At 39.3% G+C, this 57,671-nt stretch carries 53 protein-coding genes and 1 pseudogene (2 of these 54 cut by a window edge); 32 read left to right on the top strand and 22 right to left on the bottom strand.

From position 1 onward, the window contains the following. The 3 genes in view from V3I05_RS05170 to rsmA are tightly spaced (at most 7 nt apart) and all read right to left on the bottom strand, a layout consistent with a single transcriptional unit that may run on beyond the window. On the bottom strand, positions 1-717 hold the 5' portion of the coding sequence (locus V3I05_RS05170) for a KpsF/GutQ family sugar-phosphate isomerase (protein WP_300446566.1). 255 nt of this gene lie to the left of the window's left edge; the window shows 717 of its 972 coding nt (coding positions 1-717); it begins with the start codon at positions 715-717; the stop codon falls past the left edge of the window. A gap of 7 nt (positions 718-724) precedes the next feature. Next, on the bottom strand, positions 725-2,815 hold the full coding sequence (locus V3I05_RS05165) for a ribonuclease J (protein WP_300446565.1): 2,091 nt from the start codon (positions 2,813-2,815) through the stop codon (positions 725-727). Next, complete coding sequence (gene rsmA, locus V3I05_RS05160) at positions 2,781-3,617, bottom strand: 16S rRNA (adenine(1518)-N(6)/adenine(1519)-N(6))-dimethyltransferase RsmA (protein ID WP_295701121.1); 837 nt, start codon at positions 3,615-3,617, stop codon at positions 2,781-2,783. Before rsmA ends, V3I05_RS05165 begins: the two co-directional genes overlap by 35 nt. 167 nt (positions 3,618-3,784) lie before the next feature. Here rsmA and hisF point away from each other — a divergent pair, with 167 nt between their 5' ends. From hisF to V3I05_RS05080, 16 genes are all read left to right on the top strand, one after another. Continuing rightward, positions 3,785-4,546, top strand: coding sequence for an imidazole glycerol phosphate synthase subunit HisF (gene hisF / locus V3I05_RS05155; protein WP_300446575.1), 762 nt, complete (start codon positions 3,785-3,787; stop codon positions 4,544-4,546). A 34-nt stretch (positions 4,547-4,580) separates the two neighbouring features. Further along, entirely contained in the window at positions 4,581-5,189 is a 609-nt protein-coding gene (locus V3I05_RS05150) for a purine-nucleoside phosphorylase (RefSeq protein ID WP_295701119.1), read from the top strand. Further along, positions 5,186-6,274 (top strand): 23S rRNA (adenine(2503)-C(2))-methyltransferase RlmN, encoded by a 1,089-nt coding sequence (gene rlmN, locus V3I05_RS05145; protein WP_300446561.1) that lies wholly within the window; start codon positions 5,186-5,188, stop codon positions 6,272-6,274. The genes V3I05_RS05150 and rlmN overlap by 4 nt, the downstream gene beginning before the upstream one ends. A 328-nt stretch (positions 6,275-6,602) precedes the next feature. Further along, positions 6,603-7,754: an epoxyqueuosine reductase QueH gene (locus tag V3I05_RS05140; protein WP_300449995.1), complete on the top strand. Its 1,152-nt coding sequence runs from the start codon at positions 6,603-6,605 to the stop codon at positions 7,752-7,754. Between the two features lie 46 nt (positions 7,755-7,800). Continuing rightward, positions 7,801-8,292, top strand: a complete 492-nt coding sequence (gene fabZ / locus V3I05_RS05135; RefSeq protein WP_343354230.1) for a 3-hydroxyacyl-ACP dehydratase FabZ — start codon at positions 7,801-7,803, stop codon at positions 8,290-8,292. A 15-nt stretch (positions 8,293-8,307) separates the two neighbouring features. Further along, positions 8,308-9,090, top strand: coding sequence for an acyl-ACP--UDP-N-acetylglucosamine O-acyltransferase (gene lpxA / locus V3I05_RS05130; protein ID WP_300446557.1), 783 nt, complete (start codon positions 8,308-8,310; stop codon positions 9,088-9,090). Then, positions 9,083-10,387, top strand: a complete 1,305-nt coding sequence (gene clpX / locus V3I05_RS05125) for an ATP-dependent protease ATP-binding subunit ClpX (protein ID WP_300449997.1) — start codon at positions 9,083-9,085, stop codon at positions 10,385-10,387. The genes lpxA and clpX overlap by 8 nt, the downstream gene beginning before the upstream one ends. 43 nt (positions 10,388-10,430) lie before the next feature. Next, positions 10,431-11,465: a rod shape-determining protein gene (locus V3I05_RS05120; protein WP_295701104.1), complete on the top strand. Its 1,035-nt coding sequence runs from the start codon at positions 10,431-10,433 to the stop codon at positions 11,463-11,465. Positions 11,466-11,473: 8 nt separating this feature from the next. Beyond that, entirely contained in the window at positions 11,474-12,295 is an 822-nt protein-coding gene (gene mreC / locus V3I05_RS05115; RefSeq protein ID WP_300446553.1) for a rod shape-determining protein MreC, read from the top strand. Positions 12,296-12,302: 7 nt separating this feature from the next. Then, entirely contained in the window at positions 12,303-14,519 is a 2,217-nt protein-coding gene (locus V3I05_RS05110; RefSeq protein WP_300446551.1) for a hypothetical protein, read from the top strand. Between the two features lie 229 nt (positions 14,520-14,748). Further along, positions 14,749-14,988 (top strand): hypothetical protein, encoded by a 240-nt coding sequence (locus V3I05_RS05105; RefSeq protein ID WP_300446548.1) that lies wholly within the window; start codon positions 14,749-14,751, stop codon positions 14,986-14,988. 42 nt (positions 14,989-15,030) lie between these two features. After that, the gene (locus tag V3I05_RS05100) at positions 15,031-15,180 is read left to right on the top strand and encodes a hypothetical protein (RefSeq protein WP_343354229.1); all 150 of its coding nucleotides are present in this window, start codon (positions 15,031-15,033) and stop codon (positions 15,178-15,180) included. Between the two features lie 536 nt (positions 15,181-15,716). Next, positions 15,717-15,878, top strand: coding sequence for a hypothetical protein (locus tag V3I05_RS05095; RefSeq protein WP_295701091.1), 162 nt, complete (start codon positions 15,717-15,719; stop codon positions 15,876-15,878). Between the two features lie 65 nt (positions 15,879-15,943). Continuing rightward, a complete protein-coding gene (locus tag V3I05_RS05090) occupies positions 15,944-16,366 on the top strand; it encodes a hypothetical protein (protein WP_295701088.1) in 423 nt (140 codons plus the stop codon). A gap of 263 nt (positions 16,367-16,629) precedes the next feature. Further along, positions 16,630-16,845 carry a hypothetical protein gene (locus tag V3I05_RS05085; RefSeq protein WP_295701085.1) on the top strand — a complete coding sequence of 72 codons (216 nt, stop codon included), beginning with the start codon at positions 16,630-16,632 and terminating at the stop codon, positions 16,843-16,845. 80 nt (positions 16,846-16,925) lie between these two features. After that, the gene (locus tag V3I05_RS05080; RefSeq protein ID WP_295701082.1) at positions 16,926-17,114 is read left to right on the top strand and encodes a hypothetical protein; all 189 of its coding nucleotides are present in this window, start codon (positions 16,926-16,928) and stop codon (positions 17,112-17,114) included. A 111-nt stretch (positions 17,115-17,225) separates the two neighbouring features. Here V3I05_RS05080 and V3I05_RS05075 read toward each other — a convergent pair whose 3' ends face one another. The 3 genes from V3I05_RS05075 to ileS all read right to left on the bottom strand — a co-directional run bounded on the left by V3I05_RS05075 (position 17,226) and on the right by ileS (position 21,596). Further along, positions 17,226-17,474: a hypothetical protein gene (locus V3I05_RS05075; protein WP_343354228.1), complete on the bottom strand. Its 249-nt coding sequence runs from the start codon at positions 17,472-17,474 to the stop codon at positions 17,226-17,228. A gap of 39 nt (positions 17,475-17,513) precedes the next feature. Beyond that, complete coding sequence (locus V3I05_RS05070) at positions 17,514-18,740, bottom strand: multidrug effflux MFS transporter (protein WP_343354227.1); 1,227 nt, start codon at positions 18,738-18,740, stop codon at positions 17,514-17,516. Positions 18,741-18,812: 72 nt separating this feature from the next. Continuing rightward, entirely contained in the window at positions 18,813-21,596 is a 2,784-nt protein-coding gene (ileS, locus tag V3I05_RS05065; protein ID WP_343354226.1) for an isoleucine--tRNA ligase, read from the bottom strand. 665 nt (positions 21,597-22,261) lie between these two features. On the opposite strand from ileS, the pseudogene groES reads away from it, so the two are divergent. Both groES and groL read left to right on the top strand, forming a co-directional pair. Next, positions 22,262-22,525: pseudogene (gene groES / locus V3I05_RS05060) on the top strand (co-chaperone GroES); the annotation flags it as partial. Positions 22,526-22,554: 29 nt separating this feature from the next. Beyond that, positions 22,555-24,192, top strand: a complete 1,638-nt coding sequence (gene groL / locus V3I05_RS05055; RefSeq protein ID WP_343354225.1) for a chaperonin GroEL — start codon at positions 22,555-22,557, stop codon at positions 24,190-24,192. A 280-nt stretch (positions 24,193-24,472) separates the two neighbouring features. On the opposite strand, the gene V3I05_RS05050 is transcribed toward groL, so the two are convergent. The 3 genes from V3I05_RS05050 to V3I05_RS05040 form a co-directional block, all read right to left on the bottom strand. Then, on the bottom strand, positions 24,473-25,309 hold the full coding sequence (locus V3I05_RS05050; protein WP_295701069.1) for a DNA-methyltransferase: 837 nt from the start codon (positions 25,307-25,309) through the stop codon (positions 24,473-24,475). Next, positions 25,290-26,135, bottom strand: coding sequence for a type II restriction endonuclease (locus V3I05_RS05045; RefSeq protein ID WP_300859948.1), 846 nt, complete (start codon positions 26,133-26,135; stop codon positions 25,290-25,292). The genes V3I05_RS05050 and V3I05_RS05045 overlap by 20 nt, the downstream gene beginning before the upstream one ends. A gap of 134 nt (positions 26,136-26,269) precedes the next feature. Further along, the gene (locus V3I05_RS05040; RefSeq protein ID WP_343354224.1) at positions 26,270-28,954 is read right to left on the bottom strand and encodes a phosphoenolpyruvate carboxylase; all 2,685 of its coding nucleotides are present in this window, start codon (positions 28,952-28,954) and stop codon (positions 26,270-26,272) included. Between the two features lie 112 nt (positions 28,955-29,066). Between V3I05_RS05040 and ilvC the strand changes: the two genes are divergently transcribed. Then, on the top strand, positions 29,067-30,092 hold the full coding sequence (gene ilvC / locus V3I05_RS05035) for a ketol-acid reductoisomerase (protein ID WP_300446525.1): 1,026 nt from the start codon (positions 29,067-29,069) through the stop codon (positions 30,090-30,092). 415 nt (positions 30,093-30,507) lie between these two features. On the opposite strand, the gene V3I05_RS05030 is transcribed toward ilvC, so the two are convergent. Beyond that, positions 30,508-30,711 carry a hypothetical protein gene (locus V3I05_RS05030; protein ID WP_300446522.1) on the bottom strand — a complete coding sequence of 68 codons (204 nt, stop codon included), beginning with the start codon at positions 30,709-30,711 and terminating at the stop codon, positions 30,508-30,510. A gap of 3 nt (positions 30,712-30,714) precedes the next feature. On the opposite strand from V3I05_RS05030, the gene V3I05_RS05025 reads away from it, so the two are divergent. Next, entirely contained in the window at positions 30,715-31,860 is a 1,146-nt protein-coding gene (locus V3I05_RS05025; protein ID WP_300446519.1) for a cation diffusion facilitator family transporter, read from the top strand. A 66-nt stretch (positions 31,861-31,926) separates the two neighbouring features. Here V3I05_RS05025 and tpx read toward each other — a convergent pair whose 3' ends face one another. The 5 genes from tpx to ybeY all read right to left on the bottom strand — a co-directional run bounded on the left by tpx (position 31,927) and on the right by ybeY (position 36,297). Beyond that, complete coding sequence (gene tpx / locus V3I05_RS05020) at positions 31,927-32,445, bottom strand: thiol peroxidase (RefSeq protein ID WP_300450029.1); 519 nt, start codon at positions 32,443-32,445, stop codon at positions 31,927-31,929. A 143-nt stretch (positions 32,446-32,588) separates the two neighbouring features. After that, a complete protein-coding gene (locus V3I05_RS05015; RefSeq protein WP_300450032.1) occupies positions 32,589-33,323 on the bottom strand; it encodes an amino acid ABC transporter ATP-binding protein in 735 nt (244 codons plus the stop codon). Continuing rightward, positions 33,320-34,015 carry an amino acid ABC transporter permease gene (locus V3I05_RS05010; protein ID WP_343354223.1) on the bottom strand — a complete coding sequence of 232 codons (696 nt, stop codon included), beginning with the start codon at positions 34,013-34,015 and terminating at the stop codon, positions 33,320-33,322. Before V3I05_RS05010 ends, V3I05_RS05015 begins: the two co-directional genes overlap by 4 nt. Beyond that, entirely contained in the window at positions 34,015-34,791 is a 777-nt protein-coding gene (locus V3I05_RS05005) for a transporter substrate-binding domain-containing protein (protein ID WP_295701050.1), read from the bottom strand. The genes V3I05_RS05010 and V3I05_RS05005 overlap by 1 nt, the downstream gene beginning before the upstream one ends. A 990-nt stretch (positions 34,792-35,781) precedes the next feature. Beyond that, the gene (ybeY, locus tag V3I05_RS05000) at positions 35,782-36,297 is read right to left on the bottom strand and encodes an rRNA maturation RNase YbeY (RefSeq protein WP_343354222.1); all 516 of its coding nucleotides are present in this window, start codon (positions 36,295-36,297) and stop codon (positions 35,782-35,784) included. Between the two features lie 129 nt (positions 36,298-36,426). On the opposite strand from ybeY, the gene speA reads away from it, so the two are divergent. Beyond that, on the top strand, positions 36,427-38,274 hold the full coding sequence (speA, locus tag V3I05_RS04995; RefSeq protein WP_343354251.1) for a biosynthetic arginine decarboxylase: 1,848 nt from the start codon (positions 36,427-36,429) through the stop codon (positions 38,272-38,274). A gap of 6 nt (positions 38,275-38,280) precedes the next feature. Continuing rightward, complete coding sequence (cysE, locus tag V3I05_RS04990) at positions 38,281-39,021, top strand: serine O-acetyltransferase (protein WP_343354221.1); 741 nt, start codon at positions 38,281-38,283, stop codon at positions 39,019-39,021. Positions 39,022-39,252: 231 nt separating this feature from the next. On the opposite strand, the gene V3I05_RS04985 is transcribed toward cysE, so the two are convergent. Both V3I05_RS04985 and cutA read right to left on the bottom strand, forming a co-directional pair. Continuing rightward, the gene (locus V3I05_RS04985) at positions 39,253-39,537 is read right to left on the bottom strand and encodes a hypothetical protein (protein ID WP_300450038.1); all 285 of its coding nucleotides are present in this window, start codon (positions 39,535-39,537) and stop codon (positions 39,253-39,255) included. Positions 39,538-39,630: 93 nt separating this feature from the next. Further along, a complete protein-coding gene (gene cutA / locus V3I05_RS04980; protein WP_295701038.1) occupies positions 39,631-39,999 on the bottom strand; it encodes a divalent-cation tolerance protein CutA in 369 nt (122 codons plus the stop codon). Between the two features lie 913 nt (positions 40,000-40,912). Here cutA and V3I05_RS04975 point away from each other — a divergent pair. Together V3I05_RS04975 and V3I05_RS04970 are read left to right on the top strand one after the other, a co-directional pair. Then, positions 40,913-43,117, top strand: a complete 2,205-nt coding sequence (locus V3I05_RS04975; RefSeq protein ID WP_295701037.1) for an NADP-dependent isocitrate dehydrogenase — start codon at positions 40,913-40,915, stop codon at positions 43,115-43,117. A 37-nt stretch (positions 43,118-43,154) separates the two neighbouring features. Then, a complete protein-coding gene (locus V3I05_RS04970) occupies positions 43,155-44,051 on the top strand; it encodes a hypothetical protein (protein WP_295701035.1) in 897 nt (298 codons plus the stop codon). A 632-nt stretch (positions 44,052-44,683) separates the two neighbouring features. Here the strand turns inward: V3I05_RS04970 and V3I05_RS04965 are convergent. Together V3I05_RS04965 and V3I05_RS04960 are read right to left on the bottom strand one after the other, a co-directional pair. Continuing rightward, positions 44,684-45,007, bottom strand: a complete 324-nt coding sequence (locus V3I05_RS04965) for a hypothetical protein (RefSeq protein WP_295701033.1) — start codon at positions 45,005-45,007, stop codon at positions 44,684-44,686. A gap of 194 nt (positions 45,008-45,201) precedes the next feature. Then, positions 45,202-47,445, bottom strand: coding sequence for a TonB-dependent receptor (locus V3I05_RS04960; protein ID WP_343354220.1), 2,244 nt, complete (start codon positions 47,443-47,445; stop codon positions 45,202-45,204). Positions 47,446-47,714: 269 nt separating this feature from the next. Between V3I05_RS04960 and dnaG the strand changes: the two genes are divergently transcribed. The 4 genes from dnaG to V3I05_RS04940 all read left to right on the top strand — a co-directional run bounded on the left by dnaG (position 47,715) and on the right by V3I05_RS04940 (position 51,139). After that, the gene (gene dnaG / locus V3I05_RS04955; RefSeq protein WP_343354219.1) at positions 47,715-49,370 is read left to right on the top strand and encodes a DNA primase; all 1,656 of its coding nucleotides are present in this window, start codon (positions 47,715-47,717) and stop codon (positions 49,368-49,370) included. Next, a complete protein-coding gene (locus V3I05_RS04950) occupies positions 49,348-50,397 on the top strand; it encodes an argininosuccinate synthase domain-containing protein (RefSeq protein WP_300446493.1) in 1,050 nt (349 codons plus the stop codon). Before dnaG ends, V3I05_RS04950 begins: the two co-directional genes overlap by 23 nt. Positions 50,398-50,457: 60 nt before the next feature. Beyond that, complete coding sequence (locus V3I05_RS04945; protein ID WP_300446491.1) at positions 50,458-50,604, top strand: hypothetical protein; 147 nt, start codon at positions 50,458-50,460, stop codon at positions 50,602-50,604. Positions 50,605-50,752: 148 nt separating this feature from the next. After that, positions 50,753-51,139, top strand: a complete 387-nt coding sequence (locus tag V3I05_RS04940; RefSeq protein WP_300446489.1) for a hypothetical protein — start codon at positions 50,753-50,755, stop codon at positions 51,137-51,139. Positions 51,140-51,536: 397 nt separating this feature from the next. On the opposite strand, the gene V3I05_RS04935 is transcribed toward V3I05_RS04940, so the two are convergent. The 3 genes from V3I05_RS04935 to V3I05_RS04925 form a co-directional block, all read right to left on the bottom strand. Then, complete coding sequence (locus tag V3I05_RS04935) at positions 51,537-52,250, bottom strand: triose-phosphate isomerase (RefSeq protein WP_369699024.1); 714 nt, start codon at positions 52,248-52,250, stop codon at positions 51,537-51,539. Positions 52,251-52,610: 360 nt separating this feature from the next. After that, positions 52,611-55,331, bottom strand: coding sequence for a DNA polymerase I (polA, locus tag V3I05_RS04930; protein WP_343354218.1), 2,721 nt, complete (start codon positions 55,329-55,331; stop codon positions 52,611-52,613). 611 nt (positions 55,332-55,942) lie between these two features. After that, complete coding sequence (locus tag V3I05_RS04925) at positions 55,943-56,539, bottom strand: FAD-dependent oxidoreductase (RefSeq protein ID WP_300450056.1); 597 nt, start codon at positions 56,537-56,539, stop codon at positions 55,943-55,945. A gap of 271 nt (positions 56,540-56,810) precedes the next feature. Between V3I05_RS04925 and V3I05_RS04920 the strand changes: the two genes are divergently transcribed. From V3I05_RS04920 to V3I05_RS04905, 4 genes are all read left to right on the top strand, one after another. Then, a complete protein-coding gene (locus V3I05_RS04920; protein WP_300446573.1) occupies positions 56,811-57,101 on the top strand; it encodes a TM2 domain-containing protein in 291 nt (96 codons plus the stop codon). A 16-nt stretch (positions 57,102-57,117) separates the two neighbouring features. Continuing rightward, positions 57,118-57,381, top strand: a complete 264-nt coding sequence (locus V3I05_RS04915; RefSeq protein WP_343354217.1) for a hypothetical protein — start codon at positions 57,118-57,120, stop codon at positions 57,379-57,381. 67 nt (positions 57,382-57,448) lie between these two features. Continuing rightward, positions 57,449-57,586, top strand: a complete 138-nt coding sequence (locus V3I05_RS04910; protein WP_300446479.1) for a hypothetical protein — start codon at positions 57,449-57,451, stop codon at positions 57,584-57,586. 30 nt (positions 57,587-57,616) lie between these two features. Beyond that, positions 57,617-57,671, top strand: partial view of a hypothetical protein gene (locus tag V3I05_RS04905; protein ID WP_343354216.1) — the 5' end (the start) only. It continues 422 nt past the right edge of the window; the window shows 55 of its 477 coding nt (coding positions 1-55); the start codon lies at positions 57,617-57,619; its stop codon lies off the right edge, out of view.

Below are 57,671 nucleotides of genomic sequence, written 5' to 3'. Positions count from 1 at the left end.
ATCTTGTGTGATTATGGCGTTGCCTAGTCGTTTTTCACTCATTATGATAATAGCTTGAGAGAGTGGCATATCAGGCGAGATAAGGGGCAGATTGTCTGTTTGCATTACATCTTTGAGTTTTACAAAGAGTTGTTTACCTAATGCACCGCCGGGGTGGAAAGAGGCGAAATCATTTGCCTTAAAATTGCGTCTTTTCATCAAACACACGGCTAGGGCGTCACCAAGTGCGAGGGTGAGCGTTGTAGAACTCGTAGGGGCGATATTAAGCGGACAGGCTTCCTTTTCTATACTAATGTCTAAAAAATAATCACCCATCGCGGATAAAGGAGAGTTTTTATCCTTGCTCATTGTGATGATAGGATTCCCCAAACGTTTGATATGCGGAATGATGTTGAGTAATTCCTCACTTTTGCCACTATAACTAATCGCAAGGATAATATCATCTTTTTGCACTAAGCCTAAATCCCCGTGCATAGCCTCTGTGGGGTGCATAAATACACTTGGCGTGCCTGTGCTAGAAAGCGTGGCAGAGATTTTCGTGCCGATAAGCCCACTTTTGCCCACCCCACATACGATAAGCTTTCCTTTAGAGTGGATAATCCTCTCTATAATCGCGCTTAATTCCTCCTCATCAAGTCGCTTTGCAGCATCAAGTAAACTTTTAGATTCTATACTCAGGACATCTTTTGCAATGAGGGTGTAATCTAGCTTTGCCATAGCGCACCTACACGACATAAATCATTGGCACGATGGTAGGATATTTTTTGACTTTCTTAAAAATATGCCGTTTAAAAAGGGTATGCACCTCATTTTCGAGATTCTTTGCATTAAATCCCTCTGCCTTAAAGTTTTTTACCATAAATTCTAGGGTCTCATTCATTTCCTTTTCAAAGCCCTTATCCTCTTTATCTGCTACAAGTCCATAGCTTAAAATTTTGGTCTCTAAAATTTTGCGCTCTTTGCTTATCTTTGCAGAAATAATTACAATGCCATCACTGGCTAGGGCTTGGCGGTCAAGCACGACATCATTTTCAATTTGACGATTGATTTGATTATCAATAAATGTTTTACCATTTTTGACACTGCGCACCTTTTTCATATAGTTAGGATTCACTTCGATTTGGTCGCCATCTTCCATAAGGTAGATATTTTTTTCGAGCACACCACAGGCGATAGCGGTTTGCTTGTGTTTAGCGATGTGATTGTATTCACCGTGCACGGGGAGGAAAAACTTAGGCTTAATGAGCCTTAGCATAAGCTTTTGTTCTTCTTGTGCGGCGTGTCCGCTTACGTGAATCTCGCTAAAGTCTTGATATGCTACTCTTGCCCCAGCTTTAAGGAGGAAGTTAAGCACGGTTGAGACAGAGCCTTCATTGCCCGGAATTGCCTTAGCAGAGATAATAACCATATCGCTTGGCTTAATTTTGATATGGCGATGTTCATCAGTTGCCATACGATAGAGTGCGCTCATTGTTTCACCTTGAGAGCCTGTCGTTACGATGAGCACCTCTTCATCGGGATATTTTGCTACTTCGTGCGCTTCGATAAAAATATTTTGAGGTAGCTCGATATAGCCTAGCTCACGGGCGATTTCAAGATTCTTTTCCATAGAGCGCCCGATGACTGCGACTTTGCGATTAAATTTCAATCCATAGGCGATAGCCTGATATACGCGGTGAATATTAGAGGAGAATGTGCTCATAATCACACGCCCTTTAGCTTCTTTAAAAAGTGTTTCAAATGTCGGTCCTACGCTCGCTTCGCTTGGTGTCGTGCCGCTGCGATGGGAATTTGTAGAATCGCTTAGCAAAAGCATAACGCCCTCTTCTCCATAATGGGCTAAACGATGCAAATCTGTGGGGAGATTATCAATAGGTGTGTGGTCGATTTTAAAATCTCCTGTGTGTAGGATTACCCCTGCTTCGGTACGTATAGCAAGGGCGGAGGCATCAATCACAGAATGCGTGATATTAATCCATTCTACTTCAAATGCGCCGATTTTAATGGGTTTGCGCTTTTCTACGATTTTGAAAAAAGAGCGGCATTTGCTTAATCCGTGTTCATCAAACTTGCTGCCTATCATACCAAGCGGTAGAGGTGTGCCATAAATGGGGAATTGCAGGAGTTTAAAGAGATAAGGCACAGCCCCGATATGATCTTCGTGTGCGTGGGTGATGATAACACCGGCGATTTTGTCTTTAATCGCAAAGAGATAGCTAAAATCAGGGATGAGGATATCCACGCCGTGCATATCTTCATTAGGAAAGCTCATACCCACATCAATGACAATGGCAGAATTAGGCGTTTCAATCACGGTGATATTCCCGCCAATCTCGCCCAATCCACCCAGAGGTGTAATGCGCACACTTGCCTTTGTGTTGAGATTTAGTTTGCTATGAGGATTGAGGCTTTGACGTTGGATTCTCGTATTTGCCTCTACGCCTCTTTTAAGATCTTTATGTAGTCCTAGATTGCCTTTTTCGTTTGCATTTTGCACTTCTCTAATGCCATCTTTTGGCTCATTGTGAGATGAATTTTTGTTTTGATTTTGAGTCATAGGATTTTTGCCCTGCCATTTGCGTTTTTCAAATGATTTTTGCCCCTGCTCGTTATTATTTTGAGAGTTGCCTTGTCTGTTTTGATAGGGTTTTGCTTTACGCGTGTCCTTTGGTGTATGTGGAGTAGATTCTGTATGAGAAAAAGCAGTCATATCATCGGCTTGTTCTTGAGGGGTCTTTTTTTTGAATCTTTCTGCAAATGATTTAAATTTGCTTGTTTGGTTATTTTGTTCCTGTGGTGTGTTCTTGTCTTCCATTGTTGTGTCCTTTTTTAAGAATTTCTAAAATGTGGTGAAAACTTTTTGTCTTTACTTCGTGTGGTCGTGCATTGAACGGCACACAGGCAGATTCTAAAGCCTTTTCTAAGAGCTTTTTATCAAAAGCAGTAGAGAGGTTTTTAAGAAGCGTCTTACGTGGTGCGTGAAATGCAGATTTTAAAAAAGATTCTAAATCATAGAGGGAAAAGGCTTCAAATGTTTGAAGGTGATGTTTATGTATCACAAAAACAGATGAGGTTACCTTTGGTATAGGAGAAAAGGCACTATTTGGCACATCAAAAAGCATTTGTGTCTCGCCTAAAGTTTGTGTTAAAACACTTAAGGCGCAAAATGCACTTTCTCCGCTTAAGGCGCAAAATTTTTGTGCTACTTCCTTTTGTGTCATTACAAGTAAAGCACGACAGAATCTATCGCGCAAAAGTCGCACAATAATATGTGTGGCAATATAATAAGGCAGATTAGAGACCACCTTATATTCCTGCTCATAAAGCCATTGTTGTTCTTGGTGGAGATTCAAAACATTTTCATAAATGATTTTTAATCGTCCACTTTGAATATGACTAGAAAATTTTTTATCAAGTAAAGAACATAAGTCTAAATCGACTTCATAGGCTATCAAGGGTTCTATTTTCAATAGCTCTTGTGTCAAATCACCCAAGCCAATCCCAATTTCTATACATTGGATAGGGAGTGTGGGAGTGGATTGGATAATCTTATGGAGATAGTGAGAATCTTGCAGAAAATTCTGCCCAAAATGTTTTTTTGCTCGGTATGTTGCCACTATCTTACCCTTTATTTCAGCAGCATTATAACCTAAAGTATGCAAATATTTTGTATTTGTAAAGAGTATTTAGCTATCATAACGTTAAGAAATCTACATATTTACACAATGTTTTTGCCTATATTGTAGGGGGCAATATCTAAATGTTTAAAATATAAAGGAGCAAAATAATGAGTTTAGCAAAACGGATTATCCCCTGCCTTGATGTTTGCAATGGAGCAGTGGTAAAGGGTGTAAATTTCGTAGGATTGCAAAATGCGGGGAATCCTGTGGAGATTGCTAAACGTTATAATGATGAGGGTGCAGATGAGATAGTGCTACTTGATATTACGGCAAGTTATGAGCAGCGAGGCACGATGATAGAGATTGTAAAAAATATTGCTAGAGAAATCTTTATACCCTTTAGCGTGGGTGGAGGAATACGTTCTTTAGAGGATATGTCTGCCTTACTTAATGCGGGGTGTGATAAGATTAGCATTAATAGCGCAGCGATTAAGAATCCACAGCTGATTGATGAGGGTGCAAAGCGATTTGGCTCACAATGTATTGTCGTGGCTATTGATGCGAAGATGATAGCCCCGCATTTATGGCATATTTATATCAATGGTGGGCGAGTAGATACGGGGAAAGATATAGTAGAATGGGTAAAAGAAGTGTGTGATAGAGGTGCGGGAGAAATCTTGCTTACAAGTATGGACACTGATGGTACAAAAAATGGCTATGATAAAGCGATGATAGAATCTTTAGCTTCTTGTGTGAATGTGCCTATTATCGCAAGTGGAGGTGCGGGGAAAATGGAGGATTTTGCCAATGCGTTTATATATGGAGCTGATGCGGCATTAGCAGCGAGTGTGTTTCATTATGGAGAGATTGAAATCAATGCCTTGAAACATTATCTGCAGCAAAAGGGTATTTCGGTGAGAATCTAGTGTGTTTAAAATATGGGGAATGGTAGGCGTGTAAATGATAGTATGTGCGGGTAATGGAGAGTATTTTGCCTTTGCAAAGTCCATAGGCATAGGGCTATGTGAGAGCACCATAGGACTAATGCAAATATGTATGAGGGAATGTATAGATAGTATAGTTTTTGTAGGGAGTGCGGGGGCATATAGTAAAGACATCAATATAGGGGATGTATGTATTGCTGATAGCGCGACACAAATTGAAATCGCATTTTTAGATGGGAAGGCTTATACGCCTTTGGATAATCATATTGAAAGTAATACATTGGGCGAAAATGATTATGTTTCACGTGAAACGCTTAATAGATATAAAAAAGTGATAGTGAATAGTTCTAATTATATTACAACCGATGGACATATTGCTTTAGCTTTTGCAAATGCAGGTATTGCCCTAGAAAATATGGAATTCTTTGCAGTAATGAGAGTGGCGCAATATTTTGAGATTCCGTGTGTGGGTGTATTTGCTGTGAGTAACTATTGTCATCAAAACGCACATAAGGAGTTTATGCAAAATCACAATACGATAAAGCAAAAGTTGCTCGAGCATTCATCATTTATAGAGAATCTTTCTCTTGCATTGGGAAATAAAACAAAAGGTAAACATATATGAAAAGCCTAGATACCAATCCTAGTTTTTATAGCTATACATTAGAGGAGTTATCTGCGCTCATCTCTCCATCATTTCGTGCAAAGCAAATATATCATTGGCTTTATCATCGATATGAAAATGATATATGGCGTATGGATAATATCTCAAAAGTTACACAGCAGTTTTTGCAATCACACTTTGCACTCTCACAGATTCAACCCATACGTGTAGAATGCAGTCGCGATGGGAGTAAGAAATATCTTTTTGCTACCAAAGATGGACATACTTTTGAATCTGTGTTAATACAAATGCGTGAAAAGCGGAAAAAGGGTGAAGTGTGTGAGAGTGAAAAATGGACGATGTGTCTTTCAAGCCAAATTGGCTGCAAAATTGGCTGTGTATTTTGTTCCACAGCAAAAGGTGGCTTCGTGCGGAACCTTGATGCAAGTGAGATAGTCGAGCAGGTCGTAATGATGAAAAGGGATAATCATATTCCCGCACATAAAAGTGTAAATATCGTCTATATGGGTATGGGTGAGCCGCTTGATAATTTAAAAAATGTCGCACAGGCTATTAAGATTCTCAGTGAACCTCAAGGGTTAAGTATTTCCGCGAGACGACAAACAATTTCTACAAGTGGTATTGCGCCTAAGATTAAGGCATTGGGGGAGCTGAATCTTGGAGTGCAGTTAGCTATCTCTCTGCACGCTGTCGATGATGAGCTACGCTCAAAGCTTATGCCTATCAATAAAGCCTATAATATCGCTGATGTGCTAGAGCAGGTGCGGCAGTTTCCTATCGATACCCGAAAAAGAGTGATGTTTGAATATCTTATGATTAAAGATGTGAATGATGATATAAGAAGCGCGAAAAAATTGCTTTCTTTGCTTAATGGCATTAAGGCAAAAGTCAATCTTATTTTGTTTAATTCTCATAGTGGCAGTGCGTTTGAACGTCCGCAAATAAATGATGTTAAGGCTTTTGCAGATTTTTTAGTGCAGAGAGGATTACTCTGCACGATACGAGAATCTAGGGGTGTGGATATTAGCGCAGCATGTGGGCAGCTACGTGAAAAAGTAGCACAAGAAAATACAAATACTACATAGCTTATACCAAGCCTTAGAGAACTAACTTGATGAATGCAAAGCGGTTATAAGTTAACCTTCAGGCATTTTGTGTGGGGCTATGCTCCACTAAACAAGACTTTGCAGCACTTTAGTGCAACAGCAAAGTCGTAATGTTTCACAGGAAACATTATACAAGTAAAGCAAATATAGAGATTAAAGACGATTTATAGAGGTTTGATGTTTCTATTATAGAATGAAATTAAAAGGAGTGCGAAATGACAGAGCTAGATATGGTGCTTATAGTATTTTTGGCAGCCGTTGTGTTTATAGGAGTAGTGTCATTTTGGTATTTTGCAAAGGATAGAGAATGAGTGAGCAAAGTCATATACATAATAAAAGTCAAGATATGCTCGTGCATATTTGCTGTTCTGTGGATAGCCATTATTTTTTAAGTGAGTTGCAAAAGATATATCCGCAAAGCAGAATGATAGGATATTTTTATAATCCAAATATCCATCCCAAAGAAGAATATGATTTACGATTGCTTGATGTCAAGAGGAGTTGTAATATGTTGGGGGTCGAACTCATAGAGGGAGAATATGAAAGCAAAAAGTGGTTTGCAGATGTAAAGGGATTAGAAGAAGCACCTGAAAAAGGTGAGCGATGTGTCAAGTGTTTTGATATGCGTTTAGAAAAAACAGCACAAGTGGCAGCAAAAATGTCTATCAAGTCTTTTACCTCAACATTGCTTTCTAGTCCGCTTAAGGAACAGAAGATTCTTTTTGCGGAGGGTGATGAGATAGCCCTAGCTTATAATTTGGATTTTATAAAGGTTGATGTGCGGAGCAATGGAGGCACACAAGCTCAAAGCGAATTGGCAAACAAAGATAAGCTTTATAAGCAAACCTATTGTGGCTGTCAGTTTGCTCTCAACAAACAAAGGGAGAAGCAAAGGCAGATTCCATTAGAATTGATGAGTAATATCGGTAAGCAAATTATGCCCGGAAGCAATGAGCAACGCAAACTTATATTCGAAATACGTGATAAGTGTGAGAGTGAAGGGATGGAATATGCCCTTTATAAACGCTCAAAGATCCTATGGCGCAATTTGCGTAGTGTGTGTATGGATAATGGCGAAGCGATAAATTCTTATGTGATAACACATTCAAAAAGCAAAAATATGGTAAAAACATCAAGTATTACATATGTGAGAGAGTCTATCAAAGATATAGAATCTCAAATGCAAAGTGTAGAAATAGGCTATGCAAAACACGATGATAGCGTGTTTATCAGCATTGATGATATAAATTTACTGCTAAAGACACATTATAAAGATACACAAGAAATGGTATACAATCCTCCTGCTTATGAATGTGAACTATTGCTACGTGCGGCATTATGCGGGGCTGATAGTCTTAATCCCATCATTGTTTTGGATAAATGTATCAAGTATTCTCTTAGAGTCTTTATTGATGCGTATTTTCAAGAGAGCAGTGTGTTTGCTATCACTACATATTAAGATTTTTTGGTAAAATGTTATATTTGTTTAAAAGGAGTTGAGACTTATGCAAGAGCCGATTATGAATATAGAAAAAATCCGTCAGATTCTCCCGCATCGTTATCCTATGTTGCTTGTGGATAGAGTGATAGAGCTAAGAGCCAATAGCAATAATAAAGAACCAGATGGCTATATCAAGGCATATAAAAATGTAACGATTAATGAGGAGATATTTTTGGGGCATTTTCCCCATAAGCCTATTTATCCGGGTGTTATGCAAATTGAGGGTATGGCACAAGCGGGTGGTTTGTTGGCATTTGTCAGTATGTTTGGCGATGATATTACACAGGCAGAAAACAAAATTGTGTATTTTATGACGATTGATAATGTCAAATTCCGCATACCTGTCGCGCCCGGTGATAGGCTTTTATATGAATTAAGAGTGCTTAAGCATAAGGGTAGTGTATGGCAGCTGGGTGCACAGGCGTTTGTAGACGATAAGATTGTATCTGAAGCAGAACTTAAGGCAATGATTGCCGATGCAGATTCTAAAAGTTAAGTTTAGGAATTGGGTATGATAGGAAAAACAAGTATTATCAAAGATGGTGCGCAAATAGGGCAAAATGTCCAAATTGGAGAATTTTGTATTATTGATGAAAATGTAAAAATCGGCGATGATTGCATTATAGGAAATTATGTGCATATTAGTGGTTATACAACATTGGGTAGGGGTAATAAGGTATTTAATAATGCAGCTGTGGGCGTGCCACCACAAGATTTAAAGTATGCAGGCGAAAAGACAGAGCTTATTATTGGAGATGAAAATCTCATTCGTGAATTTACTACTTTAAATCCGGGCACAGCAGGAGGGCGAGGCAAAACCATCATCGGCGATAGAAACTTATTTATGGCATACACTCACGTGGCGCACGATTGCATTGTAGGAAGTGATTGCGTATTGGCTAATAATGCTACGCTTGGTGGACACGTAGAGCTTGGTGATTACGTAAATATCGGCGGTTTGACACCTTTGCATCAATTTGTCAAAGTCGGTAGTGGCTGTATGATAGGTGGAGGCTCTGTCTTGGTGCAAGATTTACCTCCATATTGCCTTGCAGAAGGTAATAGAGCCTATATTAGGGGATTAAATAAACATCGTATGCGCAAACTTTTTTCCCGTGAAGAGATTGATGAGATAAGCCATATATATAAGTTTCTATTCTCGCGTAGCGCACCTATACGTGAACTTGCTCAAGCACAGCTTGAATCAAATCCAAGCCATACGATACGTTATATTTGTGAGTTTATCCTCTCAAGCACACGTGGAATCCCCTTTAGAGGAGCAAATAATGGATAATGCCAATAAAAAAGAATGCAGTTTTTGTAAGGCAAAAGAAAGCTCTTATAATCCCCTTATAGCTGGAAGCACACCCGGTGTGTATATTTGTAGAAATTGTATTAGTGTTATTTATAAAACGCTTACGGGCTATATGAAGCACGATAAAGAGGAGAGTGATGAGGAAGAGCCTATGCTTATGAATACCCCCTCTCCTAAAGAGCTCAAAGCACAACTTGATGAATATGTGATAGGGCAAGATGAGGCAAAACGTGTGTTTTCCGTAGCTGTCTATAATCATCATAAGCGCATTATCAAAGGAGAGGAGCAAGTAAGTGAGAATTTACGCGATGTGGAGCTTTCTAAATCTAATATTTTACTTATTGGTCCCACAGGTAGCGGTAAAACACTTATGGCACAGACTTTAGGAAGATTCTTAGATATCCCTATTGCTATTTCTGATGCTACAAGTCTCACAGAAGCAGGATATGTGGGTGAAGATGTAGAGAATATCCTCACGCGGCTTCTTCAGGCGGCGAATGGTGATGTAAAAAAGGCACAAAAAGGTATAGTGTTTATTGATGAGATTGATAAAATCTCACGTCTTTCGGAAAATCGCTCTATTACTCGTGATGTATCTGGTGAGGGTGTGCAACAGGCACTATTAAAGATTATTGAGGGTAGCTTAGTGAATATCCCCCCCAAGGGCGGGAGGAAGCACCCCAATCAAGACTTTGTGCAAATTGATACAAGCGATATTCTTTTTGTGTGCGGAGGAGCATTTGATGGTTTGAGCGATATTATTAAAAGACGTTTGGGTGGCAATGTACTTGGATTCCACGGGGAGAAAAAAGGAAAGAGTGAGGAGAATGCGTTGCTTGAGTTTGTAGAGCCTGATGATTTAATTGCTTATGGGCTTATTCCTGAACTTATTGGTAGGCTTCATATGATTACCACACTTGCCCCCATCAGCAAAGAAGCAATGATGCAGATTCTCACTCAGCCCAAGAATGCGCTTATTAAACAATATCAAAAAATATTTGAGATTGATGGAGCGTATTTGCATTTTGAAAAGGGTGCGATTGAGGCTATTGCAGAGCTTGCTATTGCTCGCAAAACGGGTGCAAGAGGTTTAAGGTCGATTATGGAGGAAGCAATGATTGATTTGATGTATGATTTGCCTGAGCTTGAAGGATATGAAATTACGATTACAAAAGAATGTATTGCTCATAAAGAAAAACCTTTTTTGCTTAAAAAAAGAAAAATATACAAAAAAGAGCCTAATTTAAGACAAAACAAAGGTTTGGCAAAGGATTAGAATGTATAATTTACAATTTATTTTGCATTTTTAAGGAGCTTTTATGCTGATGGATAGACTCATTGGGACTTTTTCCAAAGATGTTGCGATAGATTTGGGGACAGCAAATACTTTGGTTTTGGTTAAAGGAGAGGGTATCATCATCAATGAGCCTTCCGTAGTCGCTGTGCAGGCTGATAGATTCAGCACGGGCAAGATTCTTGCTGTGGGCAAAGAAGCTAAAGATATGCTTGGAAAAACCCCTGATGGCATTCAAGCTATTCGCCCAATGAAAGATGGTGTAATTGCTGATTTTGATATGACTGAAAAAATGATACGTTATTTTATTGAGAAGGCTCATAAACGTAAAACGCTTGTTCGTCCTCGCATTATGGTGTGTGTGCCTTATGGGCTAACAGGTGTGGAGAAGAAGGCTGTTAAAGAATCTGCAATGAGTGCAGGGGCAAGAGAAGTGTTTTTGATAGAAGAGCCTATGGCAGCAGCTATTGGGGCGGGACTGCAGATTCAAGAATCTAAGGGAAATTTGGTCATTGATATTGGTGGCGGGACGACAGAAATTGGTGTGATTTCTTTAGGTGGATTAGTCATTAGTAAGTCTATCAAGGTGGCTGGAGATAAACTCGATGTAGCTATTATGGACTATGTGAGGAAGAAATTTAATCTCCTCATAGGTGAGCGCACAGGAGAAGAGATTAAAATTCAAATTGGTTCAGCCTCTCCTATGGAAAAGCCTCTTGTTATGCAGGTGCGTGGGCGCGACCAAGTGAGTGGGTTGCTTAACACCATTGAGCTTACGAGTGAAGACGTGCGTGAAGCGATGAAGGATCAATTACGTGAGATAAGCAATGCTCTTAAATCTGTGCTTGAATCTATGCCCCCAGATTTAGCAGGGGATATTGTAGAAAATGGCATTGTGCTTACAGGCGGTGGGGCATTAATTCGTGGGCTTGATAAATATCTCTCAGATATTGTGAGGCTGCCTGTTTATGTGGGTGAAGAGCCACTTTTGTGCGTGGCAAGAGGCACGGGTAAGGCAATGGAAGACCTAGATTTACTCAATCAACTTGCTTTTGATTAGAGAGAATTATGCGATATAAAATCCTTATTTTTGGGATTGTTTTTTTTATATGTATTTTGGTTTTGATGGAAGTAGATAAATCCATTCAGGCAAAGATTCTAGGAGTAAGCGATTATGTTAAGGCATTTTTCTTAGATTCTAAAGAAAGTATGGAAAATGCTCGCAACAAATACTTTGATCAGGCTAAACAAATAGAGATGCTAAGTGCAAAAGTGGCACAGTATGATAGGCTGCTACTTGAAAAACAGATACTTAAAGATGATAATGCTAAATTACGTAATCTCATAGGCAGGGGTGGGATTACACATAGTGGTAGTGAGATTCATCAGGCACGTATCATTTCGTTTGCGACATTGGGAGAACGTAATAGAGTGTGGCTTGATACAGATTTGAGCGAATATCGACAGAATGAAAAGATTGAGGATAGAATCTTTGGCATTGTTAAAGACAATGTTGCTTTTGGGGTAGCAGTAGTGCAAAATGGACGATTAGAGGGGTTTTTAAATGGCAATGAAAATTGTCATTATGATGTGTATATTGGGGAACATAAGGCTATGGGTATTGTGTCTGGCTCTCATAAGGGCAAAATGCTCATTGATTATATCCCTGATTGGATCGAAATACGTAAAGGGGATAAGGTCTTTACAAGCGGACTTGATGGTATCTTTTTAGAAAATATTCCTGTGGGCGTGGTGGAAAATGTGCGGGAGAATTATGGCTATTTAAGTGCTGATATAGTGCCTTATGCAAATACAGGAGAACTTGGGTATGTGTGGATTATCGATAGAGAAACACCACAAATAAGCCATACTTTTACACAAGAAGAATAATTTCTATATGCAACAAATTCAAAGCTTCTCCCAGCATTTTTATGAGCAATACGATAGAATCTCATCTTTTTTTCATATTTTTATAAATGCTCTTCGTTCTCCTCATTCTCAAACCCAATTAAAAGAACTTATCAAAGAACTTCGTGCAATTAAGACAAATGACATTGTATTGTTGCAATCCAAGCCTGATGGCAATGCGCTTTTAGTAGAGATTATTACGATTTTGCGGGAGAAAATCTATGCATTATTTTGTGATGGACATATTTGCGGCACTGAGTATTTTTATATGTTGCTTTTTGTTGCACATTCCCCAGAGGGTTATGTAGAGGTGGATAGACGTTTTGAATCTTTTCTCTCTCTCGCACAAGAAAACCTTTTCTCACAGGGAAATAGCGATACGGAAAATGCCCTATTTATCGAGCTTTATATTCTCTCAAAAGCTTTGATGAATATGTGCGATTTTGAACATCTTGTGCGCGAATATATTATGCTTATCGCTCTTGTAGATATTAACCTTTCTGCAAGCTTGGCACACACCCAATTTATCGTAGATTTTTTTGAAAATCTAGATGTGAGTATGCCTACACTTTTATCATCGCTTAAAACACTTCAAGAGAGGCAAACTTACCTTTCTTATCCACCCTTAGCGCGGCGAAGCATTTTGAATTGGCAGATTCACTGCTTTTGGAATGTTTCACATTTTTTTAATCACCATTTGTGGCTTGAGCTTTATCCGCTATGGCGGGATATATTTTATGCTTTGCTTGAAGGAGGCGATATTGCGGGGATTGATGAGGCGATGTATATGCAGTTTTTTATTTATCATATGTGCGGCAATAACTTTCATCATCAAGCCCAATGGCGTAATTTTTGTGCGGAAATCGATAGTGTAGCAATCAAGTATTATGAGGCTTTTTCTCGCACACAGAGTATTTATGGTGTGAGTAAGATTCACGATAATAAAAGTGGTAAAAAGTGTATAGGCTTTTTGCGCGATAGATTAGTAGGAAATTCTCCCTATAAGGTAGAATACAGCCTTTTAAGCAATCTTTTAGGCGATGAAGACTTTAGGCAAGAATATGAAGTTAAAATCTACACGATGAAGCTATTTGAAAAAAGCGTTGATGATATAAATGTTATCCGCTATTATGAGGCACTTGGCATAGAGGTGGTAGATGTCGTCTCTCCATTGAATACCAAGGGATTCTATAACTCGCATTTGCAGAAAGCCCTCGCGCTCAAAAGTGCCATAAATCGCGATAATGTCTGCATTCTCATTAGCCCAAATAATGGCTATGGCATAAGTGATTTTATCTTCGCCTCGCGTAGTGCACCATTGCAAATATATTATTCACACGGCAATTTTGTCTATGACCTCCCTTGTATTGATGTGAAAATGACACATATCTGCCAAAATAAGCGACATATCCAGCACGAGGGATATGATTTCTATGGCGTGCCTGTGAAAATGCTAGAGCGATTCTATAATCCGCCCTTAAGTGCAGAATCTCAGCAAGAGATGCAATCCTTACGTGCTACATTCCCCCAAAATGCTATTATCTTAGGGACAATCGGGCGTTTAATGAAGCTCCACTCAACTGAATATTGGCAATGTGTGGTGGAGATTATGCGCTTCTTTCCACAAAGTATTTATCTTGCGTGTGGGGGTGGAAATAGCACATTGATTAGCGAGTGCATTATGAACGTGTTTGAATCCACACAAGAGGGCAAGGATTTCTTAAAACGTGTGTATTTTATGGGATATGTTGATAGTGGAATCTATGGGCATATCATCGATATATGGCTTGATAGCTTCCCGCTAGAGCAGGGTGAAAGCCGCATTGAATACACTGCAAAAGGCGGCTTAAGCCTTATGATGAGCAAGCAGGATGAACTAACGCGTAAGCAACATCTCTTAGCAATCGTGCAAAAATGGCAGCAGATACCCCATAGTGATGGCTCACATAAAACAGATGCAGAATGTGAAAATGCCCTTAAAATACTTGATGAAGCTCATTTGCCACTTATTGCCTTTTCACAAGATGAGTATATAAGCAAAGCAAAAGATTTGCTTCAGCTCTACGCACAGGGTGATACAGAGGCTATTAATGCCTTTAAAGAGGCAGTCGCATACGCAAGAAAAATAACTGATGAGATAAAATTATATGAGGGTATTAATGCCTTTAAAGATATTATGGCTTTAAAACCTCAAAATACCCTCTAAAATCAATAGAAATTGATTGGGGGTATTTCCTAAAAATATGTGTTATCATAATAAATAAACATCAAAGGAGCAATGATGAGTGATGAATTTTAATGGCGTAAATTTGGATTGGCTTTTACTGAAGGGAATTTAAAAAGGGTATAGAAATTGAGAGATTAAGTGCAGAGGGCGAATATGTTGATTTCATACAAGAAAAGTGTAACACTTCAACACTATATGCTATTTATGATTGGGACATAATGAAAAGGTTGATGGAAATAAGCCTCGCAAAGAAATCTGCCTTGTCTTAGAATCTCATAGTATGATGTTATGCTGCAAGGCAAGAATTAAGACAAGATATAAGATTTTAAAGGTCTTTAGGGTGGTAAATAAGTTAAGCGGTGATGTAAAAATATTGCTTATGCTACACAACTTATTTGTGAATAAAAAGTCTTTACTCACCTTGAGGATTCTAATGATGAAGCATTAGATAATGCACAAATATTAATTAACACCTTAAAAAGGGCGTTTGATGAGTGGGAGAAAGAACAAAAAGAGCTTTAGTATTATGGAGCAAGCAGAACCCAAAGAGAATATTCACAAAGTGATACAAAAGGCAAAGATTGAGGAGATAGCCAAGGCAAAAGAGCTTATTGTCCCAAACACTATTCTTAGGGTGTAAGAAACCTCGCAAGTGCTGCAATATGTGTTTTCTTATGCGATAAGTTTTATTTATATAAGCCTCCCGTGGATTGGGCAAGCAGGACTTATTCCCTACGAGGAATATATTAAATTCGCCTTCAATAGAGATGTAAAAATTTTTCTCAAATGTGGTCGTGATGATACTGGGCGAGGGATAATCAATCGAGTATTGATGAGCTGCAACATTATTCAAATTTTTACAATCTAAAATGCTCTTATGGGACAATGAAGGCATACAATGGTCTATGATAGGGAGTTACAATTTTCTTTCATTTTATCCTAGAGAGGAGACAATGATAATTACAGATAGTGCCTCCGCTGTGGAAAAGTGCAAAAAGTATATCGCAAAAAATTTTTAGGAACAAGTTTTTCAAAAAAGCAAGATAATGCAAAGGATAACTAAGGACAAATAAATGATGCAGCGTATTTTAATCCTAGCAGCAGCCAATATAGCTACTTGTCCGCGTGCTATGGCAATGATAAGAGATACTTAAAGATGATTATGAGCTGAATGTGATGGGGATTGATAATGATGATGGCAGCAAGATGTCACCTGTGATAATTAAAGATGCTGTGCAGAGGGAAATTAGCATTAAAAGCTTTAGTTATTCAGCTTATAAAAGGCGCACCAAATGGGAGGAGTTTAAGTTTTATTGCAATGTCGCCCTTCAAAGATGAGACAAACTTAGCTTCATACACAATCGATTAGCGATTACGAGCATTTGCAGCATTATTGCTATGATATGGTGTGCCACGACCTTTTGCTTTTACCTGTGCTATTTACGGGATTAGAGTGGAGCGAGCGCATACATAAAGATGGGGTAAGGCATACAACAAGAGTCATTTTTGACACACAAGAGTTTTATCCATTGCAAAACACAAGCTCTTTGTGTTGGCGAGTGCTTTTCAAACGCTTCAATAGTTATCTTTATGCTACCTATATGCCTAAAGCAGATAGAGTCTTTGCCGCTTCTTCTGCCTTTTGTGAGATGTATAAAAAGCATTTTGAGATTAATGCTCATCCTTTAATGCCCCTGCCACCTTTTTATAATCTTACGCCTAGGGCAGTGAATGCAGAATGTATAAAGATTCTCTACCACAGCGCACTTAATCAAAATTGCGGTATTGATGAGGTGATAGAGTTATGTCAATGGCTTGATGAATGATTTTGCATAGATTTTATTTTTGTCGGGTGGGGGCAGAGGGTATTCCGCACTAAGATAGAATCCCGCATACAAGCCCTGCAATCCCAAGGCAAACATATTAGAATCTTATCTCCACTACCACTTAATCAAATTGTGCCTTTTGGCAATTCCTATGATATAGGGTTTATCTATGTCTCCCCGCATAATTACAACCCCCCGCTCCACTTTGTCTAATAAATTTTTGAATACATCCAATCACGTTTAGCCTTGCTTATGCCCCTTTAGTGCAGATGATGGCTCTTGGTGAGAAATATCATAATGTGATTATAACGCGTGATTTTGCTATCCGCTCTTTGACTGATGCGCTTAATGCTCTAAGCTGTGAGGATATTATGCGATATAAGCAAAACTCCCACAAAGCTGCACAGGAATATAACCTATCGCATAATATATCCATTGTGCGCGAGAGTGTAAAGGCACTTTTAGAAAATAAACGCTAGAATCACACATCTTAAAGAAAAATGTTTGCAGTTTTGCTGCACAAATTCATTATTGTATATATCAATTCGAGGGTATAGATATGTGGCATATAATGTTTTTCATACTTTCTATAAGCTTCATTACGATGAGTGGCTGCCTCGAAGCAGACATAAAAAACGCACTAGGAGGCTATCAAACTATGGATTACTTTGAGCGGCAGTTTGAGGGTAATGCTAATATGGGATTGCCAAAATCCGCTACATCCCCGACTATGAAGCCCATCCCTTAATTAATGGTAAGAAAATCTCAAATCATTATCTAAAGCTCAGGATGTGGTGGGGTTTATCCCTAAAATAAACACTTAGCACACTCCTATTTCAATAGAATCTTTAAGATTCTCTCATTGCGTAGGGCCGCATTTTGTGCCAATAGATGTGCTTTCACAATAAAAACTCCTACCATTGCAAGAAATACGATAGGTATAGCCTTCAGCAGGATAGAAAGTATGCTTTTTGTTGCTGATTTGTGCTTCATTTGGCGGACAGCCCGTAGCTGCTGCACTTTTATGCTTAAGGCTGCTGCTCGTGGCACAACCCATACTTAAAATCCCCACAAGCCCTACAATATCAATGTAGCAGAACATTCTCATATAATCCTCCTTAAAATAAGAATGATTATATTATACTTTTTATTTTTTGTTTGTAAATAATATACTCATATATATTCCACTACCGCACCACACGGCAATTGCCATTGCTAATGCTAACAAAATGGGTGTGTTTGCTTCAAATGCCCCAACAAGAAATGACATAATACCCGCTAAGGTAAATTGTATTGTCCCTAGCACAGCACTTGCCGTGCCTGAATATGCCTTAAATCGCGCCATTGCTAAAGTCGTAAGGTTAGGCAGTAAGAATCCTAGTGAAGAAAGCGTCGCAAAAAGTGCCATTTCAAACAATATAAAATCCCCTATCATTCCTGCACCTATCAATATACAAGCAAACACACTCATAGCCACAAACGCCTTTTTTAATATATATTCAGGTGAAGTTTTAAGCACAATCTTTGCATTAAGCGTAGAGCATATCATCAACCCTATGGCATTAAGTGCAAAAATGAGGCTATAAATATTTTTATCTGATGCAAAAACATTCATAAATACAAATGATGAACCCGTAATATAGGCAAATAATGCCCCCATAGCAAATGCCCCTGAAAGCACATAGACCATAAAGATTTTATCGCTTAAAATGAGTTTGTAATGCTTGATGATTTCGTGGTGAGAAAAGGACGTTTTAGTCTTAGGGGCAGATTCTTTAAGGACAAAGATGATGAGTATATACAGCACTATGCCTAAGCTAAAAAGTGTCAAAAAGATACTATACCATTCAAAAAACCCAAGTAATATAGACCCAAGCGCAGGGGCGAGCATAGGTGCGAGCGAGGAAATTACCATCATCAACGCAAACACACTTGCAGCATCTTTGAGTGCAAACCTATCATTGACTATTGCACGAGCTATCACCACTCCCGCGCAGCCACCTAAAGCTTCAAAAAATCTTAGCACAATGAAGGCATAAATAGAATCTACCAGCACACAGCCAATACTTGAAGTGATAAATAGCACCAACCCCACATACAAGGGTTTTTTGCGCCCAAAGGCATCGCTTAGTGGTCCATATATCAACTGCCCAAAAGCAAAGGCAATAAAAAATGCCGCAAGTGAAAGCTGTGCGTAGAAATCGCTCACCGCAAAGCTCTCACTTACATTTGGCAAAGCAGGGAGATACATATCCGTAGAAAGTGGCGCGATACTTGACATAAAAGCAAGGATAAAAATCAACAAGAGTTTTTCAAATCCCTTTGGGGAGGATGAATCCCCATCTTTAGCATTATGTATAGAATCTTGGGACATAGGTAATCCTTAAACACAAATTAGCAAAGACTTATAACCGCTTTGCTTACCCACAAAGCCCATTGGCCCACTTCATTGCTTCATGTTCTCTACCACAGCCGCACAGCGCTCACACAATGGGCTAGAATCGCTAACGACAAATTGCCAGCACCGCTCGCATTTGTCTTTTTGTGCCCTATACAGCACAAACTCTTGCCCCTCAATCTCAAATCTTGCCAATGCCTCGCCACCGCTCACTTTGCTCTTTGCCCCAGAGATGATGAGCCATTTATCAAGCAGGGCTATATCGCTAGGAGTTTGCAGCAGCACTTCAAGTGAGGATTTAAGAATCTTTTGCTTTTTAAGGCTATCTAACACTTCGCCAAACTTTTCCCTCACGCGCAATAAATAGGCAAAATCTACATCAACCTGCGTATTATAATGCGCTTTGCAAGGAGTTCTTAGCATATCAAAGACATCTTTATGCGCTCCTTTTACCGCGTGGCTTGCGTGATTAAAGGCTTCATCGGCTGTATAGGTAAGTATAGGCGCGATAAAATGCAATAAAGAGCGCAAAATCATCACCATAGCACTCTGTATGGCACGGCGACGTATAGAATCTGCGCTATCACAATAGAGTATATCCTTGCACAAATCCAAATAAATACCGCTTAGCTCATTTGTGAGGAAGTTCATCACTACACCTAATGCCTTAGCAAACTCATATTCATCAAAGTAGTGATATGCCTCATCAAACACCCTATCGCACTCACTTAGAATCCATCTATCTATCTGTCCTAGCTCATCTTTGCTTACCATATCTTGCGGATTTATAGCTGCATTAGCAAGGAGAAATCGTATCGTATTGCGGATTTTGCGATATTGTTCGCCCACTTGCTTTAATATCTCATCGCTAATATTTTGGTCGCTTTGATAATGGCTGAGTGCCACCCACAGCCTTAGAATCTCACTGCCTTGTGTCTTAATAATCTCATTTGGAGCAATCACATTGCCTTTGCTTTTACTCATTTTTTCACCATTTCTGTCAAAGGTAAAGCCGTGCGTTACCACTTCTTTATAAGGTGCTTTTTTAGCAATAGCACAAGAGAGCAAAAGTGAGCTTTGAAACCACCCTCTATGCTGATCGCTTCCCTCTAAATACATATCTGCAGGATATGCCCCTGCGTCATAGTTATTGCCCTTGATTCTGTATTCATTATCAAGCACCGCACTCCACGTGCTGCCGCTATCAAACCACACATCAAGGATATGTTTACTCTTTGTGAGTTTTTTGCTTAAATGCTGATGGCTTGGGGGCAAAAGCTTCTCTACCTCATAGCTCCACCACGCATCGCAACCTGCTTTTTCAAAGATGTTTGCGATATGCTCTAGCACCGCATCATCAAGTAAAGGTGTATTTGTATCTTTATCAATCAAAAAGGCGATAGGCACACCCCAATCCCTCTGCCGAGAGATACACCAATCAGGGCGATTTTCAATCATTGAATAGATTCTGTTTTTGCCATTAGCAGGATAGAATCTCACCTTTTCTAGTTCACTTAGGGCGACTTCTTTTAAGGTTTTACCGGCAAAAAAGGGCTTATCAAGCAAGATAAACCATTGCGTAGTGGCGCGATAAATCACAGGTTTATGAGAGCGCCAACAATGCGGATAGCTATGTGTAATTATATCTCTCTTAAGCAATGCCTTGCCTAGAATCTTAAAAATACTCTCGTGTGTATCAAAGATATGTTTTCCCACAAATTCGCTTACAAATGCTTCTGGCACAAGCCCCATAGATTCTACCAAAGGGCTAAAATTTCCTTTATCATCAACGGGCATAATCACTTGCAAATTATATTTTAATCCCACATAGTAGTCATCTTCGCCGTGTCCCGGTGCAGTATGCACGATGCCTGTGCCATCACTTACACCTACGTGTTCACCCAAAATGATAAGTGAGATTCGTTTATTAAGTGGATTTATCGCCTCTAAACCCTCTAATTTTTTCGCCTCAAAAGTGTGTGTGATACCTGCGCTAATGCCAAGCTGCTTTACCAACGCGCTATGTAAGTTTGCCTCCACGATGTAGCCATCATCAGTAAGCACATAAGATTCTGTAGGATTAAAGGCAAGGGCGACATTCGCAGGGAGTGTCCAAGGCGTAGTCGTCCAAATAATGGGCTTCCCTTGTGGGATACCTAGCTTTTTTAATGCCTTATCGTTTAAATCAAAGGCGACAAATATAGAATCTGATTGTTTATCTTGATATTCCACCTCTGCATCAGCAAGCGCACTCTCACACGCCCAGCTCCAATAAATAGGCTTAAACCGCTCTGCCAAAAGCCCTTCTTTAACAAGCGCGATAAGGGCGCGATAAATTTGCGCTTCAAAGGCAAAATCCATTGTTTTATAAGGATTCTCAAAATCTCCTAAAATACCTAAAGATTGAAACTCACTTGATTGAATGGTGATAAATTTTTGTGCGTGTTCGCGGCAGAGGGCGCGGAGCTTGGTTTTCTCTAGGCTATCCTTTTTTGCCTTGCCGATTTTTTGCTCTACCTGCTGTTCGATAGGCAATCCGTGGCAATCCCACCCGGGCGTATAGCGAATATTTTCTCCCTTAAAATAGCGATATTTGATAATAATATCTTTTAGAGTCTTATTCAAAGCATGTCCTATATGTAAATGTCCGTTTGCATAAGGGGGACCATCGTGTAGACAAAAGCTTTTAGCATTGGGGAGGGAGCGAGTTTTAAGGCGATTATAAAGCCTTTCATCACGCCATTTTGCATAGGTTTGTGGCTCATTTTGAGGGAGATTTCCTCGCATTGGAAAGCTAGTATCAGGCAAAATCAAAGTATCTTTATAATTCATAGAGCAAACTCCATATCAATGTCGAAGTCAAAATATGCGATTGTAGCAAAAAATGGGTTTTATTAACAAAAAATATGCTCAAAAACTTTGTTTTCTTCTTTATATTTAAAGCTTAAAGTGATGAAAGACATTCTTTAAAGATTTATTAAATATTGATTATATGCTTCCTTCTTTAATTATACCTTATTTCAATCTCAACTTTGTGTGGAGGTATGCCTCTTTGCTAATTCTTAGGCGCGTGTTATACTCTTAAATATAAAGGCAAAACTATGAGGAGGTGAGGCGCATATAGCTTTTAGTTAGGCTTAAATTTGTAGGAATGTAAGTTTATGATGAGATTTAAACCCCCTCTGGCTTTTGCGAAGTAAAAACAAGTACATTATTGAAGTGCTGAAATAATATTTAGCAAAATCAGGCTAACAGATTCGCTGTCTAAAATTATGATTATTGTGTGATACGTTGGGTTGCTTGAATCAAGTTTATTATGAAAAATTTATAAAGTTTATATAGTAAAACATACATAATCTTAGTTTATTATACTAAAGTTTATTTATAAATTAACCATAAAGTATTGACTTGTTTAATAAAAACATATAGAATTCTCGCACTTCAAAAATTAAGTGCTAAATTTTTGATTAACTTTAATATATTGCAAGGAGTCCATAATGAAATTTAGACCTTTGGGTGAAAGAGTTCTTGTAGAACGCGTTGAGGAAGATACTAAAACGAGTTCAGGCATTATTATCCCAGACAATGCGAAAGAAAAGCCTCTTGTGGGTATTGTAAAGGCAGTGAGTGCGAAGCTCAAAGATGATAAGGTGCTTAAAGAAAATGATAAAGTCGTATTTGGCAAATATAAGGGCGCGGAAATCAAGCTAGATTCTAAAGAATATATGGTTTTAGAACTAGATGATATTTTGGGCGTTATCGAAAAATAATAAAGCTTAAGGAGTAAGATATGGCAAGTAAAGAAATTCATTTTTCAGATTCTGCAAGAAATAAGTTATATGAGGGCATTAAGCAATTAAGCGATGCTGTAAAGGTAACAATGGGACCAAAAGGGCGTAATGTACTGATTCAAAAGAGCTATGGCGCACCGGCTATTACAAAAGATGGTGTTTCTGTGGCAAAAGAGATTGAATTAGCCGATCCTATCGCTAATATGGGCGCACAGCTTGTAAAAGAAGTAGCGAGTAAGACAGCTGATGCAGCCGGTGATGGTACGACAACAGCTACCGTTTTAGCCTATAGTATTTATAAAGAAGGTTTGCGAAACATCACTGCTGGGGCAAATCCTATCGAGGTAAAACGTGGTATGGATAAAGCAGTAACGGCTATCGTAGAGGAATTGAAAAAAGCAAGTAAAAAAGTAGGTGGCAAGAGCGACATTGCCCAAGTGGCGACTATCTCTGCAAATTCCGATGAAAATATCGGTGCACTCATTGCTGAAGCGATGGAAAAAGTAGGCAAAGATGGCGTTATTACTGTTGAGGAAGCAAAGGGGATTAATGATGAGTTAAGCGTGGTTGAAGGTATGCAGTTTGATAGAGGCTACCTCTCCGCATATTTTGTAACTAATACTGATAAGATGACAGCACAGCTTGAAAACGCCTATGTGCTTTTAACCGATAAGAAAATCTCTAATATGAAAGAGATTCTGCCATTACTTGAGGCGACTATGCAAAGTGGCAAACCGCTTTTGATTATTGCTGAAGACATCGAGGGCGAGGCTCTTACGACTTTGGTAGTGAATAAATTGCGCGGTGTGCTTAATGTATCAGCAGTTAAAGCTCCGGGCTTTGGCGATAGACGCAAGGCAATGTTACAAGATATAGCCATTCTTACCGGCGGACAAGTCATTAGCGAGGAGCTTGGTAAGACTTTAGAATCTGCGACTTTAGCGGATTTAGGAAGTGCGGCAAGAATTGTCATTGATAAAGATAATACGACTATCGTTGATGGTAAGGGCAAGACAAAAGATGTCAAAGATAGAATCGCACAAATCAAAATGGAAATTGAAAACACTACAAGCGATTATGATAGAGAAAAGCTCCAAGAGCGATTGGCTAAGCTTAGTGGCGGTGTAGCTGTTATCAAGGTAGGTGCTGCAAGTGAAGTAGAGATGAAAGAGAAAAAGGACCGCGTAGATGATGCGCTTTCTGCGACAAAAGCAGCAGTTGATGAAGGTATTGTTATTGGTGGTGGCTCTGCGCTTATCCGTGCTTCACAAAAAGTAAAACTTAAGCTTGAGGGTGATGAGGCGGTTGGCTATGATATTATCAAACGCGCTATTAAAGCACCTCTTGGGCAAATTGCCGCAAATGCTGGATATGATGCGGGTGTGGTAGTCAATGAAGTAGAAAAAAATGCAAAAGATGGCTTTGGGTTTAACGCTGCTACGGGCGAGTATGTGGATATGTTTAAAGAGGGCATTATCGATCCGCTTAAGGTTACGCGTGTAGCACTGCAAAATGCCGTCTCTGTATCAAGCCTCCTGCTCACTACGGAAGCGACTATTAATGAAGTCAAAGAGGACAAACCAGCTCCAGCAATGCCAGATATGGGCGGAATGGGTGGTATGGGCGGTATGATGTAAGCCCCGCTTCAATTCTCACATATTTCTATTTTTACCCTCCCTGCCATTTGGGAGGGTAGATTCTACTCTTTAAATAAACTCACTAAAATGTTCATCAAGCAAACAATGCTCTAAACTTCTTTGAAATAACTTTCATCTTGCTACGATTACGAATCTTTATGCAACACACAGCAAAATATGAACATTATAAGTGCTTTTTAATGTTTTAATTAGCCTTTTATTTAACGCTATTTTGTGGGGCTTTTCTAAATTTTTAACCCTCTTTTATCGTTTAAAATCCTTATTGCATATTTTTTAAGTCCGCAATTCTCTTTCTTATGTCATCAAAATTGCTTTCAAGCTCTAATTTTCTTGCTGTGGATATATCTATAAAATCTTTTTCTTTTTCTATACCGATAAATTTTCTACCTAAAAGATTTGCCGCTATACCTGTGGTGGAACTGCCACTAAAAGGATCACAGATAAGAGAATCCGTATCACTTGCCATTAAAAGCAGTCTTACAAGCAGATTCAAAGGCTTTTGTGTGGGGTGTTTGCCATTTGCCTTTTCCCAAGGAGCAATCGCAGGGAAGCTCCACACATCACGCATTTGCTTATCTCCATTAAGCTTTTTTAGAATCTCATAGTGAAAAATATGCTTGTGTTTTACGCTCTTTCTTGCCCAAATAATTTGCTCAGTAGAATGTGTCAAATAGCGGCAACTAAAATTTGGCGGGGGATTGGTCTTTTGCCAAGTGATGAGATTTAGAATCTTAAAATCAAGCTTTTGCAAGGCTCTGCCTAAAGAAAAAATATTATGATAAGTGCCGCTAATGAGAATGCTGCCCGTGCTTTTGAGGGCAGTTTTTGCATTGCTTATCCATTCCATATTAAATGCGTCAATATCTGTGATATTTGCTTCTTTGTCCCATTCGCCCTTATTCACACTCACGATTTTACCGCTTTGTATGCTTAAGCCATCATTTGAGAGAAAATAAGGCGGGTCGGCAAAGATTAAATCAATGCTATTTTCACATTGAGGCAAAATCTTATTACAATCGCCTTGATAGAGTGTAAAAAGCTTATCATTGCTGACAAAGCAGGGGTTTAAATCTTTGTCAAAACGTGGCAGTGTCATTTTTAACCCTTTGTATAAAATTTTTAAGATTGCTTAAATTATAAATTTCCACATATTTATAAGCCTCTTGTAGCTTGTTTTTCGCACTAAGCCAACCCTTACCATCAGTAATCCAAATAAATTTATAGTTTGAAAATGCTTCAAATTTAGGGGTTAAATCTTGATAAGATCTTGCTGTTTCGTTCAGCTTACTGCCGCCACCTGTATAAAAGTTAGATTCTATAAAATACGTTTTATTTTTGCCATAAATCACAAAGTCAAATTTTTTAATATCCACCCCAAAGGCTTCGTGCAAATCTTTAAAATCTCTAATATCAACTTGCTCTTTAAAAATGAGTTCAGCCTCAGAAAAAATATTGCTAATACATTTTTCCATAGCTTTGCCACTGCGGTTTTTCCTTGCATTGCTATCAAGCCCCACCTCTATACCAAACACAAAATCATTTAAATCCCTAATATTTTTATTGCAAAAAATCTGCTCTAAACCCGTTTGAGAGATAAACTCATAGATTTTTTCAACGCTTACAAAATAAGTATTTAATGGAACAAAATCCCCCTTTACATCAAGCACCAAATCCTTTTTGTCTCTTACCGCAATAAGAATATGCAACACATTAAAAGCCTTTGGATATTCCCCAAAAAGTTTTTTAATGCAAGCTTTAAGCTCACTCCTCTCTTTACCAAGCAAAAAATTCAAATGATTTAAGGCTATGCTTATATCATCTCTATTTTTTAAGCATTTTTGCCAATCCACAAAGAAATCTAAAGTCCTATTACTCGTTTGAAGACTTTGTAAAAATGTATCAAAATCAAGCTTATTTTTCATCGCCTGCCTTATGTTTTAAGAATTGCTGTAATTATATTGGTTAAAGGTTATTTAATGCTTATATGAGGCATATTTGCATTATCGTCTATCTTTTGTTAAAATATCATTGCTCTAGGTAGAGTTTAGATCCTCTCTCACCCCGTGTTGCGAATGCCTTGTGCGATACCCACAATCGTAGCGTGGATTTGCTCTAAGATTCTCTCCTTTGCTTTTGCATAGCCACAGCTTTGATATTTCTTAATCAATTCAATTTGCGTGAGATTAAGCACACTAAGGTAGGGCTTACGCAAAAGGATAGATTCTCTAACCGCCCTTTGGGAATCTAGTAGCTCACTCTCCCCGCGCAGATGCAGCAGATTTTCCAAAGTCAGCTGATACTCTGTATAAATACATTCCCAAATCCCATCGCGCACCGCCTTATCCGCCACAAATGCGCTATATAGCCTAGCAATATCTAAATCCACTTTAAGCATTGCTTGAGAGATATTATCAATGGTTGTTTTAAAGAAAAGCGATTGCTGATAGCAGTCTTTGAGGGCGTTTTTATCCCCCTTTGCTAACCCACTGCCTAACCCATACCACGCAGGGATAATAGAGCGATTTTGCGTCCAAGCAAACACCCAAGGAATCGCACGTAAATCCTCCACTCTTTGTGTATCCTTGCGTTTGCTTGGTCTTGAGCCTAGATGGAGATTCTGTATAAAGGCGATGGGCGTTGCCATTTTGAAATAGCTCATAAAGCCCTTATTTTCATATACAAGGGCACGATAAGCCGCATAAGAAGCTAAAGATACAGGTTTAAGCAATGCCATAATAGGCGAATCGCTCTCACAAGCGCCATTGAGACAAAATGTATCTGCTACCTCCTTTTTCAGCAAGGCGCATAAAGTGCTTGAGAGATTCTTTTTAGCGATATGTTTGTGTAAGTATTTTGCGCTTATCATCTCGCCTTGCTCCGTTGTTTTGAGTTGCTTATATACGCTTTTAGGCGCAGAGGAGAGAAGCGCTTCTTCTAAGCTACCTCCCCCACGACTCACGCTCCCGCCCCTGCCGTGAAAAAAGTTAATCTTAATGCCTAGCTCATCTTGCAAATGTGTAATGTTGCTAATGGCACAATGCAGATTATAATTACTTGCGAAAATCCCGCCATCTTTACTTGAATCCGAATAGCCCACCATAATTTCTTGCGTATTGTCATTATCATACATATATTGCTGATAGTGCGGATTGGTATGAAGCACCTTGATGATATGTTGCGCTCTCTGCAAGTCATCAATCGTCTCAAAAAGCGGCGTGATAGAAATCCTCGCCTTGCCTCTTTTACCCTCACTCTTTTTACCCCCTTTCCATAAGCCACTTTGCTTAGCAAACCACAGCACACAGAGTAAATCACTCGCCTCGCTACTCATAGAGATAATAAAGCTTTGCAAAATCCGCTCACTGATGTGTTTTTTCGCCCATTGTATGCGTAAAAATGCACCTACAAGCTGCTGTGTAGGTTGAGAAAGCTGATCGATAAGCGTATGTAGCTCATATTTTTTGCTTAAGGCGATATTTAAAATCGCGCATTTTTTACTCTCACTCAAATCCTTAAAATCGCTATCGCTTAAACCAAGCAGACAGAAAATCTCGCTTATGCTATTTAAGATGGTATCTCTATGCTCCCTAAAGTCAAGTCCAAATAAATGGAATCCCCCTAAAAGCACAAGATGGCGAAATTCTCTCAAGCCTTGTGCGCTTATGGAATCTAGAGATTCTATAAGCATATCAATATCTGTTAAAAGCTCGTGTGAGTTAGCATAGGTAAAACGCACAGATTCAGGGGCATTAATCGCAATAAGGCGGTTTTTGAGCTTTTTTCTTATGAGGTAGAGTTTTGCGCGGAAAGGCTCTTTGGCATAGAGTGTCGCCTCACTCTGTGGAAGCTCGTGGGTTTCATTATGGAGCGATTGCATAAGGGTGCGAGTGGGCTTCATAAAATCCATAGACAAAGAAAGCTCCCGAATGAGCTTCTCACATTTGTTAATATAGATGTTGATAATCGCATTATGCGTAATTTTCATCACCTTTGTCATAATTTCATTATTCACATAAGGATTGCCATCTCTATCGCCCCCTATCCAGCTTCCTAGCGTGATGGGGGAGGATTCTAAGGGTTTATCAAGTAGGGTTTCAACCGCATTTAGCACTTCTGTGGCAGATTCTAGCACGGAGCTTTCAATGATATAAAGCAGATTATCAAGCTCATAGAGAATCTCCATTTTCTCACTTCTTACTAAATGTGTGTGCCATAGCAATGTGAGGCGGTAAAGTAGCTGATTTTTAGCTTTTTCATCATTGTGCATAAAAATAGCTTTGATATTTTCACTCATTTGATGATGTGCTTCAAGGAATGTGCGGCGACGAGATTCTGTAGGGTGTGCGGTAAAGACAGGATAAAAGCATAATTGTTCTAAAATCGCTAGAGTTTCAGGCTTTTCATAGCCCTCTTTAGCAAGTTCTTGCAGAGTTTTGGCAAGTTTGTTTGATTCCATATTAGCACTTGCATTAAGCTCTTCAATGATATTGAGTAGCATATGATAGAGGGTAAAGGCTTTGATAATAGAGAGTGTTTTATCTTGTGTATTAAGCTGTGTCAAAGTAGCTAAAAGAGTGGTGCTATCGTGCTTTTCTATGGATTGCTTAATGCGGATAAAGGCTTCTTTTAGCTCTACATCGACATTTTGCAAGAGGTGGATAATGGTTTGAAATACAAAATCAATTTGTGCGTTTTCAAGCAAGGGTTGGGGCATAGAATTGCCTTTGTGTTGAGGTCGCATACTATTTCCTTATGGCTTTTTGAAATGGTATTAATTATAACTAAGTTTGTTTTAACTATAATTGAGGTTTTATTTTATTTTGAAAGGCGCTTATGCCTAGAAAGGAAAGATAATGGCATTACAAGTGTATTACGACAAAGATTGTGATTTAGGGCTTATACAAAAGAAAAAGGTAGCTATCATTGGCTTTGGGAGCCAAGGACACGCACACGCGGAAAACTTGCGAGATTCTGGAGTAGATGTGGTAATCGGGCTATATAAGGGCGGCTCTAGCTGGGCTAAGGCAGAGGCGAAAAAATTTAAAGTGCTTGAAGTGAGTGAGGCGACAAAAATCGCTGATGTGATTATGATTTTAATCCCTGATGAGCTGCAAGCTGATGTATTTGCTAAGGATATTGCCCCGCATTTGAGTGAGGATAAAATCATCGCTTTTGGACACGGATTCAATATTCATTTTGGGCAGATTATCGCACCAAAGGGAGTTGGCGTGATTATGGTCGCTCCAAAAGCTCCGGGACACACCGTTAGAAGTGAGTTTGTAAAAGGTGGTGGGATTCCGGATTTAATCGCAGTAGCACAAGATACAAGCAGAAATGACGCTAAGGCGATTGCCTTAAGCTATGCAAGTGCGATTGGCGGAGGCAGAAGCGGGATTATTGAAACCACTTTCAAAGATGAGACAGAAACAGATTTATTTGGTGAGCAAGCTGTGCTTTGTGGAGGCGTTACGAGCTTGGTAAAGGCTGGATTTGAGACATTAGTAGAGGCGGGATACCCTGAAGAAATGGCATATTTTGAGTGTTTGCACGAGCTAAAATTGATTGTGGATTTAATCTATGAGGGTGGCTTGGCAAATATGCGATACTCTATCTCAAATACCGCAGAATACGGCGATATGGTGAGCGGTCATCGTGTGATTAATGCAGAATCAAAACAAGCGATGAAGGCAATTTTATGCGACATTCAACAAGGGCGATTTGCAAAAGATTTTATCTTAGAGCGTAAAGCTGGATATGCACGAATGAATGCGGAGAGAAAGAATCTAAGTGAGCATAAAATTGAAAAAGTGGGCAAAAGATTGCGCTCAATGATGCCTTGGATTGGCGCGAATAAGCTTGTGGATACAGATAAAAACTAAGGCTATATGCTATAAATATTTTATTTTGTCTTATGCGGAGTGAGCGGGTATCTAGTATCCTTTTAAAGCCTCATATTAAAGTGTCATAGGGGCGGGTAGTAATCTAGTAGCGATATGTAAGGGGGAGCAAGGCAGCCAAAGCAATCCACGCCAAACGTCATTGCGAGGGGAGAATCACCGAAGCAATCTACAAGTCAGGTATATTCTCACTTATGGGTAAGCAATTTTGAAATCTTGTTTTGGCCAAAAATGATAGGTTTTGCTTGATATTTATTATCTTAACACTTTAGATTTTTTATTTGTCGCAAAAAGAAAAGGTTTCCCCTCTCCCCAACCTAAAAAAGAATAAAGCGGTGGCTTTTTGCCTTTACAGGATTACTTTTTTTGCAATCGGGGAGAGCTTCGCTTTTTGTCCTTACGGAATTTGCTTCGCTGCATCCGCTTCTAGCTTCATACGCACGAAGTGCTTATCCACACTTGCAACATCGGCGGAGTGAGAGGTATATCCTCGAAACTGCCCTCTTTTTTCCCGATGTTTTTCACCACGATAGCTGAGCGAGAAAGTGGATAGGATTATTTTAATAAAACCATTTGTTTTATATCTTATCACCAAAGGCATTGTATGAAATCTACTCCTACTTCTCACGCTTATGAATGCGGACTTTCTCCCAAAAGCGATAAAAACTATCTAGGCTATGGCTCAAGTGTGCGCGATAATAAATTGCGTTTTCATAAAGATTCTGCCTCTCAAGACAGAGAGACAGCAAAGCAGAAAACAAAAGAGAGCGCACATTCGCATTTGAAAAACCTCAAAGATTCTCTGCAAGATGTGCTCAAAGCCTCGCAAAAAGAGCAATTTGTGCTAAAAGTATCGATGTTTAGCGCACTCACTCTAGCGATTTTTGGCATTGGCTTTGGGATTTTGGTAAAGTCTATGGCGGTTATCTTTGATGGATTTGTAGCGCTTATTAGCGTGGGATTAGGGGCGCTTAGTGTGGTTACCTCGCGTTATATTTATAAAGAGGATGATGATATTTTTCAATACGGCTATGTGCGATTTGAACCAATGGTGAATCTGTTTAAGTCTTTAGTGCTGGTATTTGTCTGTGTATATGCCTTTATTAATGCAATTCAAAGCATTTTGCACGGAGGATATGCGGTAGAGCTTGGTGGTGCGGCGATTTATAGCCTATGTGCTTGTGTGTTTTGTGCGTTGCTATTTGGCTATACATTAGTGTATGCAAAGGTGCTAGAATCTGATTTGATTAAAGTAGATAATACTGAATGGAAAATCGATTGTGTGCTGTATTTGGGTGCATTGGCAGCTTTTGGAATTATCTATTTGTTGCCATTTTTTGGCTTTGTGCTTATAGATTCTCAAAGTAGCGAGGCTCACCCCCTAGCACTATACATTGACCCTATGCTTTTAGCCCTATTATCCTTACTGCTTTGCGTGTCGCCTATTCGCATAGCTATTGTAAATTTCAAAGATTTGATTATGGTAGCCCCGCCAGAGATCGATGAAAAAATCACAGCGATTATGGAGGCTTTAAGCGCAGAATTTGGCTTTAGCGATTATGATACGCACGTGGCTAAATCAGGTAGATTCTATATGGTAGAGGTGAATATCCTCACAGATAGGAACTTTAAGCCTGTGAGTATGCAGGAATTTGATACGATAAGAGAGCGGATAGAGAAAGCACTAGAGATACCAAGCTATAAAATATGGCTTTCTGTAAGCTGGACGGCAAATCCTAAATGGCTCTGATTTGTTATAACCAAAGTGTAGGCTTGATATAGAAAAGCGTATAGAACCTTGCCCTAAGGCAAGAATTTAGCGAGAGCAGCCACAGCCACCGCTAAAGAGGGTATCTAAAGGCTTTAGGTTTGGCAACTCTGTGATTTCGCTCACAATGTCTTTATAGGCTATTTTGCCATCTTTGATTACAAAAATAGCTCGAGCTAAAAGTCCTTTAAGCGCACCATCGCCGATTAAAACGCCATATTTTTCTCCAAACTCTTTGGCGATAAAATCACTTGCCACTTTAAGGTTGGTAATGCCCTCTGTACTGCAGAATCTCCCCATAGCAAAAGGCAAATCTAAGGTTACAATCACAGCTTCAGCATTTGGATATGAAGCAATTTTTTTATTAAAATCTCTCGCCTGCGTAGCGCATACAGGAGTATCTAGGCTTGGCATAGTTAAAATGATTTGAGCTTTATTGTTAGCTCCACCAATGGTTATATCGCTTAAATCTCCTGCCTTTAGCGTTACGCTAGGAGCAGCTACGCCTACCTCTACATTATTTCCTAAAAGATTGACCGGGTTTCCTTTGAATGTTACTGAAGCCATTTTTTTATCCTTTTCACAATAATTTTGTTTTAAGTTTTGAGCTTGGCATTATGCCTTGTGAAGATTAATCAAAAGCAAAATAGGGCAATTCAAGGGTATGGGGTGTTGAAATGTAGCAAGGTGTTAGCAAAGATTGATAGAATCTACCCAAGTTGCGTGATTTTGGTTAAAAAGCTTCGCACTCGCTCACTCTTAGGATTCTCAAAAAATGTCTTTGCCGCCCCCTGCTCGATAATCTCTCCATCACTCATAAAGATGATTCTATGCGCGATAGCTTTAGCGAATTTCAGCTCGTGGGTAACAATAAGCATTGTTTGATTACGGATTCTTTTAATTACTTCTAGCACTTCAGCTATTAGCTCCACATCAAGTGCAGAAGTAGGCTCATCAAAGAGCATAATGCTAGGATCTAGGCTTAAGGCTCTAGCTATGGCTACTCTCTGCTGCTGTCCGCCGCTTAGCTCATAGGGATATGCCTTTGCCTTTTGGGCTAATCCCACGGCACCAAGTTGCGCCATTGCCCTATCATTTGCCTCACTCTTAGGCATTTTTTTCACTACTATCAATGCCTCGCTCACATTCTCTAAAATATTTTTATTCACAAAGAGATTAAAATTTTGAAACACCATTGCTGATTTTTGCCGCAGCCTAAACATCTCCTTTTTGCTAAAATGGGCGAAGTTTAGCTCTATGTCATCGATTCTAATACTCCCGCTATCGGGCTTTTCTAGGAGATTGATACTGCGTAAAAGTGTGCTTTTCCCCGTACCACTTGGACCAATAATAGCAACAATCTCGCCCGTTTGCACCTCTAAATTGATATTTTTAAGCACGCGATGGGCTTTAAAGGTTTTGTTAATATGTGTCATTTCTATCATTTGGCATACTTTTTTCTAAATTTGGCAAAATGCTTTTCGATTTTTGAAAACACCGCTTCAAGCACTACGCACATTACCCAATACACCAATGCCGCCATTAAATAGACTTCTAAAAATTTTGAGCTTCTGCCAGATTCTATATCGGCTAAACCCATAAGCTCAGGCACAGCGATAATCGAGGCTAGGGCAGTGTTTTTAACCTGCATAATGAAAAAGTTAAGCAAGTTTGGCAAAGTAATCATAAAGGCTTGAGGGAGGATAATGCGCCTTAGGGCTTGAGTATTTGTCATACCTAGTGAGTAGGCTGCCTCGATTTGCCCTTTATCTACAGAGAGCAATGCTGCGCGGAAAATCTCGCATAGATACGCACTCGCATAGAGTGAAAACACAATAAGCGCATAGTGGAGACCATCAAGGTTATGCAAATCAATGCCAATGGCATAGCTTTGTAGCACAATAGGTAGCCCATAATAAAACATAAAGAGCTGCACCAAAAGCGGAGTCCCACGAAAAAATGAGATATAGAGCATAAGCAGGGCGTTGAGGTATTTCACCTCATAGACGCGGATAAGCGCGAAAACAAAGCCTAAAGCTGCCCCGCACACAAAAGAGCCAATAGCTAGGAAAAATGTAAGCGGCAGGGCGGGAAGCAGCGTAAAAAATGCCTGCAAAAAATAGGACGTATCAAACATTATTGGCTTAAGTCTTTACCAAAGTATTTTATGCTTAGATTCTGCAAGTCTTTAGCGTCTATGGCTTTTTTGAGCGCAGCAGAAATGGCATCTCTAAGCTCTACATCTTTTTTGTTAAACACAAAATACACCGGCGTTTTATCAAGGATTATATCTGTAGCTTTGAGCTTGATATTTTGTGCCTTAGCGATGTTAATTGAGCTAATGGGTTCGCCTATGATGGCTTGGATTCTATCTGCACCCAAATCGGCGATAAGGGCAGGAGGATTCTTATAGTATTTAATCTCTATTTTTAGCTCGGGGTGGGCTTTAAGGTAGTTTTCTAAATCGCGTGCATAGTTGCTCCCCACGCTCACGCCAATTTTCTTGTCATTAAGCTGTGTAAAGTCGCTAATGCTTTGATTCTCGCGGATAATCACGCCGCTAATATCATTAAAATATGGATAATGAGAGAAAATATATTTTGCCTCACGCTCCTTAGTCTTGGTGATTTGATAGGCTAAAAGGTCAAATTTACCACTATCTAGCCCGGGAAATACTGCATTCCACTGCACCCCATTGAATTTAAATACAAGCTTTGGGTCGTGTTTGCTTAGAATCTTTAGTACCTCAATGTCATAGCCTGCCATTGCATTTGCCCTATCGACAAATGCAAAAGGGCGATAGGCATTGCTTGTGCCTACTTCTATGGGTGATTTTATATCTTGGGCGTGTGCACTTACAAGGCTAAGCAACCCTACCAGAGCGCCCATAAGCCATTTTCTATATTGTTTCATTTGCTCTCCTTTTATCTAAAGAAATATTATAGAATCTAAACCTTAAAATGCACTTGATAGGAAAGATAGTATTTTAGCTAAACACCTCTTTTTAAGGTGTAATAGCGGAGTGAGAGTATATCCTTAAATGATGATACTAAGGGGGAAAGCAGATAATTTATCAAACCTGCTTTACATTTTGTGTGAAAAGAGGTTTGATTCGCTAATGGTAGCCGATGTGTGTCGGCTCCCCTACTATTTACAATTAACTTAATCCTAAAGTATATTAGATGTAAAGGCGAGCGATCTGAGAGAGCAGATAGATTAGAATCCAGATTGAATAGTATATTACGTGCCACTAAAGAAGCATTAAAAAATGATATTGCAAAAATTAAAGCTTTAGATAAAAAGACAAATCCTAATAGTAACGTAGAGCCTAAAGGATACAGAGTAGGAAAGGTGTCGCTTCAGCAAGTATCAATTAATAAGACAAATAGGAAGGATTGGTATTCGATTCACGTTGATTGATAAAGGCTCGTATACTTTTTTAAATTCCCCAGAAAATCTAGTTCGTATATTGGGTAGAGATATATCAAATTTTATTAATATGAAAGGTTGTAAAGTAAAAGAAGTAAGATTTTACGTTTTGTCAAAAACAAGAATAACCTTTTCCGTTTCATTTTTTGTTCTGGATTAGATAAATGCTAGCCCCTACACTCACTCCGCTTAAATCTTACCAGCAATACTCACAGGTATCGTGGTATAGAGAAAAGGAACCCTCTCAAGGAGAGCGAAATAGTAAGAGTAGTGTTAAGAGAATAGAATAGGTAGAAAAAACATATCTGCTAAGAATCCGGAAAATATATAACCCCTTTCTTTGCAGAGGAGAGTATATGAAATAAGGGTCTTTTTGTAAAAAAAAAGAAATAGCTTATAATTTAGTATAGCGTCTCTGCTACATTGATTACTATAAGTGCCAATTCTGCATTGAGAGGCTTTTTGCCTTAGCATTTATATGGATTCTCGCACGATGAGGCTCTCTCCTAAATCTAAAGATTCTATAATTTTCTGCTCTAATGCCCTCTGCTCCCCATTATCTACTTCGTGGTCATAGCCTAAAATATGTAAAAAGCCGTGAATAAAAAGCAAGGCAATCTCATCTTGTGTGCTATGCCCTAGCCTTTGTGCGACACTTTGAGCTAATTCTACATTTATCACCACGCTACCTAGACATAGCCCCATAGCATTTTTGCTAAGATTTGCACTATCCGCACATATATTTTGAAAGCATATATCATCATAATGCAAAGGGAAGCTTAGCACATCAGTTGCGCTATCTTTGCCCCTTGTTTGTAGATTTAGCTCTTGCATAGAAGGATTATCATTTGCTAATACCTCTAGGCTAAATGCGCTAAAATCCCCCTGAATCACGCCCAAATCCCCTATCTGCGCTAAAAGTGATTCTAAGAATCCTAGCGAGGCATAATGCTCTTTACATATATCAAGTGTAGGCATTGCTTTAGCCATAAACGCTCCATTGTGCAAAAAAAAGTGAAATTTATGTTTCTATGGTGCGAGTATAGCCATAAAATGCTTTTAAAGTGCTATAATTCACACTCTTTTATTAGCACTTTAGCAAGAGGCAGGGCAAGGATAATGGTAGATTATGGCATTAATTTTTGGAGTAATAATGACTTTATTATCGCCGATGGCAAGGTAAAGGTGAATCATAAGCATAAACCAGCGCTGATTGACATCGTCCAAGAAGCCCGAGAGAGAGGCTATAAAGGACCTTTGCTCTTACGTTTCCCGCATTTAATTAAAAATCAAGTGGATAAGGTGTTTAAAGCCTTTGAGGGCGCCATTAAGGAGTATTCTTATAAGGGTAAGTTTAAAGCGGTATTTCCCTTGAAAGTTAATCAAATGCCTAATTTTGTGCTTTCACTTGTAGAGCAAAGTAAAGATAAATGCTATGGGCTAGAGGCAGGGAGTAAATCCGAGCTAATCCTTGCTATGGCTTACACGAATGAAAATGCTCCCATAACGGTGAATGGCTTTAAAGACAAGGAGATGATTTCTCTAGGCTTTAGCGCAGCAAATATGGGACACGACATTACGCTTACGATTGAGGGGCTAAATGAGCTAGAGACGATTATCGAGGTGGCAAAGGAGCTAGGCGAACCCTACCCCAACATCGGCTTAAGAATCCGCCTTCACAGCACGGGTATGGGCATTTGGGCGAAAAGCGGAGGTATAAACTCAAAGTTTGGATTGACAAGCACAGAGCTTTTAGAGGCGATTAATATGCTTGAAAAAGAGCAATTACTGCATAAATTTACAATGATTCACTTTCATATAGGCAGTCAAATCAGTGATATTTCACCGCTTAAACGTGCTATTAGAGAGGCAGGGAATATCTATGCGGAGTTACGCAAAAAAGGTGCGGAGAATCTGCAATGTGTCAATATCGGCGGAGGCTTAGCGGTGGAATATACCCAGCACGAGGGTGCGAATAATCGCAACTATACATTGAGCGAGTTTAGCGGCGATGTAGTGTTTTCCCTGCGTGAGATTGCTAAGAATAAAAATGAGCCAGAGCCGGATATTTTTATTGAATCTGGACGTTTCATCGCGGCAAATCACGCCGTGCTCGTTGCCCCTGTCTTAGAGCTATTTTCACAAGAATATGACGAGAAGGCTTTGAGGCTTAAAGAGCATAATCCTCCGCTTATCGAGGAGCTTTTTGACCTCTATAATAGTGTGGTGGAGAAAAATGCAATTGAATATCTGCACGATAGCCTAGATCATATGGAATCTTTGCTCACACTTTTTGATTTGGGTTATATTGATTTACAAGACCGCTCAAATACTGAAGTACTCGTGCATTTGATTATTAAAAAAGTGATTAAGCTCTTAAAACATAAGAATTTTAATGAAATTTTGCAGATTCAAGAGCAGGTGCAGGAACGCTATTTGCTAAATTGTAGCTTTTTCCAAAGTCTGCCTGATTATTGGGGATTAGCACAGAATTTCCCGGTAATGCCCCTTGATAGGCTTAATCGCCGCCCAAATCGTAGCGCGAGTTTGTGGGATATTACTTGTGATTCCGATGGAGAGATTGCATTCAATGCGCAAAAACCCATCTTTTTGCACGATGTTGATGTAACCAAAGAGGAGTATTTCTTAGGATTCTTTTTGGTGGGAGCGTATCAAGAGGTGCTAGGTATGCGGCATAATCTTTTCACACACCCTACAGAGTTTAGTGTGAGCTTTAATGATGATAGTAAGGGACACGAGCTAACCAATCTCATTGAAGCACAAACGATTTTAGATGTGCTTGATGATTTAGACTATGATACAAGGGACATCGAGCGGCGATTGAAGCAGCACATTGAGGATAATGAGAGTCTAGATAGTGAGGGTAAGAAAGATATGCTTGGGCGGCTTTATGTGATGTTAAGTGAGAATGGCTATTTGCGCACAATTACAACTAAGGGAGAATAGGCACAAGTGGAATCAAATATATCAGATCAACACATAGCACAAACAGAACAAAAAGTGGGTTTGTGGCGTATCATTAAAGAGGATTTTTGCATAGTGAGGCAAAAAGATCCCGCTATTAATCGCAGCATTGAGCTGTTTTTCAACTATCCCGGATTGATTGCGCTCGTGCATTATCGCATTGCCCATCGTTTCCACAAAGCTGGATTCAAAGTATTGGCGCGTATCATCATGGGGCTTACGGGCTTTATTACTAATGTCGATATTCACCCCGCAGCACAAATAGGCAGACGCGTGTTTATCGACCACGCTACTGGTGTAGTGATAGGCGAAACCGCCGAGGTGGGAAATGATGTGATGATTTATCAAGGGGTAACGCTAGGGGGCACGAGTTTAGATAAAGTCAAGCGACATCCTACAATTGAAGATGGCGTGGTGATAGGTGCGGGAGCGAAGATTCTAGGGAATATACGTATCGGGGTGAATGCAAAAATTGGGGCAAATTCTGTAGTAATTAAAGATGTGCCCAAAGACTGCACGGCGGTGGGAATCCCCGCACGTGTGATTGTAAAGGGGCGCGCACAAGGTATAAATGCGGTAAATAAGCTACCTGATATTGATAGAGCGCTGTTTGAGTATCTTTTCAAGCGTTTGCAGATGTTAGAATCTACTACAGAGTGCTGCCATACAAAAGAGCTAGAGGAACTAAACGCGCTCTATGCACATTTTTTAGAAGCATTAAAGGGATAGCGTTTATTAGAGGGAGTCAAGGGAGGATTCTCAACCTCTAAAATGTATTTGGTAGAGAAAGTGTTAGTTTTACCCTTAAGGGATTTGTTTAGAGGCTGCATAAGTGCGTCCTTTTATGCTTGCAGGATTTTGCAGACATAGAGCAAGGGTATATCTCCCAAGCTACTGCGTGTAAATGTGGCGATTTACCGCAGTAGCAAAGGCATTATGTTAGAAATATAGTGGATTTTGCTATTTTTTAAGCAATTCACCTGCAATTGAAGCAGCTCCACCCGTCTTTTCATCAGCTTTTTTCATAGCTTTTTGCTTTTGTTTTTCAAGCTCTGCTTTTTGTTTTTCAACTTCCGCATTAGCGGCGTTTTTAACCTCTTTTTTTGTGTCTTCTGTGATGTCTTTAACACTTTTGCCACTTGCTAAGTCAGAAGCTGCTCCTAGAGCCTTGTCTTTAATGTCAAAAGCATTTGCGAAAGTACCACAAACTGCTACGGCTAACAAAACCGAAATAACTTTTCTCATGGAATCTCCTTATGATTTTGAAATTGCGAAAAAACGCGAACTATTTATATCAAAAAAAAAAAAAACGAAAGAAAAGAATCAAATAGTGATAAATTATTGATGTGATGTGTCGTTTATATCCATATCGTTGGGATTTGGATTCCAGCATAGGCTTGAGTGAATCCACGCCTCATAAGCCTTATGAGACTGTGCTTCAAATGCTATGATTTCAGGCACATCATAGCTATGGAGCTTTAAGAGCAGGGCTTGTATATCCTTGTAATATGAGGGTAGCGTTTTAAACGTGAGTAGCCATTCCTTTGATTGATGTATCGTGTAGTCTTGCTCTTTGCTTTCTCTCCAAAGATAGGCACTTGTGATCTTATGATACTGTGCACAGGCTACAAGGTGCGATTCTAAAAGTGATTGAGCTAAAAACTTAGCTTCCTTTTTGCTAGCGGTGGTAGTGTGGATAATGAGCATAGGAATCTCCTTTTTTATCGTATTGGTTGTGATTATAGCTTAATTTCTGTTTCTATTTTTTGCAATGCAGTCCCGCATTTAAGGCTAACTTTTTTAATTAGGAATAAATATTCAAAGAAGGTAAAAAATCAAAGAAAATTATCTCTTATTCCTAGTAAAACCTTAATATTAAAGCTATTTAGGATTATCATTTATGTGTATATAACATTCTAGGAAACTCGCAGTTTTTAAAAGTATTATTTGTTGTCGTGCTTCATCTTTTGAGTGTGTTATATATGTTTGCCCAGCTATCACAGACAGCTCCTTGTAATGCTGGAGGGTATTAATGTAATATCACGACTAATGCTACTAACACAACTACTTTTTATTCAATAGCAATGGAACACAAGATACGACAATCACTATCAGCTCTAATATTGTCCTCAGTATGCAAGAGAATGTAAAATTGGGGTAATTACTAATCGTAATACATCTGGCAATGCTCTTAATTATTAATATAGGGCAGGGGGTGATAATCATCCCTAGAGCGGAGAGGGGTTCCTATTACGTAGTGATGCTGGCACAAATACCATAGCCAATCATTCTAGCACAAGAGTGAGCCTCACGGGCGGCATTACCAATTAATCCATTTTGCTTTGTGTTTTGCTGTAAAATAAGTGTTAGCTCTTTTTTATGCGCACTATGCTTTAAAAATACACTTGCAATGTAATTTTTGCAAGATTTGCTTTAATTTATTTAAAGTGCAAAGGCAAGATAGAATCCCTGTTTCTTTTATTATTTGTGAAACCCTTAGATTTATGCTACCTATTCGCCATTATGAGTATAAAAGTTTAAAAAATCTTTATCCATTTTTGCAAACACAATCAATTTTGCTATACTTAGATACTACCAAATTTCATACAAAGGACACATTATGAAAATTACTTACACCCTCACAGATGAATCTCCCGCTTTAGCGACATATTCATTTTTACCCATTGTTAAGGCATTTTTAAAGCACGCCAATATCGATGTAGTAACTGCTGATATCTCGCTTTCTGCTAGAATCTTAGCGCAATTCCCCAATTCTTTAAATCCTAATCAGCGCGTAGAGGATACACTCTCGCTTTTAGGTGAGCTTGTCAAAACACCTGATGCGAACCTTATCAAAACGCCCAATATCTCAGCTTCAATCCCCCAACTAAAAGCTGCTATCAAGGAGCTTCAAGCAAAGGGCTATAATGTGCCAGAATTTCCCGATGAGCCAAAAAATGATAATGAGAAAAATATCAAAGAAAAATACCAAAAAGTGCTAGGCTCGGCTGTGAATCCTGTACTGCGTCAAGGCAATAGCGATAGGCGCAGCACAAATGCAGTCAAATCCTACGCGCAGAAAAATCCCTATCGTGTCGTGCCTTTTAATAAAGATTCTAAAAGCTGTGTCAGCTATATGAAAGAAGGCGATTTTTTTGATAATGAAAAGGCGGTTTTGATAGTATCTCCCACTACGGCTAAGATTGTATTTAGAGATTCTAATGGTGAAAAGGTGCTAAAAGAAGGGCTAAAATTGGAGCAAAATGAGATTTTAGACGCCACTTTTATGGATACTAAAAGGTTAAGCGCATTCTATGAAGCACAGATAGAATCCTGCAAAAAGCAAGATATTCTCTTTTCTTTGCATTTGAAAGCCACAATGATGAAAGTAAGCGACCCTGTGTTATTTGGCTATGCAGTTAAGGCGTATTTCAAGGAGCTTTTTGAGGGCTTTAAAGATGAGTTAGAAAGCTTAGGCGTAAATGCAAATAATGGCGTGAGTGAGCTTTTAGCAAAGATAGAATCTAGCCCCAAAAAAGCGCAGATTCTTGCAAGATACAATGAGATTTTAGAAAAAAGTGCCAAAATTTCTATGGTAAATTCCGACAAGGGCATTACTAATTTGCACGTTCCAAGCGATGTGATTGTCGATGCTTCTATGCCTGCTATGCTTAAAAATGGTGCAAAGCTATGGGATAAAGAGGGCAAGGAATGTGATGCAAATGCGGTGATTCCGGATAAAACGTATGCGACTATTTATGAAGCCGTGATTGAGGATTTAAGGGCAAATGGCACACTTAATCCTGCGAATTTAGGAAGTGTAAGTAATGTGGGGCTAATGGCAAAAAAAGCACAAGAATATGGTTCACACGATAAGACATTTATCGCGCCTAATGATGGGGAATTTGTAATTTTAGATGCGGATAATAAAGTGCTACTTTCTCACAAAGTGCAGAAAGATGATATTTATCGGGCAAATCAAGCAAAGTATGACGCTGTGCTAAATTGGATTGATTTAGGCATTGAGAGGGCGGATATTACGGGTGATAAAGCGATTTTCTGGCTTGATGAAAAACGCGCGAGTAATAAAATTATGATTGATTTAGTGCAAAAACGATTGAAAGAAAAGGGCAAAGATATCGCTATTCTTGCCCCTAAAGAAGCCTGTTTAGAGTCTTTAAAGCTCATTCGCGCAGGGAAAAATGCCATTTCTATCACAGGCAATGTGTTGAGAGATTATCTCACGGATTTATTCCCGATTTTAGAGCTTGGCACGAGTGCGAAAATGCTATCTGTCGTGCCTATGCTTAATGGTGGAGCGATGTTTGAGACAGGTGCGGGCGGGAGTGCGCCTAAGCAAGTCGAGCAGCTCGTAGATGAAAATCATTTGCGTTGGGATAGCCTAGGTGAGTTTTTAGCCTTGCAGGCAAGCCTTGAGTTTTACGCACAAAAGTGCAATAGCTCTAAGGCAAAGGTGTTGGCTGATGCGCTTGATAGTGCTATTGGGCAGTGGCTTAATAATAATAAAGCTCCTTCACGCAAGGTAGGCGAGGACGACAATCGCACGAGCCATTTTTACTTGACATTATATTTTATACAAGCCTTAGCAAAGCAAAGCGCAGATACGCAAATCGCTGCATTTTTCACACCCTTAGCCGAAGAGATAATATCAAAAGAAGCCACAATCCGCAATGAATTTAATGGTGCACAGGGTAAAAAGGTCAATTTAGGCGGATATTATAAATTTGATGATATAATGGCGGAGAAAATTATGCGCCCAAGCAGTAGTTTCAATGCGATTATTGAAAGGATTACTAAGGGTTAAGTTTAACTTCGATGATTGGAGGGATTAAAGAATGAGTATGAAAATGATAGTTGCACGTGTGCTTTGTTTGGCTTTATCGTGCCATATTTGCGCTCTTGGAGCTACCAATACAAATACAAGAACCACGGCTGCTAAAAAAGCTAGGCAAGCCCCGTCTAAGCAGGTATCACAATTAAAGAGCTTTAATTATGAACTAGGCGTGGCTGCTGAAAGCTATAGCTATCACGAAACTCAAAATAACGAACAGGTAATGAAAATATCAGGGCTTATGTATGGAGTGCAAGGAGGCATTACGCACAATGTTACATCTTCTTTTAGACATAGCTTAAATGCAGCCTATTACACAAGTGCTAATACTCGATATGATGGACACGTTTGCCCAAATCAAGGTGGTAGAGATCAATGTCAGCCATACAAAGCAGATTCGAGTGATTGGTTTTCTTTTGCGCAATATATGATTAATCCGCGAGTGCAAATAGATGATGCGATTATTGGTTATAACTTGGGTGCAGGCTATCGGTATTTGTTTAATGACGTGGATTCTATATCTGCGTATAGACGTGAGCAACATTATGTGTATTACTTGCTGGGGCTTGATATATCCGCGCCTCTTTCGCCTAGAGTTTATGCTAGCTTTATGGCACAATATCGAGGGCTTATCAAAGGTTGGAATAAATCTTATGCAACAGATATTGGTTGGGACTATGATTTATCTTTCACGCAGACACGTGGAAGTGGGTATTATCTCGCTTTAAGGGGCGATTACAAATATAATAGAAACTCTTCCTACTTTATGAAGATTTATTATGAATATTGGAATATTTTAGATTCAGACTTTCAAACTGCCTATCAAAATGGTCAGTCTTTGGGCAGTTATGTAGAGCCAAATAACTATACACATAGTATAGGGGTAAATGTAGGCTTAGCTTTCTAAGGTTTGTCTAGACAAGACCTTTTAGCCCTTGAAGGATTAACCGCCTTTTGCGTTGAATGCCCTTACGGGATTCATCTAAAGAACTTTTGCTTTGTAAGCACAGATTCACGTAGGCTTTCACCTCTCTTCTGCTGGAGCGTCTCCCACCTTCACTTTAAAGATATACCCTCTTCTACAAAGAGAGCGGGGAAGTTGAGCCTTCTCATAAAAAATAGAATATAAATTCTCTAATTTCCCCACAAGTGGATATATCCTCACTTGCATAAAAATAAAATTGCACGAAGTGCAGACATTAAAAGTGCAGGTCGGGGGTGGGGATATAAGGGGGAGCGAGGGGAGCGAGAGGGAACAATCCAACGAGCTGTCTTCTTTAAGCCCCTCCCCCTTATAGATAAAGAAAATAGACTTAGAGATTCTAAGCCTTAGAATCTTACTTGATGAAATCCCGCAAGGGTAAAATAAGGTGAAGCCGCAATTTTAACTCTATCTTTCAGGCGGAAATAGAGGGCTTAGCTCTTATTCTTAAGAGCTTTTACAAATGTAGATTAGCATTTCGTGCAAATGCGAGGGCTTTAGCCCTGATAGCGAAGGCATAGATAGATTAGAATCTAAAGGCTATTCCCTCAAAGATTTTAGGCGCGAATATCAAGCAAATGTGTTTGAGCTTTGTAGGTTGGTTCTTCTTCTGTTAAACCCTCTGCATTTTTATGTGAATCTTGGGCTTGTTTTTTCTCACTTTCCCTCTCGCGTTTTTTCTCTTGTTTGTCATCGGGGTTAATTGCTTGGACTTCGGGCGAGGGAGAGACTTCCTGCACGGCTTTAAGCTTATCGACAAAGTCTTGCATATTTGCATTAAGCGTAAAATCTACTTTTTGCATATTGTTTGCGTGTTGAATACTGCCAAGCTGGGAGTTTTGATTGATATATGTAACATTACCAATAGGACTAAGTGCCATAATAACCTCCTTTTTGCTTTATAGAATATCGTCTTTTTTTTCAAACGATCGTTTTTGGCAAAACAAAAATAGCAAATACGATTCTAAATTTGCCTACTCACAAGTAAAGCCTCACTTGTATAAATAAATCACACGAAGTATTTGCGGCACAATATTTAGTTTGCGCAATCATTCAAGCCCATAAAGTTAAATGACTAAATCCTGCCCTCTATCGAGATAAAAAATGCTCTACCACTCGCGCGGTAATAGCTATAATAAGTGTGATTAAAAAGATTTGTGATATTAGCACCCATCTCAAAATGCTTGTTGATTTTCCAACCTAGCTTGATATCAGCAATTGTGTAGCTATCAGTAGCTCCATATATACCACTAGGCGTGAGCTTATTATCCGCATTTTTATAGGGCTTACTTGCATATTCTACCCCAAAACTCCCATATATCTTAGAGCCATCATAGCTAATCGCGCTATATGCTAAATGACTAGGCACACCAGCGACTTTATTTCCCTCTGTGCTTTTCTCTAAGCTTTTTAAAATTACAGAATCCATAAAAGTATAGGTAATATGCACATTTATGCCATAGCCCACAGGGAGAGAAAGGCTAGATTCTATGCCTTGTATGCGATTTTTACCCAGATTGTCATACGCCCCTCGCAGAGTTGGGTTAAAATATGAGCTTGAATACTGCATAATGGCATTGCTTGTTGTGTTATTAAAATAATACATTTTCACTATGCCATATTGTGTGTTAAAAGTCATAGGAATATCCTGCTCTATCCCTATATCAAAGCTTAGCACATTTTCAGGCTTTAAGTTTGGATTGCCCTTTATAGCTGTGCCATCAGTAAGGTTTCTATTACTAAACATCTGCGCGAAAGTAGGGGCTTTGAAAGCCTCACCAAAGGAGAGTTTGAATCTTGTGAGCGTATGCGGGGTAAAATTAAGCGATATTTTAGGGCTAAGTGTTTGTTTGGTATTATTGCTATATATATCATTATCTTTATATATCCCATAGCCCTGCCAATAGTCATATCGCACACTTATGTTGCTATAAAATCCCCTAAGATATTTATTCCAATCGCCCTGCCATTGTGTAAAAACACCTATAGCTTGAGTTTTACCTCCTTGCTTATAGCCACTTGTAGGAGAATCGCTAAGAGTTGCATTCATATCTTTCCAATTTTCAATATAATGTTTTTGCTGCGTGTAGTGATTATGCCGATATTGTGCGCCCACTAAAATTTTATGAGATTCATTAAGGGATAAGGCATACAGCATATCGAGATTATTTGTTTGGTATTTATGGTTGGTTTGTGAGCCATCGCCGCCATAAATGCTTGTATTTGCATTTGTTGGATTTACCCCACCATCAGGATTATTGAATCTATCCCACCCAAGGATATTATAAAACTTCACTTCTATGTGGCTATCGTGCGGCAAATAATGCTTATAGTTTAAAGATGAGATGAGCTGCGCGTAAGCTTCCTTGCCGATATTTCTACCATAGAGAATGGGTGCGGGTTTGCCACTATCCACATCGGCATTATTACCATAGCTAGGAATGCCATTTTGTGTAATAAATGTGCTTTGATTCTTATGGTCATATTGATACATATTCCACCGCAAATAGCCACTTAATGTGCCATTATCGCTTGTATCAAGTTCGGCTTTGAGTGAGCTATCATAGGTTGTGTAGGCTTGTGCGCCCATATCACCGATATTATATCGCAATGCCCCGCTGTTAGAATCTAATGTAGGCTTTGCACCTTGATAACCGCTCACATCTGCTACCACGACAGAATCCGCCGCATAGCCTTGTGAAGTAGTGATGCCCAATGAAGCCTTAAGGCGCAATCTTTTATCTAGTAGTGCATCGCCTATACTCATAAAGCTATGAAAAGTATTTTTAGGCGCAAATGATGTGCCTAGGGCATTACCATAACCAAAGATAGCTTTTGCACTAAATGCAGTAGGCATTGTAGTAATGAAATTAATCGCTCCAGCCACCGCACCGCTGCCATAAATGTTTGAAAATGCCCCTCGTACTACTTCAACCTGGGCAATGTCGCTAGAATCCATCGCGGTAAGCATTTTTGTGTTATTGTTAATATCATTTAAGATAATACCATCAACCATAATAGCTGCACCGCTTAAACCTCGAATCCTTATGCTATCAAATGTATCCATACCACGTGACTTACTCTGTTGTAACCCCTCATATCCCCTTAAAGTATCGCTAAACTTGCGATTAGGACGCAAGGCAATATCTTTTTGGCTCACTACACTGACATTACCCGGAGCTTCATCAATAGCCGTATCTATGCGTGATATACTTACTATGCTTTGAGAAAGTGTTACAGAATTTAGCTCTTTAGCATTGATTATTGAATAAGCAGATAAAATAGCCATAATAGAAATGGATAAGCTTCTAAGCTGCATAATAATACCTTTTATGTAAATAGTTTTATAAATATTACTATAATATGAAATATATTAAATTAGTATTACTATCAAATAATAATCTTGCTAGAATGACTAAAAATATTACAAAAAACTACATTTTATTATCTATATATCAGGAAGAATGATTTTTGCAGCAGTAGTCTCTTGTCTGTTTATGATTTTTCACGAATATGTTTTAGAATCTAAGCTTTGTTTTTATACAATTTCATCTCCTCTTATCCTATCACGCACAAGGCTTTATATTTATGATAAGTAAGCATTCAATCGAGGCTCTCAAGCAACAAATAGATATTATAGAAATTGTTGGTGCGTATGTGGAGCTAAAAAAGGCTGGGAGTAACTATGTAGCCTGCTGTCCCTTCCATAATGAAAAGACGCCTAGCTTTGTGGTAAGCCCTGTAAAAGGATTCTATCACTGCTATGGCTGTGGCGCGGGGGGCGATGCGATTAAGTTTCTTATGGAATATGAGAAAATTAGCTTTGTAGAAAGTGTGGAAAAAATCGCTGCGATAATGGGCTTTACGTTGGAAAGAGACAAACAATATGAAAAAAAGCCCCAAAGCCTTATACTTGATGAGATGATGAGATTCTATCAAAAATGCCTCCTCTCCCATCAGGCTTCACTTGATTATCTTGCCTCAAGGCATATTTCTAATGCCAGTATAGAAACTTTCCGCTTGGGCTATTGCGGGGCAAGTTTTGAAAGTCTTAATTTCATTAAGCAAAAAAATCTTAGCAAAAAAGAGGCGCTAGATTTTGGCGTTATCGGGCAGGATAGCGGACGTGAATATGCGCGTTTTAGCAATAGAATTATCTTTCCTATACATTCCCCTAATGGCAAGGTAGTAGGCTTTGGTGGGCGCACCATAAGTGGCGATAGGGCAAAATACATTAACTCCCCCCAAAGCAAAGTATTTAACAAATCACGCTTACTCTATGGCTATTACATTGCCAAAGACAAAATTTACAGGCAAAAAAAAATCATCGTGTGCGAGGGCTATCTTGATGTGATTATGCTTCATCAGGCAGGGTTTGATTGCGCAGTGGCTACGCTTGGCACAGCCCTTACCAAAGACCATATACCGCTTTTACGCAAAGGTGAGCCAAAAATCATCTTAAGCTATGATGGAGATAAAGCGGGTATAAATGCTGCCTTCAAAGCAGCGCAAATGCTCTCTCACGCGCATTGTGATGGCGGGGTGGTCATCTTTGCCAATGGAGCCGACCCTGCGGATATGGTGGCAAATAAGCAAATCAATGAACTTAATGAAATCTTTGCCGCTCCTATGCCCTTTATTGAGTTTGTTCTCACACATATCGCGCAAAGTTATGCCCTTGAAAATCCACTACAAAAAGAAAAGGCATTAGCAGAATCTACACAATTCCTCCATACATTAACGCCCCTTTTACAGGAGGAATACAAGCCCCTTGTAGCGCGGCTGCTTTCTGTGCCTACGCGACTTATCCATACCCAACGCACACAAGCCCCCTCGCTCCCGCCTCAGCTCCTCCTCCATACGCAAGATATTGCCGAACTCACTTTGATTAAAACATTCCTAGAGCAGCCTACATTCATTGATTTTGCGATTGAATACATTGACATATCGCTTTTTAGCTCTAAAAAAGAAGAGTTTCATCTCCTTATGAATCAGCAATACGAAGCCCCGCCGCTCCTAAGTATTGCTATTAATGATAAGATAAAACCTTTAAGCGATTTACCGAGCCTTAAAGAACATTTGCGATTATTCATCACTAAAGCGTATGAACGTCTCTTAGCGCATATACCTCATAGCGATATGAGTTTGCAGGATAAAAATGCGTTAATTAAGGATACAAAACATAAAATTCTACAACTCAAACAAGGAGAATTACTGCCCTATGTTAGCCCTAGCACTTTTTAGCGGAGGCTGTGATAGCCTCATTTCTATGAAACTCCTCAAAGACCAAGGCATTGATGTGATTGCTTTGCATTTTGACATCGGCTTTGGAGGGAATAAAAGTAAGCTTACATATTTTCAAAATGCCACCGCGCAAATTGATGTGAAACTTCAAATCCTCGATATTAAGCGGCAATTCTTTAATGATGTGCTTTTTAAGCCAAAATATGGCTATGGCAAATACTTCAATCCCTGTATTGACTGCCACGCGAATATGTTTGCTAATGCATTTGATTATCTGCTAGAGGTAGGGGCGGACTTTGTCATCAGTGGAGAGGTTTTAGGGCAACGTCCCAAATCGCAACGCAAAGAAGCCCTCGACCAAGTAAGAAAGCTCGTGCGACGTATCGGGGAAAATGCGAAGTTTGATAGTCTCCTTTCACGCGATGGAAGCAATCCTAATAAGCCTAGATACCTTGATGAGCTGCTTTTGCGCCCTATGAGTGCTAAGCTCCTAGAGCCAAGCTTCCCGGAGAAAATGGGCTGGGTAGATAGAGAAAAATTACTTGATGTGAGTGGGAGAGGGCGTACAAGGCAACTTGAGATGATTAAAAACTATGGATTCAAATATTTTGAAAAACCCGGTGGAGGCTGCCTCCTCACACAAGATTCTATTGCGCTTAAAATCAAAGACCTAAGCGCTCATCGTCAAATGCAGTTTGAGGATATAGAAATGATTAAAGTCGGGCGTTATCTTGTGCTAGATGAGGGTGCAAGGTGTGTCATCGCGCGTAATGAAGAGGAAAATGCCAAACTTAAACAACCTAATCCTTTAATGGAGTATATTGTCTTGCTTGATTGTGTAGGACCGCTAGGCATTGTAGAATCTAATGCTTCTAGGAATGATAAAATATTAGCTGCGCGTATTGCCCTAAGCTATGCAAGAACGCAAGAGACAAACGAATATAGAGTGCAAATTGGCGAGGAGGTGTATTCCCTGTTGCCGCTTGATAGACAAAGTGCGCAAAGCTATTTGCTTTTGAGATCATAAAATAGAATCTAGCATTACGCTACGCTATCATTAGAGCAGTTTCTCACTTAAGGGGTAAAAATGGGTTTTGATATTATGGGCTTGCATATATGGGATCTTAGTCAGCCATTTGGCTATTTTGAAGCATTTAGTGGCATTATCGTGGTGCTTTTATGTGCTGCCTTAGTATTTGGAGTATTGCGATATTTCCGCCCTCCACGAGCATAAAAATATTAAATGTTTTTGCCCTTTTTTACTCTATGGGTTTAAATAGGCTTTATCCTATCCCTTTCTATGAGCGGTTTAAGCCCTAAAGGCTGTGAATTAAGGTGTTAGATTTGATAATACGGGCTTTATTTACTTACTAGGAGGATTTATGAAAAAATTGAGTTTAGTAGCTTGTGCGATATTGTTTGCTGGGTGTTTATCAAGCTTGCCTACATTACAAGCAGATTTGGAAGAAAGCGCAAAGACACAAGTGGCTCAACAAATACAAAAACCCTTAGAGCTTACGTATGGCAAAGTGCTTAATGAAGAAGAGCTTGCAAGCCTTAATCAATGTGTGTCAGGGGAGATTGTGCGCCAACTTACACAAGAAGAGAAGTTGTTTCTAGGTGGCAGTGCGGTTGAAAAAGCATCAGTGGTAGAGAGTGCAAAAAGCACAGCACAAAAGCTTTTGCCCACAAGTGATGAGGTAAAAAATGCTATTAAAACCTGTTCTGTGGCTATTGGTATAGCAAAAACCATTGGGAAACTTAAGTAAGCATATCCTTTTAATTTTCTTTATTATGCAATCCATATCCTTTGTTATGCTGCACAAAGCTTACAAGGCTTAATTGCATTTGCGTAAAATATTTACTCTATATCAAGCTCTCTGCTATAATTTTACCTATAAGTAAAAAGGAAAAAGTCAAAAGTAGAGCTTGATATTTTGGAAACCCTCATATTAGCTCTCTTATAGTTATATTTGGGATTTTATTACAAATGCATAGATGCACTTCAGGGAATCTACCTCGTATCAGGGCTTTTGATATTTTTTGCGATTTTGCGTATGCTCTCAATTGGAATCCGTGTAAGCATTTTAGCTTGGGTTTTGTGCTTCTTAAAATGCTTGATCGTAATAATGAGTAATTTCTATTTTACTATCTCTAGCTTTGAGGCTACAAAGCCGCGTGGATAATTTCTCTAAAACTTTCTATTTTCAAACTCGCCGAACCTACTAGCACACCTGAAACATTTTGCAATGCAAGAATCTCCCCTGCATTAGTGCCATTCACACTACCACCATAAAGCAAAGGTGCAGGTGTGAGGGTGGAGAGCATATTATGTGTGGCTTGAATCTGCTCCATTGTAGCACTAACCCCTGTCCCAATCGCCCAAATAGGCTCATACGCGATAATAAGTTGAGGATAGCTCACATCAATACCACTAAGCTGTGCACTTAAAAAGTCTTTAAGCGCATTCTCTCCCCTCTGCCGCACTTCTAGGGGCTCACCTATGCAGTAATATATACAGAATCCCGCTGCTTTATAGAATTGAAACTTTTTGTTGATGAACTCTTGGGATTCGCTAAATAATGTGCGCCTCTCACTATGCCCTATTAAAATGCGTGAGATATGAAATTCTGTTAATTGACTTAGCCCGATTTCTCCTGTGAATCCACCATTTAAAGCAAAATAAGCATTTTGCGCTCCTATATGAAAATGTGTGAAATCATCATTAAGCAAGGCGCTTGCAGAGGGGAAAATATCTACCTGCGGGGAGGCTTTAGTATTTGACTTGATATGTGTAAGGAGAGATTCTAGTTCTTTGGCATATATTTGCACCTCTGCGCGTGTGAGATTGGCTTTGAAATTAGCGGCAATGATGGGCAGCATTTGAAATCCTTTGTGATTAAGTTAATTAACCTTACTTGCAAAAGCTTATAAGTGGAGGCTTGGCATATTTATACTTGTTTGAATGCCCTTTTGTTTCACATTGCAAGTGTTAAGTTTTTAAGATTTAAAATCCGTATTTTACATTCTTTTTTGTTTTTTTATATTAGTGAAGTATGTCTATTATGCCTTTGCCATCAGGGCTAAAGCCTCTGCTAATCCCTAAAGGACACACTTATAACTAAAGCTACACCTTATTTATCAAGTGAGATTTTAAGGTATAGAATCTCTAATTTTATTTTTTTGTAAGGGGAGATTTGGTTCTTTTTGCCTCTAGCTTAAGAGAGGGGCTTTTATTCCCTACTTCAGCTCTGCCCAGTTTGTCCCTATGTTTATCCCACATTTTAGTGGCACTTCAAGCGTATAAATATGATTCATAATATCTGCCACAGCATAGGCATATTCCTGTGCCCTCTCACTTGGAGCTTCAAAAATCAGCTCATCATGCACTTGTAAGAGCATTTTTAAATCGCTCTTGCTATAGATTCTGTGAATCTCAAGCATAGAAAGCTTTATTAAATCCGCCGCACTCCCTTGAAAAATCGAGTTAATGCCCTCACGCAAGAAATTTGCCTTCATAAATTCCGTAGCCCTACTAAAGTCAAAATACCGCCTATGTCCTAGCAACGTCTGTGAGTAGCCATTCTCAAGTAAAAAGTTTTCCTGTGCGCTAAGATAATCTTTAATCGTAGGAAAAAGTGCAAAATAGCTCTCTATGTAGCTTTTTGCTTCTTTGGGTGGAATTTGCAGAGTTTGTGAGAGTTTCTTGCTCCCCATACCATAGATAAGCCCAAAATTAATAGACTTCGCAATGGAGCGCTTCTCCTGCGCGTTTTCTATCCCAAAAAGCCTTGCTGCCGTCTCAAAATGTATATCCTTATCCTGTTTGAAGGCTTCAATCAATGAAGTATCCTTGCAAAAATGCGCTAAAAGCCGCAATTCAATCTGCGAGTAATCAATGCTGATAAGGCTATGTTCCGCCTTGCTAATAAAGGCTTGGCGGATTTTGCGCCCCTCTTCGCTCCGCACGGGGATATTCTGCAAATTGGGCGATTTGGAGCTTAGCCGCCCTGTGGCTGTGCCATTTTGCAAAAATGATGTATAGACTCTATGCTCACTATTTGCCGCCCCAAAGCGCAAAAGCGGCTCAATATAAGTGCTTTTTAGCTTATTGTTCTCCCTATAATCAAGTATGAGATTCACAATCGGGTGGCTGTCTTTAATCGCTAGAAGCGTCTTTTCATCGGTGCTTAAGCCGCCCTTAACACTTCGTCCCGCCTTTAGCCCTAAGCGGTCAAAAAGCACATGGGAAAGCTGTTGAGGGGAATTGAGATTGAAATTCTCCCCACAAGAGGTGAAAATATCTTTGCTGAGTTGTGATATATGCTCGCTCGCCTTGTCTTTAAGCGATTCTAAAAGTGCCATATCTACTTTAATCCCCTCACATTCCATTGCCATTAGCACCTTGATAAAAGGGAATTCTAAATTATAGGCTAACTCTAGGATTCCACCCCATTCACGTGCGTGAAACTCCTCTTCCATGCGATGATAGAGCGCAAATGTCGCTGCGGCATCTTCAGCGGCGTATTGTGTAGCGGCAATAATATTCACTTGTGAGAAGTTCTCCCCCTTTGCCACGACAGAATCAAAACTAATCATTGTATGTTTAAACCACTTCATCATTTGCTTATCAAGTCCCACAGGAGCGATAGAATCATACAGCCAAGAGAGAATCATACTATCATATATTGCCCCCTTATGTTCTAACCCCAAAGTGCGATAGATAAGCGTTAAGTCAAACTTAAGATTATGCCCGATAAGTGGATATGTGAAAATCCGCGCGATAATGGATTTTGCAGATTCTAGAGAAATTTGCCTTCCTACACCTAGGTAGCTATGCCCCACCGGCACATAATAGGCATTCTTACCATCAAAGCAAAAGGAGAATCCTACCAAATGCGCCTCCTGCATATCCAAGCTATCACTCTCGCAGTCAAAGCCCACTTTCGCCCCCTGCGGAATGGTATCTAGCATAGATTCTATTTCTTCCACACTATCAAGCAAATGTGCTTTAAAAGCAAAAGTTTGTGAGGATTGCACACTCTCAAGTGTAGAGCCTACACCTCTTTGTGCGCTTCGCCGCTGCTGATAGCGCTCGTGCGGGGATTGCACCTTAGAGATGATATTTTTTAACCCATAGGTTTTAAGCTCGTCCATTATTTTTAACATAGGATTAGATTCGGGCATTAGACATTTGCTTAAATCAATGCTTTGTAGCAAATCATCGTGCAGCGCCACAAGTTTTTTGCTTAAAAACGCGCTTTGCTTGCCTGCTTTTATGAGATTAGCTATCCGCTCACTCACCACATCTGTTAGCTCATTCTCACGCGCATACATAGATTCTATATCCCCAAAATGCGCGATAAGCTTTTGTGCGCTTTTAGCACCTATGCCCTTTATACCCATCACATTATCGCTGCTATCGCCTACTAAGGCCTGATAATCGATAAAATTTTTAGGCTTCACGCCATATTTCTCTATGCACTCCGCTTCACCGATATTGCGTTTCCCTATGGGGTCATAGATGTAAGTATCTTTATCGATGAGCTGATACAAATCCTTATCGTGACTAATAATTCTCACCGCGATATTTTGGGCGTTAGCGACTTTATTAATCGAGGCAATCACATCATCAGCCTCATAGCCCTCAATGCTGATATTCAAAAAGCCCATTTGCTTAATCCATTCAATCGCAATAGGCAGCTGCATAAGCAATTCTTGAGGGGGCGATTGGCGATTGCGTTTATAAGCGTCAAAAATCTCGCGCCTTTTATTTTCCCCTCCGCCCTCTAAAGCAAACATAATATATGTGCAAGATGGGTCTTTATAGAGAGACTGCAGCAAATTACAGAATCCTACAAGTAGCCCTGTGGGAAAGCCCTGTGCATTTTTAAGAGGGGGTAGGGCATAAAAGCTTCTAAAGAAAAAACCAAAAGTATCAATCACGCTTAAAGTATGCATAACTTTGCCCCCTCTGTCTTAAAATGTATCAGTATTTTGAGATTCTAAATGCTAAAGCGAGGCAAAGCCTCATAAATAAGTCAAAAATTGTAACCAAACAATACTTCGAGAATACTTTAAGCATAATAAGACCATGTAACAATTAAAGAAATATTATAGATTCACTACTCTATCGTTCCTACACTGTTGTGGCTATCGCCACCGCGTAAGGCTCTTTTTACAGAGAGAAGCCCTGCAAATGCCTTGCGTGTGTAAGACTACGTGGCACTTTAGTGCAATAGTGTAGCAATGATGAATCTACCCATAACAATATGTTCTAAACCAAAAGTTGCAGTAAGTGGTAAATTCTTTTGGCAAGTGAAAAAAATTTCTTCTGCACCCGCAACTATCAAAGGGGATTTCTTCTGCCCTTTGAAATACACCTATCGTTTTGTATCCTTAATATCAGTGTGTTTGACATTTACTTCTCTTAGCGTGTACAAAATGAGAACTTCATTCATTTTGGTAGAAATTATGTCAAGATTTTGCTTATTTCTTAAAATTTTTTTAAACATTAAGCAAAATTTCAGGGGGGGCAAAGCTCCCATAAAGAAAAACATTGAAGATAAGACTTAGCCTCTGCTAGGTGTGTCGTGATGAACGCTTAGAGTGCCTTTAATATCGCTTAAAATCGCACAAGCAGCTTCATTGGCACTGCCCATAGCACAAGCTACCATCGTAGTTACCCCGCTCACAAGCCCAGCAGCATACACGCCCTCTTTTATCATTTGCCGTTCTTTGGTTTTGAGCTTGATTTTATTAGGCTTTGGCATAAGGGTGTGCGGCTCTACAAAGCCCTCTAAGCCTTTAATATCACACTTTGAAGCACCAGTTGCCACGATGATATAATCTGCTTTTACTTCATTGCCCACATTATCTTTAGTGATGAGATTGCCCTTTTCCCCGCTAATTTCTGTAACGCTTGATTGGATATAGCGCACTTTGAGCATAGTATCTATTTGCCCTTTGATATGAGAGAAAATCGCTTCAGCCTTAGCGCCTTTTGGGAAAAATGGCACATTATAAATCGCCGCTGCCTTTAAATCTGACTGATTGTCATCAAAAATAGTAATATCAAAGTCAATCTCATTATTTTTAGCTGCTGCAAAAAATAGCGCAGCACTAAGCCCAGCAATACCACCACCTATAATTGTAATTGTCTTTTTCATTTTTACTCCTTGTTTTTAGTAGAGTGAGATTATATTCAAATTTTGTGAGAGAATGTTAATAATGTAATATTTTTTAATCTTTAAGCAAATCTTCAGGGGGGTGGGTGGGTGTATAATTTTTCCTTTAAAGTAAAAATTAAAAGGAGAGAATATGCAAGAAAATACAGGGCAGATTCAAAACAATGCAGGACACATTAATGATAATAATGTAGTTCAAGCTTCAGTAACAGCAACAGCTTGGGAAGGTAAAGTCCCCAAACAAACATTAGATATGCTTAAAAGTAGATTAGCAAAAATAACTGATGAGCAAAAAATAGCTTCTTTAGGAATGATACAGCTTAAAAGTCCTGTGGTGGGATTAATCTTAGGATTACTCTTTGGTGCACTTGGTGTAGATAGATATTATAAAGGTGATGTAGGGCTAGGTATAGGTAAATTCCTTAGCGCATTTATATTTGTTGGATTTATTTGGGCATTTGTGGATTTATTCCTTATATGGAAAGGGATTAAGAAAGATAATTTTGAAAAAGTCAATTCACAGCTTTTACTCTGTGGTGTGTAGAGATAAGGAGGGGAGAATGAGGAGGATGATTTTAGGAAGTATTTTTGTATTTTTAGGTGTGAGTTTTATGGGCGCACAGGAGGTAGCACCAGACAAATTGGCTCGGCAACAGACAACACTTCTAACACAAATGTGTGATAAGAAGTTTGATGAATTAGAATTGCCAGAAGGGCAAAGAAGGGATTTTATCACAATTTGTGTTGGAAGTGTTCTTGATTCTCCAGATGGAGATTTTATTAATGCGGCATTAAAAAATACAAAATCAACCCGCAAAAGGTAATAGATTCTTATATGTGCATTTTCCACGATAAATCATTGTGTAATTTTAAGTAATGAAGGAGAGCAAAGTGAAAATCTTAAAATGTGTTTTTTTGGTTGGAATCATAGTCAGTTTAGGGCAAAGTGCAGATTTGCAAAGCTTAAAGGCAAAGGCTAAAGAGATAGCTGCAAATAGCGCACAAGGCACGAAACTAGGTAAAGAGTAGGATGTCTTGTTTGATGAGAAAAAGAAGATAGTGAGAGCTTATTTGCCACATTTGCAAGAAGCGCAAGAATTGGGCGATAGGGCTG

Source organism: Helicobacter mastomyrinus, from assembly GCF_039555295.1.
In the GTDB taxonomy this organism is placed as follows: Bacteria; Campylobacterota; Campylobacteria; order Campylobacterales; family Helicobacteraceae; genus Helicobacter_C; species Helicobacter_C mastomyrinus.
This window is presented reverse-complemented; position numbering and strand designations above follow the sequence as displayed.

What these genes read in the sequence shown, in the direction of transcription:
- V3I05_RS05165 (WP_300446565.1), bottom strand. Translation starts at nt 2,815, where the DNA reads ATGGAAGACAAGAACACACCACAGGAACAAAATAACCAAACAAGCAAA.
- V3I05_RS05150 (WP_295701119.1), top strand. Translation starts at nt 4,581, where the DNA reads ATGATAGTATGTGCGGGTAATGGAGAGTATTTTGCCTTTGCAAAGTCC.
- rlmN (WP_300446561.1), top strand. Translation starts at nt 5,186, where the DNA reads ATGAAAAGCCTAGATACCAATCCTAGTTTTTATAGCTATACATTAGAG.
- V3I05_RS05140 (WP_300449995.1), top strand. Translation starts at nt 6,603, where the DNA reads ATGAGTGAGCAAAGTCATATACATAATAAAAGTCAAGATATGCTCGTG.
- fabZ (WP_343354230.1), top strand. Translation starts at nt 7,801, where the DNA reads ATGCAAGAGCCGATTATGAATATAGAAAAAATCCGTCAGATTCTCCCG.
- lpxA (WP_300446557.1), top strand. Translation starts at nt 8,308, where the DNA reads ATGATAGGAAAAACAAGTATTATCAAAGATGGTGCGCAAATAGGGCAA.
- clpX (WP_300449997.1), top strand. Translation starts at nt 9,083, where the DNA reads ATGGATAATGCCAATAAAAAAGAATGCAGTTTTTGTAAGGCAAAAGAA.
- V3I05_RS05120 (WP_295701104.1), top strand. Translation starts at nt 10,431, where the DNA reads ATGCTGATGGATAGACTCATTGGGACTTTTTCCAAAGATGTTGCGATA.
- mreC (WP_300446553.1), top strand. Translation starts at nt 11,474, where the DNA reads ATGCGATATAAAATCCTTATTTTTGGGATTGTTTTTTTTATATGTATT.
- V3I05_RS05110 (WP_300446551.1), top strand. Translation starts at nt 12,303, where the DNA reads ATGCAACAAATTCAAAGCTTCTCCCAGCATTTTTATGAGCAATACGAT.
- V3I05_RS05100 (WP_343354229.1), top strand. Translation starts at nt 15,031, where the DNA reads ATGAGTGGGAGAAAGAACAAAAAGAGCTTTAGTATTATGGAGCAAGCA.
- V3I05_RS05095 (WP_295701091.1), top strand. Translation starts at nt 15,717, where the DNA reads ATGGGGATTGATAATGATGATGGCAGCAAGATGTCACCTGTGATAATT.
- V3I05_RS05090 (WP_295701088.1), top strand. Translation starts at nt 15,944, where the DNA reads ATGGTGTGCCACGACCTTTTGCTTTTACCTGTGCTATTTACGGGATTA.
- V3I05_RS05080 (WP_295701082.1), top strand. Translation starts at nt 16,926, where the DNA reads ATGTGGCATATAATGTTTTTCATACTTTCTATAAGCTTCATTACGATG.
- V3I05_RS05075 (WP_343354228.1), bottom strand. Translation starts at nt 17,474, where the DNA reads ATGAGAATGTTCTGCTACATTGATATTGTAGGGCTTGTGGGGATTTTA.
- V3I05_RS05070 (WP_343354227.1), bottom strand. Translation starts at nt 18,740, where the DNA reads ATGTCCCAAGATTCTATACATAATGCTAAAGATGGGGATTCATCCTCC.
- ileS (WP_343354226.1), bottom strand. Translation starts at nt 21,596, where the DNA reads ATGAATTATAAAGATACTTTGATTTTGCCTGATACTAGCTTTCCAATG.
- groL (WP_343354225.1), top strand. Translation starts at nt 22,555, where the DNA reads ATGGCAAGTAAAGAAATTCATTTTTCAGATTCTGCAAGAAATAAGTTA.
- V3I05_RS05050 (WP_295701069.1), bottom strand. Translation starts at nt 25,309, where the DNA reads ATGACACTGCCACGTTTTGACAAAGATTTAAACCCCTGCTTTGTCAGC.
- V3I05_RS05045 (WP_300859948.1), bottom strand. Translation starts at nt 26,135, where the DNA reads ATGAAAAATAAGCTTGATTTTGATACATTTTTACAAAGTCTTCAAACG.
- V3I05_RS05040 (WP_343354224.1), bottom strand. Translation starts at nt 28,954, where the DNA reads ATGCGACCTCAACACAAAGGCAATTCTATGCCCCAACCCTTGCTTGAA.
- ilvC (WP_300446525.1), top strand. Translation starts at nt 29,067, where the DNA reads ATGGCATTACAAGTGTATTACGACAAAGATTGTGATTTAGGGCTTATA.
- V3I05_RS05030 (WP_300446522.1), bottom strand. Translation starts at nt 30,711, where the DNA reads ATGCCTTTGGTGATAAGATATAAAACAAATGGTTTTATTAAAATAATC.
- V3I05_RS05025 (WP_300446519.1), top strand. Translation starts at nt 30,715, where the DNA reads ATGAAATCTACTCCTACTTCTCACGCTTATGAATGCGGACTTTCTCCC.
- tpx (WP_300450029.1), bottom strand. Translation starts at nt 32,445, where the DNA reads ATGGCTTCAGTAACATTCAAAGGAAACCCGGTCAATCTTTTAGGAAAT.
- V3I05_RS05015 (WP_300450032.1), bottom strand. Translation starts at nt 33,323, where the DNA reads ATGATAGAAATGACACATATTAACAAAACCTTTAAAGCCCATCGCGTG.
- V3I05_RS05010 (WP_343354223.1), bottom strand. Translation starts at nt 34,015, where the DNA reads ATGTTTGATACGTCCTATTTTTTGCAGGCATTTTTTACGCTGCTTCCC.
- V3I05_RS05005 (WP_295701050.1), bottom strand. Translation starts at nt 34,791, where the DNA reads ATGAAACAATATAGAAAATGGCTTATGGGCGCTCTGGTAGGGTTGCTT.
- ybeY (WP_343354222.1), bottom strand. Translation starts at nt 36,297, where the DNA reads ATGGCTAAAGCAATGCCTACACTTGATATATGTAAAGAGCATTATGCC.
- speA (WP_343354251.1), top strand. Translation starts at nt 36,427, where the DNA reads ATGGTAGATTATGGCATTAATTTTTGGAGTAATAATGACTTTATTATC.
- V3I05_RS04985 (WP_300450038.1), bottom strand. Translation starts at nt 39,537, where the DNA reads ATGAGAAAAGTTATTTCGGTTTTGTTAGCCGTAGCAGTTTGTGGTACT.
- cutA (WP_295701038.1), bottom strand. Translation starts at nt 39,999, where the DNA reads ATGCTCATTATCCACACTACCACCGCTAGCAAAAAGGAAGCTAAGTTT.
- V3I05_RS04975 (WP_295701037.1), top strand. Translation starts at nt 40,913, where the DNA reads ATGAAAATTACTTACACCCTCACAGATGAATCTCCCGCTTTAGCGACA.
- V3I05_RS04970 (WP_295701035.1), top strand. Translation starts at nt 43,155, where the DNA reads ATGAAAATGATAGTTGCACGTGTGCTTTGTTTGGCTTTATCGTGCCAT.
- V3I05_RS04965 (WP_295701033.1), bottom strand. Translation starts at nt 45,007, where the DNA reads ATGGCACTTAGTCCTATTGGTAATGTTACATATATCAATCAAAACTCC.
- V3I05_RS04960 (WP_343354220.1), bottom strand. Translation starts at nt 47,445, where the DNA reads ATGCAGCTTAGAAGCTTATCCATTTCTATTATGGCTATTTTATCTGCT.
- dnaG (WP_343354219.1), top strand. Translation starts at nt 47,715, where the DNA reads ATGATAAGTAAGCATTCAATCGAGGCTCTCAAGCAACAAATAGATATT.
- V3I05_RS04950 (WP_300446493.1), top strand. Translation starts at nt 49,348, where the DNA reads ATGTTAGCCCTAGCACTTTTTAGCGGAGGCTGTGATAGCCTCATTTCT.
- V3I05_RS04945 (WP_300446491.1), top strand. Translation starts at nt 50,458, where the DNA reads ATGGGTTTTGATATTATGGGCTTGCATATATGGGATCTTAGTCAGCCA.
- V3I05_RS04940 (WP_300446489.1), top strand. Translation starts at nt 50,753, where the DNA reads ATGAAAAAATTGAGTTTAGTAGCTTGTGCGATATTGTTTGCTGGGTGT.
- polA (WP_343354218.1), bottom strand. Translation starts at nt 55,331, where the DNA reads ATGCATACTTTAAGCGTGATTGATACTTTTGGTTTTTTCTTTAGAAGC.
- V3I05_RS04925 (WP_300450056.1), bottom strand. Translation starts at nt 56,539, where the DNA reads ATGAAAAAGACAATTACAATTATAGGTGGTGGTATTGCTGGGCTTAGT.
- V3I05_RS04920 (WP_300446573.1), top strand. Translation starts at nt 56,811, where the DNA reads ATGCTTAAAAGTAGATTAGCAAAAATAACTGATGAGCAAAAAATAGCT.
- V3I05_RS04915 (WP_343354217.1), top strand. Translation starts at nt 57,118, where the DNA reads ATGAGGAGGATGATTTTAGGAAGTATTTTTGTATTTTTAGGTGTGAGT.